Source organism: Flavonifractor sp. An9 (assembly GCF_002161245.1).
GTDB classification, from domain to species: domain Bacteria; phylum Bacillota; class Clostridia; order Oscillospirales; family Oscillospiraceae; genus Flavonifractor; species Flavonifractor avicola.
Map to the genome: position 1 here is coordinate 1 of NZ_NFHC01000007.1, position 57,671 is coordinate 57,671.

The following is a 57,671-nucleotide window of genomic DNA, read 5'->3' on the forward strand; positions in this document are numbered from 1 at the left end:
CCGTTCGACTTGCATGTGTTAAGCACGCCGCCAGCGTTCATCCTGAGCCAGGATCAAACTCTCAATAAAATGGTATCTAAAGAACCGAAGTTCTTCAAATCATCTTATCGAAGCTTAATTCATAGCTTCAAAGAAATTAATTCAAGAGCCTTCTTTCAAGCTTTGCTTGTCAGAAGGACTTCTCGTCCTTTCTGGTGCTTCGTGTTTCTTTCACGTTGTTTAATTTACAAGGTACACGCTCTTGCCAGCCACTCGGGCTGACGTGCTATTTATTTTAGCACACTCTGTTTCGCTTGTCAAGAACTTTTTCAAGTTTTTTCAGGGCTTTTTAGCCCCGAACCGCTTGTTTCGGTTCTTTTTCAAGCTCGTCCGTACCTTCCGGCGCGAACTCATTTAGTTTACCATGCACACTCGCGTTTGTCAAGCACTTTTTTCTGATCTCTTTCCGCAAGGCTGTCCAGGTTCCCCTCGGTTTCTTCCGGTTTTGGTCAGATTTTCATGCCCTCTCGCAAGGCGCTCAGATAGAATATCACTCACGGTGCCATTTGTCAACACCTTTTTTCACTTTTCTTTTGACTTTTTGCGCCGCTCCAAACACTACCTATATATAGTAGAAAATCAGAGCCTTACCCACAAGATGCCCCCCTACCCTCTCTTACGGAACAGAGAGATCACAAACAGCAGCAGCGGACCGCCCAATCCAAAGAGGATACCGCCCCACAGCACCGGCCCTTCCAGAGCCTGATCCAGGGCAAAGGCGTCAGGAAAGAGCCAGATGGCTCCTGCCGCAGCCGCCAGAATGATGGGCAGCACGGCGGTGCTTCTTTTCTGAATCGCAAACCCTTTCTGGGCCAGTTCCGAACAGGCACAGGCCAACAGGGACAGCAGGGCCAGATCCGCCAGTACCCACAGGGCAATGATGACCGACTCCATCCGCTGGAAGGTGCCTTCAAAGCCAATGCCTTTTACCATCATAAAGAATGGCGTGTCCATACGCCCGGCCAGACCGGGCCCGAAATTGCCCAGGCACACCACTTGCAGCGCAGTTAAGGTAAGACACAGGCCCACCGCCCAGCGCAGGATCTTTCTCCGGCTGCCCTCCTCTGGCACCACATGGCCCCCCAGGCATGGGGCAAAGACCACATAGCCCAGCAATCCCAGCACCGGCAGGGTGGCCCAGCCCACTGCGGGCAGATCCTCCACCCACACGGGCAGCAGATTGGCGGTATCCACCTGAAAGGCACCCAGCAGCAGGGACAGGGCCAGCCCGGCGGCCAGAGTGAGGAAAAAGACCTCCCCCGCTCGGGCCAAAGCCCGCACCGGCTTGCGGACCAGCCAGAAGGTCACCCCCAGCAGGGCCAGCAGAAAGAGCACCATAGGGGCGTTTCGGTAGCTGATGGTAAGAAAGCGCAGGGCCACCTGCCGGGCGTTGGCCGCCAGCAGATACAGGCCCCACAGAAAATAGAGCAGGCAGAACACCCGCCCCAGGGTGGGACCCAGCAGCTGTTGGGCGGTATTGGGCAGGCCGCCCCTGAACAGCCGCCACAGCAGCCAGCACAGTCCCAGCAGCACCGGCAGAGCGGCCAGGGTGGCCAGCCACCCAGCCTCCCCGGCCCGCCGGGCGGTGCTGCCGGGCAGCAGCTGAATGGCGGGGGACAGCAGGGCCGCAAAGGTCAGGGTCAGCAGCTGCCGCAGAGAAATGCGGTCGTCCGGCATGGTGTCACCTCCTACATATAATAGTGAATCGTCATTACCCGTCAGCGTGGTAACTGCGCTGGATTATCGCCTCGGCGGTGGCCTCCAGCTTCAGGTCTTTCATGGAATAGCTGCCCAGCAGCACTTCCTTGTGCCAGGGCACGGCAAAGGCGGCGGATTGGCGCAGCCCCAGATAGTCGGCATCCAGCGCCCGGGACAGCTCCAGCGCCCGGGCCATCCGCTCCGCCTCCACCTGAGCCAGTTCCGCCTCCAGGGCGTCCAGGGTGGCCTGGTCGGGCATGGCGCTCCCCTCCGCCAGATTGGCGTCCACCTTACAGTGGACCTTCAGCCCGGCCAAAGTGTCCCCCTGCCAGATGGGCCGCACCGAGGCGGCGGCTCCCACCACACGCAGGGCGGCGGCGGTGCCGTCGGGGGCCTGTACCTCCGCCACGTCGGCGTCCACCTTGCCGAAGATCAGATTGACCCCCAGGGCGGCGTCTCCCTCCGCCCAGCCCACCAGCACCCCATCCTTCAGGATGCCGTAACCGGCGGCGGTCAGCCCGCCGTCCGCCAGCACTGCCGGCAGAAAGGAGGCCCCCTGCCGGTCCAGCTCGGCCAGCACGTCCTTCACCGTCCGGGGCATGGAGTTGGCGGTGAGCCCGGCGTCGTCGGCCAGGGCCTCCAGCCGGTCGGTGGCAGAGCCGTCGGCGGCGGCAGCCTCAATGGCCTGACCCGCCGTGCCATTGCGCACCACATAGAGGGCGGTCTCCAGGCGCATCTCCACATCCCGCAGCACATAGTCCAGAGAGGGCATGACCCCCCGTTTGGCCAGCCCCTCCCCCAGCAGCAGCTGAGTGACGTGGCCGAAATAGAGGTAGGAGGACCCCTCCCCCTGGAGTTCCAGCACGGCGGCGCTGATGGTACCCGCTTCCCCGGCCACCACCTCAGTCTCCTCCTGAGAGGTGCCGCCGGAGGCGGTGATGGCCACCCCGGCATCCCCAGCCGTATCCACTCCCAGGGTGCGGATCAGCTCCATGTCCTCGATCTCCCGGGCGTATGGCAGAAAACCGGAGTACCGGCGGCAGCCGGTGAGCAGGAGCATAAGGAGCAGCACCAACAGAACCTGTTTTTTCACCGCTGTTTCCTCCTGTTCCTGGGTTTGAGGGCGGCAGGCCGGTCCTTGATCTGGGGCATGGGCCGCCGCAGCAGCACGTGCTCCCGGGGCCTGCGGCCGGTACCCACCGCAAAGGGGGTGAGATAGGGCACCCCAAAGCTCTCGATGCCCGCCAGATGGACGATGAGTACTGCCGCACCCATAACGGTGCCGAAGAGCCCCGCCGCGCTGGACAGCAGCACCAGCACAAACCGCCAGATCCGCAGGGCGCCTCCCAGCTCCTGGGAGGGCATGGTGTACCCGGCGATGCCGGCCACTGCCACCACAATAAGCACCGCCGGGGAGACGATCTTGGCCTCCACCGCCGCCGAGCCCACCACCAGACCGCCGATGATGGAAACCGTCTGACCGATGGACTGGGGCAGCCGCAGGCCCGCCTCCTGCAGGATCTCAAAGGCGATGAGCAGGACGATGACCTCAAAAGCCGAACGGAAGGGCACGTTCTGCTTGGCGGCAATGATGGACAGGGCCAGCCGGGTGGGGATCATCTCCTGATGGAAGGTGACCATGGCGATATAGAGGGCGGGCAGCAGCAGGGTGGTGAGCATACAGAAGTAGCGCAGCACCGTCAGGGCGGTGGCCAGCAGCCAGTTGGAGGACTTGTCCTGGGGGGCCTGCAAAAAGTTGCCCAGCACTGCCGGGGCCAGATAGCCCAGCGGGATGCCGTCAATGAGGATGCCCACCCTCCCCTGGGCCAGCCCGGCGCAGAACCGGTCGGACCGCTCGGTGTACTGGATGAGCGGAAAGGGGGTGTGGGCGGCGGGCACGATATACTCCTCAATGGCTCCGGTGGAAAACACCCCGTCAATGTCGATGTCCCGCAGCTGGGCGGTCACCTGCTCCACCAGATGGGGATTGGTGATCCCCTCTATATATAGGATATCCACCAGCGTGGCCGACTGGCGGCCTACGATCTGCTCCTGAATCCGCAGCTCCGGGGCCTTCAAATGGCGGCGGACAATGCTGGTGTTGGTACGCACGCTCTCCACAAAGGCGTCCTTGGACCCCTTGAGCACCGTCTCGTTGTCGGGAGCGGACACAGACCGCTTCTCCTCGGTACCCACAAAGCAGGACAGCACCGTGCTTTCCCCGGGAAACAGGAACACGCACCATCCGGCCACCAGGTCAAAGACCACCTGATCCAGCCGGTCCCGCTCCTCCACCGTCAGGTTGTACAGAGCCCCCTGGCGCATCCGCTCCATCATGGGGGTTGTTCCGGCGCACCGGGCCAGCTCCGGGTCCTGGGCCATGGGCCGCAGCAGATAGTCGCTGATGCGCTCCATCCGCACCATACCGCTGAGGTAGCACAGGGTCAAACTGTGCCTGGGGTCCTCTCCCACCCACACCGTCCGGTGGATGAAATCCACGCAGTCCCGGAAGATCTCCTCCAGCCGGGCCAGGGTGATGGCCCCCGGATAGCGGGGCTCCTGCCGGGGGTGGGGATGGGTCTGTCCGTCGGAGCGATCATGGGCCATGGCAAGTCCTCCTTTGTCTGAATGTGCGCATCAACGCTCTCTGCGTTTCCCCATTCAGAGCTCTTTTTTACAGTCCCACGGCCCTGTTTGGGTGAATTTGACGAATTGAACTTTTTTATACTGCCCTGTTTTCGCCTTGTTATACAAACTTGAAGGTAACTGTTGCAATTTTCCAAAAGAATTGATATACTTGAAAAAACTCCCCGGTTCATCTGGTAAACTAGTCACCTTCCGGTAAGTATCCCGCCGCTCCGGTGGAGCAATTCTAACAAAGAGGAGGAGCCCCTATGAAGCCCTTTACCCAAGCCGCCGACGTTCTAGACAAGGAGCTGGCGGACAAGATCGACGGCATCATCTCCGCCCACAACGGGGACGCCACCCAGCTGGTGGGTATCCTGCTGGACGTGGAGGCCGCCGTGGAGCGGCACTACATCCCTGAGTCCGCCGCCTACTATGTGGCCGAGAAGCTTGGCGTCAAGCCCACTCAGGTCTACGATGTCATCTCCTTCTACACCGCGCTCCATTCCAAGCCCCGGGCCAAGTTCACTCTGGAGGTGTGCAACTCCGCCCCCTGCCGGGTGAAGGACAGCGACACTCTGGTGGAGACCCTCAAGCGCCTGCTCAACCTGGAGGTGGGCGAGGTCACCTACGACGGCCGCTTTTCCATCGAGAAGGTCCCCTGCTTCGGGGCCTGTGACGTGTCCCCCGCCGTGCGGGTCAACGGCGTGGTGTACGGCCATCTGGACAGCGAGGAGCGTATCCTGGATATGCTCCAGCAGCTCAATTAAGGGGGTGCCGGTATGAGCAAGAAAGTCTGTTTTATCACCCGTAACTTCGGGAAGTACGATCCGGACAGCCTGAAGAGCTACGAGTCCATCGGCGGCTTCACCGCCCTGCGCAAGGCTCTGACCATGGACGGCAACGAGATCGCCGACGTGCTGGCCGCCAACGGCGTTCAGGGCCGCGGCGGCGCCGCCTACGACATGGGCAAGAAGTGGCGCCAGGCCCGTGAGGTCAAGGGCAAGCACAAGTGCGTGGTGTGCAACGCCGACGAGGGCGAGCCCGGCACCTTCAAGGACCGGGAGCTGCTGACCAACGATCCCTTCCAGCTGCTGGAGGGCATGATCATTGCCGGCTGGTCCGTGGGCGCCGACAACGGCTACATCTATATGCGTGAGGAGTATTCCCACCTGCGTCCCCGCCTGCTGTCCGCCATCGCCCAGTGCGAGGAGGCCGGCTACCTGGGCGACGATATCCTGGGCTCCGGCCTGAACTACCGCATCCACCTCTACTCCGGCGCCGGCGCCTACGTCTGCGGCGAGGGCTCCGCTCTGGCCGAGTCCGTCGAGGGCAAGGCGGGCCGTCCCCGGATGAAGCCCCCCTTCATCAAGCAGTGCGGCGTGTTCCACCTGCCCACCTGCGTCAACAACGTGGAGTCCCTCTCCCTGGTGCCCCCCCTGCTGCTGGACGACGAGGGCTACTACAAGAGCCAGGGCACCGAGGACTGCCCCGGCACCAAGATGATCTCTGTCTCCGGCAACGTGAAGAACCCCGGCGTGTTTGAGGTGCCCTTCGGCATCACCATCCGGGAGATCATCTACGACCTGGCCGGCGGTATGGAGAACCCCGAGTATCCCCTGCGCCTGGTGCAGCTGGGCGGCGCTTCCGGCCGGATCTGCGCTCCCTCCCAGCTGGACACCCCCTACACCTACAAGGGAATGCGGCAGGCCGACCTGACTGCCATCGGCTCGGGCGCCGTGCTGGTGGTGGACGAGCGCACCAGTGTCATCGGCTTCCTGCGGATGACCCAGGAGTTCTTCTCCCACGAGAGCTGCGGCCAGTGCACCCCCTGCCGGGAGGGCAACCGCCACATCGCCATGCTGCTGGATAAGGTGGCCGCCGGCGAGCACACCCAGAAGGATGTGGACACCCTGAAGAAGTTCGCCGACATCATGTCCTGCGCTTCCCTGTGCGGCCTGGGCGAGACGGCTCAATCCGCCCTGCTGTCCGCCATGAAGCGCTTCCCTGAAGTCTTTGCCGTCAAAGAGGAGGTCGCGGTCCGATGAGCAATACGGTACATCTTACCATCAACCATATGCCGCTGGAGGTGCCCGCCGGCACCCGCATCATCGAGGCGGCCAAGATGCTGAACATTGATATCCCCCATCTGTGCTACCATCCCGACCAGACCATCAAGGCCCACTGCCGGATGTGTATGGTGGAGGTCACCGGCCAGCGCAAGCTGCTGGCCGCCTGCTCCACCGTGGTGTGGGAGGGCATGGAGGTCTTTACCGACACCAAGAAGGTGTACGACGCCCAGGTGGGCGTGCTGGACCTGATTCTGGCCGACCACAAGCAGAACTGCCTGTCCTGCGCCCGCAACGGCAACTGCGAGCTGCAGAAGCTGTGCCGCCGGTTCAACCGCCTGCTGCCCGAGCTGCCCGACATCTCCTCCAACGAGCCCCTGCGCATCGACAATCCCTCCATCGTGCGGGACCCCTCCAAGTGCGTCAAGTGCGGCCGCTGCGTGAAGGTGTGCGCCGAGGTCCAGGGCTGCGCCGCCCTCACCGCCGCCAACCGCTCCGGCGACTTCAAGATCACCACCGCCTTTGACCTGCCCATGGACCAGACCGACTGCGTCCTGTGCGGCCAGTGCTCCCTGGTGTGCCCGGTGGGCGCCATCGTGGAGGTGGACAACACCAACGATGTGGTCCGCGCCATTCAGGACCCCCGCAAGCACGTTGTGGTCCAGGTGGCTCCCTCCGTCCGCGTGGGCCTGGGCGACGAGTTCGGCCTGGAGCCCGGCGCCATCGTCACCGGCAAGATGGTCACCGCCCTGAAGATGATGGGCTTTGACAAGGTGTTCGACACCAACTTCACCGCCGACCTGACCATCATGGAGGAAGGCAGCGAGCTGCTGGACCGTATCAAGAACGGCGGCAAGCTGCCCATGATCACCTCCTGCTCCCCCGGCTGGGTCACCTACATGGAGAAGCATCACCCCGAGCTGTGCGACAACCTGTCCACCGCCAAGAGCCCCCAGGGGATGTTCGGCGCCGTGGTCAAGACCTACTACGCTCAGAAGATGGGCTGGGACCCCCACGATATCGTGTCCGTGTCCGTCATGCCCTGTACCGCCAAGAAGTACGAGGCCTCCCGTCCTGAGCTGGGCCGGGACGGCTACCGGGACGTGGACTACGTCCTCACCACCCGCGAGCTGGCCAAGCTGATCCGCTACGAGGGCCTGGACCTGTCCGTGCTGCCCGAGAGCGAGTTTGACTCCCCCCTGGGCATCGGCTCCGGCGCCGGCGCCATCTTCGGCGCCACCGGCGGCGTGATGGAGGCCGCCCTGCGTACTGCGTACGAGGTGTATACCGGCCAGACCCTGCCCCGCCTGGAGTTTGAGGCGGTGCGCAACGACGTCAACGCCATCAAGGAGGCCACCATCGACCTCAACGGCACCCCGCTGAAGGTGGCCATCGCCAACGGCCTGAAGAACGCCGAGGAGATCATCCGCCGTGTGGAGAGCGGCGAGGCCGACTACATCTTCATTGAGATCATGGCCTGCCCCGGCGGCTGCATCGGCGGCGGCGGTCAGCCCATCGGCACCAACAACGCCGTCCGGGACGCCCGCATCAAGGCCCTGTACGAGATCGACCGGTCCCTGCCTCTGCGTAAGAGCCACGACAACCCGGAGATCAAGACCATCTATGAGGAGTTCTTCGGCGCGCCTCTGTCCCACCGCTCTCACGAGCTGCTCCACACCCACTATCACGCCCGTCCCAAGAAGCACGACTTCTCTCACCTGAAGTAAGCAGAAGGGTCTGCTGCAAAACCGCTGTCTTACACAAGCCTGTCATTGCGAGCCAGTGCGCACACTGGCGTGGCAATCCGTTTCCCCGGCAAAAGGGGCGGATTCCCACGAAAAACGGCCGCCCACCGGGCGGCCGTTTTTCTCGGAATGACGGGTCTTTGTACCGGCTGCGCAGTTTGCAGCAGGTCCCCATTTTGTCATCCTGAGCGTCAGGGTCGGATCTTTTCTGCCAGTTTGTCTGCCACAGGAAGATTCTTCGCCCCGCTGGGGCTCAGAATGACAGCTGTATTCTATTTTGCAGCAGGCCCTTTTTGTGCTTCACCCTGTAGGGGCGGCCTTTATGGCCGCCCGCCGTATCCCCCATCCACGCAGAAAGGCCGGCGCTGACGCGCCGGCCTTTTGTGCCGTATGTAAGGAAATTACTTGCCCTGCTGGGTCTTGCGCCACTCGTTGAGGACGGCGCAGAACACCAGGGACAGGAAGCTCTCCTCCGCCTTGGCGGAGCGGGAGGTCAGAGCGATGGGCACCTTGGCGCCCACCACGGCGCCGCAGGTGGTGGCGTGGGCGTGGATGAGCCAGCTCTTCACCAGGATGTTGCCGGCGATCAGGTCCTGAGCGATGATGCCGTCGAAGCCGCCGCCGGACCAGGGGCACTCGTAGTTCTTCAGCCGGCAGGCCTCCTTGGAGATGATGAGGTCGTAGGAGATGGGGCCCCACAGCTCGCAGTCGGCGAAGGGGTGCTGCTTCTGCTCGCTCACCAGGCGCTGGGCCTCGATGGTGTCGGGCATATGGAAGTTGACGTTCTCCACCAGGGCCATCAGAGCCAGCTTGGGATTCTCATAGCCGAAAGCCTTCAGGGCGTCGGCGGTATTCTTGATGATGGCCTTCTTCTGGGTGGGGTTGGGGCTGACGATGATGGTCATGTCGGACAGAGCCAGCAGCTTGGGATACTCGGGGATGGAGGCCAGAGACACATGGCTCATGAGGCGCTCGGTCCGCAGGCCGTTCTTCTTGTCCAGCACGGGCATCAGGAAGTCGCGGGTGGGCATATTGCCACGCATGAGGATGTCGCCCTCGCCGCAGTGGATCACGTCGATGGCGGCCTGGGTCACGTTGTGGCCGGGAGCGGTGTCCACCATGGTGTAGGGCTCCTTGTCCAGGCCCAGCTTCTCCAGCTGCACCATGGTACGGGCCCGGTCGCCCACCAGCACAGGCTGCACAAAGCCCTCCTTCTGAGCCTGGAACAGGCCGCGGAGCATATTCTCGCCGTCAGAACCGGCCAGGACCACGCGCAGAGGAGCATTCAGCTTGGGAACACGGCTGATGATATTGTCAAAATTCTTCAATTCCATGGGATGATCCCTCACCTTTCCATTGATGCCGCGCAGCGGCGGTTGCTCTTTTATTATACCGGATAGTTTCGGAGAATACAAGGTATTTCCATAGGAATCGGAACAATATTTCCCCTTATAGCGGGGCAATCCCCCTTCTTTCTCCTGCGTTTTCGTGCCGCGCACAAAAAGACCGCCGCGGGGAGATATCCCGCGGCGGTCCGGATAGTATTGCTTCTTACTTTGCCACGTTCTCGCAGAAGCGCATGAGGATGGTGGCAACCTCAGCGCGGGTGGCGGTGCCGGTGGGATCCAGCTTGCCGCCGTCCTTGCCGGTGATGAGCTGGGCGCCAACCGCCCAGGTCATGCCGTCGGCCGCCCAGGTGGACACGGTGCTGCCGTCGGCGAAGGCAGTCAGGTCGCCCTTGGCGGACACGTCGTACTCCTTGTACCCGGCATAGCGGTACAGGATGGTGGCCAGCTGCTCACGGGTCACGGTGTCATCGGGGGCAAACACGGTGTCGCTGTAGCCCTTGACGATGCCCTCGGCAGCCGCCCAGCGGACCGCCTCGGTGTACCACACGCCGCTCTCCACATCGCTGAAGTTCATGGCGTAGTTGACCACAGGGCTGCCCGCCTGACGCCACAGGATGGTGACGATCATGGCCCGGTTGGTGGTCATGAGGGGGGCGAAGGTGGTGGAGGAAGTGCCGTCCATCAGCTTGTTGTCGTAGACATACTTCACCGCGTCATAGAACCAGTCGTCGGCCTTCACGTCGGTGAAGGGCAGGCCGGTATCCACAGGGGTGTCGTCCTTGGTGAAAGAGGCTTCCACGGTGACAGCGGAAGCGGGCATGGTGAAGGTATACTTGCCGTCGCCCTTGTCGGTGAGCTTGAGCTCATTGCCGTTCTTGTCGGTGACGGTGATGGTATCCAGCTTGTAGCCCTCGTCAGCCTTCACGGTCAGGGTAATGGTCAGACCCTTGTTGGCACGGGTCCGGCTGGCGGTAACGGTGCCGTTGTCTGCCTTGCTCACGGTGATGGCGTAGGAGGTACCGGAAGAAATCACGCTCCACTGGGCAGTGAGGGTCTCCGTCTTGCTGACGGCGTAGGGGCTCTCCACCTTGTTGCCGTCGGCGTCATACCAACCCAGGAACACATAGCCGTCCCGGCTGGGCGTGGGCAGGGGAACCTTGGTGTTCTCCTCCACCGTATACACAGAATCCGCGGTGGCGTTGTCGTTGTACTTCAAGGTCAGGGTGTGCGTGGTGGTGGTCGCCTTCAGATCGGTGATGCTGTCGCCCTGCTGGGCAGCCTCCAGGGCAGCTTCCATGGTGGTGTAGTAGCTGTGGGTGTCACCGCTCTGCACCTTGGCGGCGGCTCTATCTGTGTCGTCAATAAATTTGTCCACGCTGGCGCCAAAGGAGCCACCGTTGATGGTAATATTCGGCTTAAGGCTTTCCACGACCTGCTGCAACTCATCATCAGAGTTGGTCTGCTTCCCAATTATCAGATCTCCGGTGATGGTACCGCCGTTGACGGTCAGAACACTCTGATTCCCCTCATATGCATCCTGACCCCACAGGCCAAGTTCCACATTACCTTCAACAATTGCACCCTCATTTACAGTCACGCGGGCGCCATCCTCATAACTTGCCGCCCAGCAGACATCCATGGCGATATCATCATCTGTACGGGGGATAATCGTTGTCCCGGTGTTCAGGTTGATTTCACCGTTGTTGTTGGACAGGGTGTAGTTGAGGCCGGTATAATCCGTCATGCCGGTGCCGTCCAGCGTGACATTTTCCAGGGTGAGGTTGGAATAGTTCTGGATCAGGATCTTGACTTGCTGTCCCTCCTCAGGATCCGCGGCAATGGTCCCGTTCTTAAAGGTAATGTTGTTATTTTTGATTAGCTGGAACCCGTTGGTCTCAGTACCGGCAGAACCTACGCCGCTGGTGATTGTATAGGTATGTCCGCCCAGGTCAAAAGTAAGATTTCTCTTCACGGTGCCATTCACGACTACGCCAGCGCCGGCAGTATCTTTCAGCAGAGTAATCGTCGTATTCTCAGTCGTGGTCACCGCGTCAACGGCATCCTGGAGAGTATTATAGCCTGTGGTGCCGATGCGGGCGACATAGTCATCGTTGATGGTTCCACCCTCTTCAGCAACAACATCGCCACCGTTCACAGTACCGAGCTGCTTAAAGGTCGCGCCGGTATCCACAGTCAACTTGGACGCAGCATCCATGTCGATAGTACCCACATTGGTAAGCGTATTGTTCTCCGCCACCGTTGCGGTCACACCGCTGAGTTTCAGCGCACTTCCCTCAGGCACGGAGAAAGTGTTCAATGTTACAGACGGGGTACCACTACTAGTGTACACCGGAGAAAAGTCACTGATCGCTGCGGAAATCGGAGTTCCCGCCTTCTGGATGGTCAGGTTTTCGTAGGTGGTAGCATAGGTGGCATTGCTGGAACTCCCGGTGCGGACGACCAGGGGAGTAATCTGCGCAGCAGTTACGTTGGTAGCTTCGTCGATGTTCCAAACCGAGGAACCTGTAACACCACTGCCGTCCGGCGTACCAGAGTCAGTGCTAAAGCAGCCGTTGGCCGCGCCGAAATTCAGCTTTCCGGTAATATCGCAGTCATTCAGATCCACATTGGCCGTGCCCACAAAGCCACGGTTTGTGGCGGAGAAATCCTCGATGGTGCAGCCGGTGGCCACGATGGAGGAGTTCTCCACTTCGCCGTTGATGCCGCCAAGGTAGAGGTTGCTCAGCTCACAATTATTCAGCGTCACGCTGCTGGAACACACCTTGGTGCTGCCGCTGCCGCCGCCGCCGAGCAGGTAGAACTTGCTGTCTTCGGCTTTAATGACGACCTTATTTGCCACAGCTTCGGTACCCATAGTGCCGTCCGCAATATTGCGTGTCCCTTCATATCCGTTTCCCCAGGATCCGCCGTTGACATAGAGCATGTTACTGGGATCAGAGAGGTCAACACCGTCAAACTCCATGGTTATGGTGTCGTTTACGCAGGTATTGCGGGCACCCGCTCCGTGAAGAAGATCCTTCACAACGGCGTCGCCGGAAAGGGAAATGTTCACATCTCCCGTCACAACGGAGCAGTAATCTGTCGTAGAGCCCTCTTCTCCGTAGTTGCCGCCGAACAGTCTCCAGATCGTGCCGCCGGTCATGGTGATGCTGGTGCTTTCCACCGACACCGCCTCCGTCCGGCCATCGGCGCCGCCAAAAACATTGACATATTTAGCCGCGTCAACACCTATGTATTTGGTCGTGCCGTTGTCATCCCAACTGATGTAGGCGCTTTCGCCCGTGGCGGTGAAATCATTGAATGTCGCCGCCGTTCCATTCTCCGGCGCCGCGGCCGTGATAGTGATGGGCGTACCATTGGCAAAGAAGTATGTGCCGCTGGCTGTGGGGGCCCCATCCGCAGGCTTAGGCTCCGCCGCCAGCGCCGTTACCGGCAGCAGCGACAGCATCATGGCCAGCGCCATCGCAATGGATAGCATCTTTCTTTTCATTTGTCTCACGCTCCTTATTTCTATTCTACCAACATCAAGCCATTTTTCTTTGGCCTGACCGCATCTAGTTTAGCGTATCTCTTTGTCAAAATCAAGTGCTACCCGGTAAATGTATCCATTTCGTAAGAATTCTCCTTACATCTCATCCTATATCATACATTTTTCAACAAAAAACGGGCCAGCCGCCAATTTCTTGCAGCTGGCCCGTCCGGTCAAATCCCTTTATTTTGAGGAATGTCAGGCAGGGAGTCAAAGCCCTTTTGCAGATCCTCGTCGGTGGGAATATAGTCGGTCATCTTGCCGGTGAGGTAGTTCTCATAAGCAGTCATATCAAAGTAGCCGGTGCCCGTGAGGCCGAAGAGGATGGTCTTGGCCTCGCCGCTCTCCTTACACTTGAGGGCCTCGTCGATGGCTCCCTTGATGGCGTGGGCCGACTCGGGGGCGGGCAGGATGGTCTCCTGCTTGGCAAAGAGCACCGCCGCCTCAAAGACCTTGGTCTGCTCGTAGGCCACCGCCTCCATATATCCGTCGTGGTACAGCTTGGACAGGACGGGGCTCATGCCGTGGTAGCGCAGGCCTCCTGCGTGGTTGGCGGAGGGGATGAAGCCGCAGCCCAGGGTGTACATCCGGGCCAGGGGGGTCACCTTACCGGTGTCGCAGAAGTCATAGGCGTACTTGCCCCGGGTGAGGGAGGGACAGGAGGCGGGCTCCACCGCCACAATGCGGGGGTTCTTCACGCCCTTCAGCTTGTCGGCCATAAAAGGGGCGATGAGTCCCCCCAGGTTGGAGCCGCCGCCGGCGCAGCCCACCACCACGTCGGGGTACTCCCCCAGCTGCTCCATGGCGATCTTGGACTCCAGGCCGATGATGGACTGGTGGAGGAGCACCTGGTTGAGCACGCTGCCCAGCACATAGCGCTTCTTGCCATTGCTGTTGAGGGCGGCCTCCACCGCCTCGGAGATGGCGCAGCCCAGGCTGCCGGTGGTGCCCGGATTTTCCGCCAGGATCTTGCGGCCCACCTCGGTGAGGTTGGAGGGAGACGGGGTGACGTCGGCGTCAAACACCCCCATCACCGCCTTGCGGAAAGGCTTTTGCTCGTAGGAGCACTTCACCATAAATACGTCGCAGGTCAGCCCGAAGTAGGAACAGGCCTCGCTGAGGGCGGTGCCCCACTGACCGGCTCCCGTCTCGGTGGTGACGCCGGTGAGGCCCTGCTGCTTGGCGTAGTAGGCCTGGGCCACGGCGGAGTTGAGCTTGTGGGAGCCGGAGGTGTTGTTGCCCTCAAACTTATAATAGATTTTAGCCGGGGTGCCCAGGGCCTTCTCCAGGTTGTAGGCCCGGATCAGAGGAGATGGCCGGTACATCTTGTAGACCTCCTGGATCTCCTCCGGGATGTCGATAAACTCGGTGGTGCCGTCCAGCTCCTGCTTGGCAAGCTCGGTGCAGAAGATGGGGGCCAGATCGTCCACCCCCAGGGGCTGGAGGGTGGCGGGGTGAAGCATGGGGTCGGGCTGCTCCGCCATGGCGGAGCGCAGGTTGAACCAACGCTGAGGCATCTGGTCTTCGGTGAGGTACAGGCGGTGAGGGATCTTGGTCATGTTCATGCACTCCTTCAAGTTTGGTTTTGCGGGAGAGGGCATGAATTTTTTCTGCAAGGCAGGCATGAAAAAACGCCCTCGTCCCAAAGATTCTCTGGGACAAAGGCGTGATAAAAACCTCTGCGGTGCCACCCGGATTGACGCATTCAAACAATGCGCCCGCTCACTTTCGCGTGCCTGCCAGCACACGCTCCCCTGATAACGGGTGGAGTCCCCGTCGCGCTACTCGGTTTCCCTTTCGCAAAGCCCTCAAAAGTCCATTCACCCGGACGCCGCCTGCCGCGATCCCACCACCCGCGACTCTCTGTGAGGCCTTGATACCGGACTACTCCTCTTTCTCATCGGTTTGACGATTTAGTTTGGCATAGTATACCGCCCCGTTTTCTCTTTGTCAAGGGGTAATTTTGATTTTTTTGCGCTACCGGCCCGCCGCCGCCTTGGCGGCACTCACCCGCTTGCCCGGCTTATGGCTGCGGCGGAAGGCCTTGGCCGCCTCGCACACCACCACCGGCGTTACCGCCAAACCGGCCACCACCCCCCAGGCCCGGGGGGACAGGGACACGGTAGAGAATACCGTTTGCAGCGGGGGCACCAGCAGCACCGCCAGCTGCATGGCAAGGCCGATCAAAAAGGCTTTGTTCATAGCCGGGTTGGAGGTCACCCCCAGCCGAAGGAGGGACGCCTCCTCGCTGCGCACGTCAAAGGCGTGGAAGAGCTGACACAGGGTCAGGGTAGCGAAGGCCATGGTGTTGCCCGCCGCCAGGGAGCAGCCCGGCAGCACCCAGGCCCCCAGCACATAGGCCGCCAGGGTGAGGACCCCCACCATTACCCCCTGCCAGGCCAGCCGGAAGGCAAAGCCGTGGGCAAAGAGGGACTCCCCCACCTGCCGGGGCGGCCGGTCCATCACCCCCGGCTCCACCGGCTCCACCCCCAGGGCCAGGGCGGGCAGAGAGTCGGTGACCAGATTGAGCCACAGCAGCTGGACCGGGGCCAGGGGCATCTCCGGGAACCGGAACAGGGTGGCCAGAGCAATGGTCAGAATCTCCCCGATGTTGCAGGAGAGCAGATAGTGGATGGCTTTCTTGATGTTGGCGTAGATCCCTCTTCCCTCCTCCACCGCCGAGACGATGGTAGCGAAGTTGTCGTCGGTGAGGATCATGTCCGCCGCGCCGCGGGCCACGTCGGTACCCCCCTTGCCCATGGCGCAGCCGATGTCGGCGGCCTTGAGGGCAGGGGCGTCGTTGGTGCCGTCCCCCGTCATGGCCACCACCTTCCCCCTGGCCTGCCAGGCCTGGACGATACGCAGCTTGTGCTCCGGCGACACCCGGGCATACACGGCAAATTTGTCCACTTCCTCCTCCAGAGCGGGCTGGGGCAGAAAGTCCAGGTCCTCCCCGGTGAGAGCACGGTCCCCCTCCCGGCAGATGCCCAGCTCTTTGGCCACCGCCACGGCGGTGAGTTTGTGGTCGCCGGTAATCATCACCGGCCGCACCCCCGCCTTGTAGCACTGGTCCACCGCCCGGCGGACCTCCGGCCGGGGCGGGTCCATCATGCCCAGCAGTCCCACAAAGGTGAGGCCCTGCTCCAGGCTGTCGCTGTCCAGACTGCGGGGCTGTACCTCCACATCCTTGTAGGCCACCCCCAGCACCCGCAGCGCCTTGCCCGCCATGGCCTCATTCCGGGCGATGATCCGCCGCAGGGCGCTCTCAGCCAACCGGCACCGGCGGGCCAGCACGTCGGGGGCGCCCTTTACCATCACCCGGTATCCACCGCCCGGCCTACTATGTACGGTCGTCATAAGTTTTCGTTCCGAATCAAAGGGAATTTCCCCTTTTCTGGGCCATTCCTCCCCCAATTTATTCTTATCCAGTCCGGCCCGTGCTGCCGCCTCCACCAGGGCGGCCTCGGTGGGATCGCCGGTGCATACCGGGTTTTTCCCCTTCCAGCTCAGCTCGGCGTCGCCGCACAGGGCCCCGATGGTAAGGGCCAGATCCCGTTCCCCCTGGGCGGGGGTCCAGATATCCACTACCGTCATCTTATTCTGGGTCAGGGTTCCTGTTTTGTCCGAGCAGATCACCCCGGCACACCCCAAAGTTTCCACCGCCGGCAGCTTTTTGACGATGGCCCGCCGCTTGGCCATGCGGCTTACCCCCAGGGCCAGCACAATGGAAATGATGGCGGGCAGGCCCTCGGGGATGGCGGCCACCGCCAGAGATACGGCAGTCAGGAACATTTCCAGCAGATTCCGCCCCTGGAGCAGCCCCACCCCAAACATCACCGCGCACACGCACAGGCACAGGAAGGACAGGGTCTTGGAAATCTCCCCCATTTTCTTCTGTAAAGGTGTTTCGCTTTCCCCCTTATCCATCAAGAGACCGGCAATACGACCCACCTCGGTGTCCATTCCGGTGGCGGCCACCAGGCAGGTGGCCCGACCCCGGGTGACCACCGTGGCGGAGAGGAGCATATTGCGCCGCTCTGCCAAAGGGGTGTCGGAGGGGAGGGGTCCCAGGGCCCCCTTATTCACCGGGGCGGACTCGCCGGTCATGGCGGATTCGTCGGCCTGGAGGCCGGCGGCCTCCAGAATGCGGCAGTCGGCGGGCACCAGATCCCCCGCCTCCAGGCGGATCACGTCGCCGGGCACCAGCCTGTCCGCCTCCACCCGGGTCAGCACCCCGTCCCGCAGGGCGTGGGCCGCCGGGGCGGACATCTGGCTCAATGCCTCCAGAGCCTTGCGGGCGCTGTCCTCCTGGGACAGGGAGATAATGGCGTTCACCGCCACGATGCCCAGAATGATGGCGGCGTCCAGCCAGTCCTCTCCCCCGCTGGCCCACAGGGACAGGGCCGCTGCCGCCAGCAGCACCAAAATCATGGGGTCCTTCAGCTGGCCCAGCAGCCGGACCAGGAAGGACTTGTCCTTTTTGTGGGCCAGTTTGTTGGGCCCGTGAGCCACCAGCCGCCGGGCGGCCTCCGCCCCGGTCAGTCCGCCCTGATTGCTTCTCAATTCCTCCAGCGCCTGCTTGGCGCTGTACGCATACCACTGTGTCATGGTGACCGCTCCTCGCCTGTTTGTTTTCCAGCTTTTGGATACATTATAGCAGGCCCGTCCCCCGGAATTGGGGGAAACCTGGCGGGGCGGACACGCAAAAAGCGGCCCCCGCGTGATGCGGGGGCCGCTGGAGACTGTCGAAAAAGTGGCACACCACTTTTTCGAGGGGGGTGCAGTCTGCCGCGCGCAGGGCCTGTCCGCTGGAGGCGGACAGGCCCCACACTTGCAGCCTGAGAAGTGTTTTCATCCACGCACAGGTCGCGGCTGAAAACGGATTTGACTTTATTCGCGCCTGCGGGCGCGAACTCTGCGAGGCTTTTTTCGCAAACGGAAGCGGCCCCCGCGTGATGCGGGGGCCGCTGGATTCATTGTGCGATCTCCCAATAGGCAAACTGGAAGAACAGATTCTGCTGGGTGGGCGTCATATTGGAGACGGCGTTCCACTGGGAGAGCACGGACCAGTTTTTGAAGCAGATCACCGCGAAGGGTGGCTCCTCCGCCAGCCGGGCGTAGAGCTGACGGGCGCTCAGGTCCCGACTCTGGCCGTTGGTGGCCCGATAGGTCTGGAGCTGCTGGGCGGCCTGAGTGTCGCTGTAACCTCCGTAGTTGAGGGAGCCTCCGGCGGTGATGAGGGCGGTGAGATCAAAGTCGGCGGTAAGCCGCACCTCCCCCAGGTAGAGGTCAAAGTTGCCGCTCTGAAGGGCGGAGACATAGGCGTCCCAGTCCAGCTTGGTGAGGGTGGCCCGGATGCCCAGATCGTTGAGGCCGTTGACCAGATGCTGAGCTGCCGCCACCCGGTCCTGATTTTCGGCGGACACTACCAGCTCCAGGCTGAGGGTCTGCCGCCCGTTGACCCAGCCGCTGTCGGTGGCGGTCCAGCCCGCGGCGGTCAGAGCCTCGGCCACCGCCTGGGAGGAGTAACTGAGGGCGGAGGCCTGATCCTCATGGTAGAGGGCGCTGCCGGGGTGGACCGGCAGGGCGGCAGGCTGGGCGTGGCGGGAGAAGATGGCGGTGGATACCGACTCCCGGTCAAAGGCCCGCAGCAAGGCCTTCCGCACCCCGGCGTCGGCGCAGGGGCCGCTGACGGTGTTAAAGCCCACATACACCATGGTGGAGGTGGGATAATCCAGGGTATCAAAGGAGCCGGAGAAGCCCAGGGCATTGGTGGCGGTCAGGTCGGTGGACACCAGGGAGATCTCCTTGGTGTCGAAGGCGTGGATCAAATCGTCGGCCTCCTGAATGGCCTGGAGGGGAATGGTGTCCACCGGCAGCTTCTCCCCCTGCCACCAGCTTCCGTTGGCGGTGAGGGACAGGTCGTTGCCGCTGCCGGTGAGCACATAGGGCCCGGTGCCCAGCGGGGTGCCGCCGGTCTCCTTGACGATGGGGATGTCCAGCAGGGCTGGCAGGGACCCGTTGGCCCGGGTCAGGGTCATGGTCACCGTTCCCTCTCCCGCCGTGATGGCGCCAATGTCGGTAAACCTGGCGGAGTAAAGGGCGCTGGTGCGGGCGGTCTCCAGAGAGGAAACCACCTCCGCCGAGGTGAGGGGGCTGCCGTCGGAAAAGGTGACGCCGGAGCGCAGGGTGAAGGTCCAGGTCAGCCCATCCTCCGAGGCGGTATAACCGGAACACAGCACCTGACTGACCTCAAACTGCTGATCCAGGGCAAACAGGCCCTCATACATCAGCCCACCCAGAGACAGATTGGTGCGGTTGCCGCCGGTAATGGGATGGAATCCGGCCTGAGGGTAGCAGGCCAGGGTAAATTCCGCCGTCTCAGAGGTTGGGGCGGCGGAGACGGTGGGTTCCGGCGTGGGGGTAACCTCCGGCTCCAGCCCGCCAGTACAGCCCGCCAGGACCAGGCAGAGGGCGGCCCCCAAAGCCGCCAGCCGCAGTGGTATTCGTTTGTTCAAGGGCAGCCCCTCCTTGTCTGTTTGCGGTATAAAAAAATGTCTTTCCGGGAATTCACTTCCCGGAAAGACACCCCGACCCGCGCCACGAGCGCGAAACCGGGGGTATCGAGCCAAGTCGTCGGCGTTTCGCCGGCACGCAGGCTCGTATCTAGGGGGTATTGGATACCCCCTAGATGATTGCGATCATTGCAGCCTGGCTGCCCCGTTCGCCCTTGGTAACCCGGTGAGACCAGTATTTCTCCGGCAGGCAGGCGGTACAGTCGCCGGACACGGCGATGTGCTCGGGGTCCAGACCGGCGTTCTCCAGCCGCTTGGCGTTGAGAGCCTTCAGGTCCACATGGAACTTGCCGGTGGGCAGCACCTGGATGCAGTGGAGGGCGGAGGCCCCCATGGCCTCGGTCATAGCGTTGGGCACGTCCTCGTGGGTCTCAAAGCAGCACTTGGAGATGCCGGGGCCGATGGCGGCCAGAATGTCCAGCCGGTCGCAGCCGTAGCAATCCACCATCCGCTCCACCGCCTTGGCGGCGATGCCCAGAGCGGTGCCCCGCCAACCGGCGTGGACCGCCCCCACCACCCGGCGCACCGGGTCGTAGAGCAGAATGGGCAGGCAGTCGGCGGTAAAGACGGTGAGCACCACGCCGGGGATGTCGGTGACCAGGCCGTCGGCCTGCCAGGGCTCCGGCTCATCCAGGGCAATGCCCAGGTCGGCGGTGGTGACGGAGCGCACCGTGTCCCCGTGGACCTGGCTGGCGCACACCACACCCTTCACATCGGCGCCGATGGCGGCGCAGAAGCGGCGGTAATTCTCCGCCACTTTGGCCGGATCGTCCCCCCGGTTCATGCTCAGGTTGAGGGAGTCGTAGATCCCCTGGGACACCCCGCCCAGCCGGGTCGAAAAGCCGTGGACCACCCCGCCGGCGGCCTCAAAGCCCTCGGAGGCCAGGTACACCAGGCCGTTTTTGTTGTGTTCGATGATATTCATGGGGCCCTCCATGCGGAAATCGAAATCCGTTTTTCCGGAAATTTATTTTTCGGAAAAACACCACGACCCGCGCCGCGGGGCGCGAAACCGGGGGTATCAAAACCGTTGTGCCGCAACGCGGCGCGGCGGTTTTGTATCTAGGGGGTCGGAGGCGCCGGGGGCGCCTCCGATGGAAGTCCAGCGCAGCCACACTTCACTTTTGGGATACCCCCTGGACGGTCCTCAGTCCTCTTCGTGCATCCCGCAGCACTTCTTGTACTTCTTGCCGCTGCCACAGGGGCAGGGATCGTTGCGGCCGGGCTTCTTGCCCTTCTTGACGGGCTGCTTCTTTACGGTGCCGTCGGCGCCGGCGCTCTCGCCGGTGACCTTGGCCACCCGCTCGCGCTTGACGGTGGAGCCCACCTGCACCCGGGCCAGGAAGATCCGGCGGAGGGTCTCCTCCTGGATGGCGGCGATCATGCGCTCGAACATCTCGTAGCCTTCCCGCTTGTACTCCACCACGGGGTCGTTCTGGCCGTAAGCCCGCAGGCCGATGCCCTGACGCAGCTCCTGCATGGCGTCGATGTTGTCCATCCAGTACTCGTCCACCACCCGGAGCATCATCACCCGCTCCAGCTCACGCATGAGGGGCTCGCCCAGCTCGGCTTCCTTCTTGCTGTAGACCTGGGTGGCCTTGTCCAGCAGCAGCTCCTCCAGCTGGGAGGCGGTGTATTTCTCCAGTTCGGCGTCATCGAACTTGAACTCGTCGGGATTCAGGAACATCCCTCTAAACTGGGCGCACACCTCCCGCCAGTTCTCGGCGTCCATGTGCTTGAGCTCGCCCATGTGGGCCGCCACCTCGTTGGAGATGACGGTGGACAGCATGGTCTGAACGGCCTCCTTCAGGTTCTCTCCGTCCAGCACCTTCCGGCGCTGCTCGTAGATGACCTTACGCTGGGTGTTCATCACGTCGTCGTACTCCAGCACCGTCTTACGGGTCTGGAAATTCCGGGACTCCACCTGCTTCTGGGCGTTCTCAATGACGTTGGACAGCATCTTGGAGTCCAGGGGGGTGTCCTCGTCCACACCCAGCCGGTCCATCATGCCCATGACCCGCTCGGAGCCGAACAGACGCATGATGTCGTCCTGGAGGGAGAGGAAGAACCGGCTCTCGCCGGGGTCGCCCTGACGGCCGGCACGGCCCCGCAGCTGGTTGTCAATGCGGCGGGACTCGTGGCGCTCGGTGCCCAGAATGAAGAGGCCGCCGGCGGCACGGACCTTCTCGGCCTCCTCCTTGATCTCGTCCTTGTACTTGGCCTCCGCCTCGGTGAACATCCGGCGGGCCTCCAGGATCTCCTGGTTGTCGGTGTCGGCAAAGCCGGTGGACTCGGCGATGAGCTCGTCGGACAGTCCCGCCTTCCGCAGTTCGGCCTTGGCCAGGAACTCGGCGTTGCCGCCCAGCAGAATATCGGTACCACGGCCGGCCATGTTGGTGGCCACGGTGACCGCCCCCAGCTTACCGGCCTGGGCCACGATCTCAGCTTCCTTCTCGTGGAACTTGGCGTTCAGCACGTTGTGCTTGATGCCCTTACGCCTGAGCATCTCGGAGATCTGCTCGGACTTCTCGATGGAGATGGTACCCACCAGCACAGGCTGGCCCTTGGCGTGGCACTCCTCGATCTGCTTGATGATGGCCCGGTATTTGCCGGCCTCGGTCTTGTACACCACGTCGGGGTTGTCGATGCGGGCCAGGGGCTTGTTGGTGGGGATCTCCACAATGTCCAGGGAGTAGATGGTGCCGAACTCCTCCTCCTCGGTCATGGCGGTACCGGTCATACCAGACAGCTTGTGATACAGGCGGAAGTAGTTCTGGAAGGTGATGGTGGCCAGGGTCTTGGACTCCCGGGCCACGGTGACCCCCTCCTTGGCCTCGATGGCCTGGTGGAGACCCTCGTTGTAGCGGCGGCCGTACATGAGGCGGCCGGTGAACTCATCCACGATGATGACCTCGCCGTCCTTCACCACGTAGTCGATATCCCGCTTCATCAGGCCCCGGGCCTTAATGGCCTGGTTGATGTGGTGGGAAAGGGTGGTGTTCTCCGGGTCGGCCAGGTTCTCGATCTGGAACTGCTGCTCGGCCTTGGCAATGCCGCGGGCGGTGAGGGTAACGGTGCGGGCCTTCTCATCCACGATGTAGTCGGCGTCCACATCGGGGTCCTCTTCCTCCTTGGTGTCCACCTTGGCCACCCGCTGGCCCTTCAGGCGGGCCACGAAGGCGTCCACAATGGTGTACAGCTGGGTGGACTTGTCACCCTGGCCGGAAATGATGAGGGGGGTACGGGCCTCGTCGATGAGGATGGAGTCCACCTCGTCCACGATGGCAAAGGCGTGGCCCCGCTGCACCATCTCGGTGGCGTAGATGCACATATTGTCCCGCAGGTAGTCGAAGCCGAACTCGTTGTTGGTGCCGTAGGTGATGTCGGCGGCGTAGGAGGCCTTGCGGTCCTTGGGCTGGATGTCGTGGATCACCAGACCCACGGTGAGGCCCATGAAGCGGTAGACCTTGCCCATCCACTCAGAGTCACGCTTGGCCAGGTAGTCGTTGACGGTGACGATGTGGACACCCTCGCCGGCCAGGGCGTTGAGGTAGGCGGGCAGGGTGGCCACCAGGGTCTTGCCTTCGCCGGTCTTCATCTCGGCGATACGGCCCTGATGGAGGATGATGCCGCCGATGAGCTGCACCCAGTAGGGCTTCATACCCAGCACACGCCAGGCCGCCTCCCGGCAGGCGGCAAAGGCCTCGGGCAGGATATCGTCCAGGGTCTCGCCATTGGCCAGACGCTCTTTAAATTCAGGAGTCTTGGCCTTGAGCTGCTCATCGGTGAGCTTGGAGTACTCCTCGTCCAGGGCCTCGATCTTGTCCACGATGGGTTTGATGGCCTTGAGCTCCTTGGCGGAGCTGGTGCCGAACAGCTTTTTCAACAGTCCCATGTGATTGTTTCACCTTTCTGATCTTCCACAGCGCAAAACGCGGCTGTTGACATTGATTCAGTTTCCTAGTATAGCATAACCCCTGAAAAGAAAAAAGAGTAAATTGTGAACAAATTGCATGATCTACCCTTTTCTGTTCCAGATCGCGGATCTTATTCTCTTTATGCAAAAAGTGTGCAATTCCGCACACCTGCCGGTGGAGAAACTATGATACACTCTTTCCAAGTCCCCGACCGGGTAGTATAATGGATGACAGTTACCTTTTTGTAAATTGTTTCTATCCCATAAAGAAAGGAGGGGCGCTGTGAAAACCACGGATGAACTGCGCAATGCCATCCGCTCGTCCTCGGATCCCGCCATGCTGGCGGGGGGCGCTTTTACGCCGCCGGACTTCACTTTTTATCTGTGCAACCTGCTGGAGCGGCGGGGCTGGCTGGTGAAGGACGCCATCCGGGCCTGCTATCTGGAGCGGTCCTACGGCTACCAGCTCTTTAACGGCACCCGTCCTCCCACCCGCACCTTTTTGCTGCGGCTGGCTCTGGCCCTGGACCTGGGGGAGGAGGAGACCCAGAAGCTGCTCACCCGCTGCGGCAGGGCCTCCCTCTATCCCCGCAGCCGGTTTGACGCGGCGGTGCTCTACGGCCTGACCCACCACCTGACCCTGGAGGAGACCGACGAGCTGCTCCTCTCTCTGGGGGAAGGGGGGCTTCTGTGAGCCGCACCGAGGAATTCCGCAATCATTACCGGCAGGTGGTGGACAGTCTGGCCCTGCCTGACCGCATCGCCCTGGTGTACCGGCCGGAGGCCTGTCTGGCGGAGCGGGAAAGCCGCAGCGTGTGGCTCCTCCTCCGCCGGTGCGACGAGGCTCCCTATGTGCTCAAGATTGCCCGGGAGGGGGGCGAGGACCTGGAGGAGGAGTTCCGGCTGCTCACCCAGCTCTACCCCGCTCTGGCGGGCCGTGTGCCTTTGGCCGCCGACTGCTTCCGGCAGGAAGAGACCGTCTATCTGGTCCGCAGCTACCTGCCCGGGCAGTCTCTGACCCGTTATCTGGACCGCACCGGCCCCTGTGACGAGGCAAGCTGCCGTCAGATGGGACTGAAGCTTCTGTCCCTGCTGGACCAGCTCCACCGGATGGACCCGCCCATCATCCACCGGGACATCAAACCGGACAACATCATCATAGGACCCGACGGAGATGTGGGGCTCATTGACTTCGGCATCGCCCGACAGTACAAGCCTCACCGGGACAGCGACACCCGCATTATGGGCAGCTCGGTCACCGCCGCCCCCGAGCAATACGGCTTTGCCCAGACCGACGAGCGCACCGACCTGTACGCCCTGGGTGCCACCCTGATCTGGACCCTCACCGGCTCCTATGACCGGGACAGCCTGGAGGCGGCTCCGGTATCCCGGCAGCTGAAGGGGGTCCTGCGCAAATGCACTGCCTTCAGTCCCGAAGACCGCTACCCCACCGCCGCAGCACTGAAGGACGGGCTGGGCGGCAAGGCCCGCGGGAGGCAGCGCAAACTCTTAGCGGCGGTCTGTGCCCTGGCCCTGTGTCTGGGGGCCGCCGGAGCTGTGGCTCTTCCCCAAATGCAGGGGTCCCAGCCGGTGGAATTTTCCTCCTACTGCCTGGAGCTGGCGGTGCGGGAGGAGCTGGACCGGCCTCTGGGAGAGATCACCTACAGCGATCTGGAGCAGGTGGAGCGGCTGGCACTGCTGGGTAATGAGGTGCTGGAGGACCCCTCGTCCTACTCCTATTATATGAATGATATGACCGGCGACACCTCCTACGGCGATGTGTCCGACGGAGACTGGTCGGTGCTGGGCACGCTGCCCCTGCTGGAGGAGCTCTCCCTGTGGGCGCCGCCGGAGGAGGCGGTGGCCGCCCTGGTGGAGCGGGACCAGCTGCCCATTCTCAACGTGGGCCTGCTGCCCTGTGAGGACCTGTCCATTCTGGCGGGCTGCCCGGTGGTGGACCTGCGTCTCCACGCCGGACAGAACTCCCTGGAAGGCGCGGGGGACCTGCCCCGGCTGCGCAATCTGGGGCTGTTTGCTTCCAACGTCACCGATCTCTCCCCCCTGGCAGAAGCGGACCTGCTGGAGACCTTCTGCTTCAACGGCCCCGCCCTCCCCGACTTTTCCCCCCTGTCCGCCCTGCCCCGGCTCAATACGGTGCTGGTGCCCCAGTCCATGACGGCGGCGGCGGAAGCGGCCTGCCCCGGCCGGGTCAGCCTGCTGGGTTAACCCCAGTACCGGTTCCAACGCAAGTGTGCATGGGTGCACACCACTTTCTTACAGTACTGTGGTATGCTGGTTTCAGCTTGCAAAACCCGCAGTTCACGAAAGGAAGTGTCTCTATGAAGAAAAAGACCCGCGTGGCCGCCCTAGCTCTGACCCTGGTGCTGGGCACCGGCACCGCCGCCCTGGCCGCCGGTAATCTGGTCAACATCGCCGTCAACCCCGGCATGAAGCTGTCCATCAACGGCGAGGCCTTTGTGCCCACCGACGTCAACGGCAAGGAAGTGGATGTATTTGCCTACAACGGCACCACCTATGTGCCCATCCGGGCCATCAGTGAGGCCTTTGGCAAGGCCGTCAGCTATGACGCCTCCACCCAAACCGCTGTTATTGAGTCGGTGCTGCCCCCCTATGATCCCGACGCGGTGGACTATGTGCTCAGCGTAGCCCCCGAGACCTATACCGACGAAAACGGCAACCAGCAGACCTGGTACAACGGCGTGGGCTATGAGTTCCGCTGGTGGCTGCCCGAGGAGCAGCAGAACAGCTTCACCGTCAAGCAGGTCTCCGGCCAGCTGCCCGACGGCATCACCCTGGTGGGCGACCACCTGGAGGGCCAGTGCAAGGCCGCCGGTGAGACCGACGTGACCTTCACCGTCACTCCCAAGAAGGGCGACCCCATCACCCGCACCCTCCGTTTCCAGTTCCTGGATCCCGGTGAATTTGCGGCGGCCCCCATCATCCTGTGGGGCGCCGTAGGCGACAAGGTGGAATGGGCCGGCATCAACACCTTCTATGACGGCATCTTCTACACCGCTGACGATCTCACCGCCGCCAACACCAAGGTGGACCTGGCCGGGCTGGGTTCCTCCCCCATCGGTACCCAGGCTGGTCTGGACGCTCTGGCGGAGTACGGCCTGTCTCTGACCTATGACGAGCAGACCATGGAGGACGGCTACCGCCGGGCCGACAACATGATCGAGGGCACCTTCACCAAGGCTACCGACGGCTGGGTGAAGATCTCCATCCCGGTCTATGCCTCTGTGGGCACCCACAAGGATGACCTCCCGCTGGATCAAAACTTCTGGCTCTACAACGATGAAAACGGCGATCCCAAGCTGGTCTACGGCAATGTGGACGTCTACCTCAATATTATCGACTTCTGATCCACGATTCCCATCTTTCTTTCCCTATACAGAAGGGGCCCGGCGCTATGCGCCGGGCCCCTTCTGTCTGTTTTATGGTTGGTCTGCCGGGCTTTGCGCCCCGGTCTTGCCGTAGTCCTCCATCACCTTCCGGCCCCACTTCAGGGGGTCCTCCCCCTTCTTGAGCCGCAGGGCCAGGTAGGGCTTCTCTCCGGCGGAGAAGAGCAGCCGTCCCTTGTAGTGCTCCATGGCGCACAGGGCGCTCACCCGCTGGAGGTCAAAGCCGTCCAGGTAGAATTGCAGGCCGCCCCCCTGCTGGCGGATCTGCACCACCCCGTTCTCGGCGGCGGCCGCCCGCAGCAGGGCCACCGAGATCAGGTTGTTTACCGTCCTCGGCGGGTCGCCGTAGCGGTCGATGAGCTCGTCGGTGACGTCGTCGGCGTCGGCCTCGGTGCGGATGGCGGCGATCCGCCGGTACAGGTCCATCCGCTCCTCCGGGGAGGGGACGTACCGGTCGGGGATGGAGGCCGCCACACTGAGGTCGGCGGCGCACTCGGTGCGCTTGGGGATGGGCTCGCCCCGCTCCTCCAGCACTGCCTCCTCCAGCAGCCGCAGGTACATATCATAGCCCACGCTGAGCATGAAGCCGGACTGCTCGGGGCCCAGGATGTTGCCCGCGCCCCGGATCTCCAGGTCACGCATGGCGATCTTGAAGCCGGAGCCGAACTCGGCAAACTCCCGGATGGCGCCCAGCCGCTTGGAGGCCACCTCGGTGAGCACCTTCCCCTGCCGGTAGGTCAGGTAGGCAAAGGCCCGGCGGGTGGACCGGCCCACACGGCCTCTGATCTGGTGGAGCTGGGCCAGACCCATCTTGTCCGCGTCCTCAATGATGAGGGTGTTGGCGTTGGCGATGTCGATGCCGGTCTCGATGATGGTGGTACACACCAGCACATCCACCTCGCCCTCGCTCATGCGGGTCATGACCTCGTTCAATTCTTCCTGGCTCATTTTGCCGTGGGCCACCGCCACCTCCACGTCCTCCCCCAGCATCTCCTTGATGCGGGCGGCGGTGCGGGTGATGGTGTCCACCCGGTTGTGGAGGTAGTACACCTGGCCGCCGCGCTCCAGCTCCCGGCGGGCGGCGTCCATCAGCACACCCCAGTCGTGCTCCAGCACATAGGTCTGCACCGGCTGGCGGTCCATGGGGGGCTCCTCCAGGGTGGACATATCCCGGATGCCGGAGAGGGCCATATTCAACGTGCGGGGAATGGGGGTAGCCGACAGGGTAAGCACGTCTACCTGCTTGGACAGCTCCTTGAGCCGCTCCTTGTGCTGGACGCCGAAGCGCTGCTCCTCGTCGATGACCAGCAGCCCCAGGTCCTTGAAGGTCACATCCTTCTGGAACAGCCGGTGGGTGCCGATCAAGAGGTCGATCTGCCCCGCCGACAGCCGCCTTAAGGTCTCCTTCATCTGGGCGGCGGTACGGAACCGGCTCACCACGTCGATCTCCACCGGGTACTTGGCAAAGCGCTGCCTGGCCGACAGGTAGTGCTGCCGGGCCAGCACGGTGGTGGGCACCAGAATGGCGGCCTGCTTGCCGTCCAGTACGCACTTCATAATGGCCCGGAAGGCCACCTCGGTCTTGCCGTAGCCCACGTCGCCGCACAGCAGCCGGTCCATGGGCCGGGCGGTCTCCATGTCCCGCTTGATCTCAGCGATGCACCGCAGCTGATCGTCGGTCTCGGCGTACTCGAACTGCTCCTCAAATTCGTGCATCCACTCGGAGTCGGGGGAGAAGGCGAAGCCGGGCTGCCGCTGCCGCTGGGCGTAGAGCTGGATCAAGCCCTTGGCCAGGTCCTTCACCGCCTTCTTGGCCTTGGACTTGGCCCGCTCCCAGTCGCCGCCCCCCAGCCTGGACAGCTTGCGCTTCTCGTTGGCGTCCTCGCCGCCGCCGATATACTTGCTCACCAGGTCCAGCTGGGTGGCGGGGACATACAGGATATCGGTGCCGGCATAGGCGATCTTTACATAGTCCTTCTCAATGCCGTCCACCACTTTCTTGGTCATCTCCACAAACCGGCCCACGCCGTGGTGCTCGTGGACCACCAGGTCCCCGGGGGACAGGTCAGCATAGGATTTCAGCTTCTGCCGGTTGGTGGCGGGCTTGCTCCGGCGGCGCTTGCCCAGGGCGGACTGGCCCTCGGTGAGCACCGCCAGCCGTCCCACCGGGTACTCCATACCGGCGGTGACGCCCCCCACGGCAATGACCGCCTTGCCGTAGCCGGGCAGGTCGTGGAGCTCGAAGTCCACGGCGGTGGTCATTTTCTGCTCCCGCAGCAGGGCCTGGAGGTTGAGGGCCCGCTGCTGGCTGCTCACCAGCACCACGGTGCGGAAGCCTTCGGAGACGTAATGGGCCAGGTCGGAGACGGCGGTCTCCAGACTGGCGCCGTAGGAGGGCAGCTGCTTGGCCAGCAGGTTGAGCACCGTCCGGGGCCGCCGGGGATAGGTAGAGGCGGCGAAGGCGTCCAGGTAGCACACCGGCCACTCCTCCAACACCTGCCACAGCTCTTCGGGGGTACGGGCGAAGTCGGCCAGATCCCCCGCCAGCTCGCCCCGCTCCATCAGGGACTTGGCGTCCTCCCCCAGCTGCCACAGGTAGTTCTTCCCCCGCTCGGCCACCCGGCCGCTCTCGCTGAAAATCACCACCGCGTCCTCCGGCAGGTAGTCGGCCGCCGTGGCCATCTGGGGGTAGATGAGGCTTACATACCGGTCCATGGCCGGGAAGGAGGTACCGGCGTCCAGCCGCTCCCTGTCCTCCTCCAGGGTCTGGACCAGCTTTTCCGCCCCCTTGCGCTTGCGGGTACGGGCAATCAGCTTGTCCAGGCCCTCCAGCAGCCCCGCCCAGCCGCCGGGAGTAAACTGGGGCAGCACCTCGGCGGCAGGCAAAATCTCCGCCTCGCTGATGTTCTGAATGCGCCGCTGGGTGTCCGGGTCGAAGAAGCCCATGGCGTCCACTTCGTCCCCGAAGAACTCCACACGCACCGGCTTCTGATGGGCGGGAGAGAAGAAGTCCAGAATGCCCCCTCGCAGGGCGAACTGGCCCACGCCCTCCACCTGCTGGCACCGGGCGTACCCGGCGGCGGTGAGGGTTTCGGTAAGCTCGTTCAGGTCATGGGCCTCCCCCATCCGCACCACCTGGGCGGCCTGGGTGAGCAGGGTCTTGGGGATGGTGCGCTGGAGGAGGGACTCCACCGTACACACCAGCAGGGGGCACTCCCCCGCCGCCAGCGCCCGCAGGACGGACAGCCGCCGGTGCTCATACTGCCGGGATACCACCGCCGCGTTGTGGAAGGTGAACTCCCGGGCGGACAGGGTGGCCACCTTCTCCCCGGAGAGGGCGGCCAGGTCCTTCTCCATCCGCTGGGCCTCCCCCTCGTCGGCGCACACCACCACCACCGGCCGCTCCAGCTCCTGGTGGAGCCCGGCGGCAAAGTGGGCCCGGTGGACCGCCGACAGGCCGGAAAAGGCCACCGGGCAGGCCCCGTTGTCAATGGCCGCCGTCAGGGCACAATATTCCGGGATATCCTTCAGCGCGGACAGCAGTTGTTTCATGGTACACCTCGAAGATATAGAAAAATTTGGAAGTCATAAGCGCACCTTACCCCGGTGCAGGGGTCCGTCTCAGGGGGCCTCCCCCTCCGCCTGCCGGCAGAGGGCCAGAATGCCCTCCACCGTGCGGAAGGCATCCCTGGGCACCCGGGTGGGCTGGATCTGGATACCCAGATCCTCCAGCCCCTCCAGCAGGTCGATCATGGCCAGGGAGTCCAGGATGCCCTCCTCCAGCAGATCGGCTCCGGGGCGGAGGGCGTCCTGAGTGCCGCAGACCTGCACCAGCAGATCCCGGATCACATCGTCACCTATCATCATAGCATCTCCTCCAGCCGTTTCCGGTCGCATTTTCCGTTGGGGGTCAGGGGCAGCCGGTCCAGCACCCGCCACTGGCCGGGGATCTGGTAGGGGGGCAGCAAATCCGCCAGGGCCTGAGCCAGCTTCTCCGGCTCCAGCCCGGTCCCCTCCACAAAGGCGGTCAGGCCCTTCACCTGCCCCGCCCCGTCCCGCCGGGGGATCACTGCCGCCCGCTCTACCTGGGGCAGGGCCTCCAGCGCCCCCTCGATGCGGGTAGGCTCCAGCCGGTACCCCTTGTACTTCAGCTGCAAATCCCGCCGCCCCGCCCAGTAGAGCAGTCCGTTTTCCACATAACCCAGGTCCCCTGTGGAATACTTCCCCCCAAACCGTGGGGAAACACTGGCTCCGGCCAGGACGATCTCCCCGTTTTCCAAAAAGATATCCACAGCCCCCGCCCCAACTGTGCCGATGGGCAGGGGTCCGGCACACATCTCCCGGGAAATGGGGACGGCGCACACGGCGCAGGTGGCCTCGGTGGGGCCGTAGGCGTTAAGGAGGGCCACCCCGGGAAAGCGGTCCAGCAGCCGCCGGGCGGCGGCGGGGGGCAGTACCTCTCCACAGGAGAAGACCGTCCGCAGACGGGGCAGCCGGTCGGGGCCAAAGGAGGGTTCCGTCAGGCAGAGGCGCAAAAAGGAGGGGGTGGCCACCAGCAGAGACAGGTCGCTTTTCTCCAACCGGCGGAACAGGGCGGCAAAGTCCTCCTTTTCCGCTCCCGTGAGGGCTACGTGGGTGCCGCCCCCCAGCAGGGACAGGTAGAGGTCGGCCACCGACAGGTCGAAGGACCAGGCGGCCTGCCCCACCGCCGTCCCACCCAGGACGGGAGCGATCTCCGGCAGGGCGGAAGCCCACCGGAGGAAGTGTTCCAGGTTACCCAGGCTCACCTCCACCAGCTTGGGCTTTCCGGTGCTGCCCGAGGTAAAGATCTCATAGGCGATGCGGTGGGAGTCGTCGGGGAGCGGGCAGGACAGGCCGGAGGAAAAGCCCTCCTCCGCCGTCCGCCGGTCCAGCAGAGCCGCCCCCGCCTGCTCCAGCAGTTCCCGCTGTCCCGCCGGGGGCAGCAAAGGGTCCAGGGGCAGGTAGGGCCGCCCCGCCAGCAGGCAGGCCACAAAGGCCACCGGCACCCAAACCTCACCCGGGTCCCCCACAAGGGCCACCGGGCCGGTCCCCTGCTCCCGCAGTTTGGCCGCCAGCCCCTGGGCCATGGGCCACAGTTCTCCCCAGCGGACCATTTCTTCCCCTGCCATCAGGGCAGGCCGGTCCCCCAGGGCGGCGCTGTGGGCCTCGATTCGTTCCAGCAGCATAGCGGGCTCCTTTCAGCGCTGTAACATCTGATCCGCCGGAATGAGGGCGGGATCAAAGAGCACCTTGGAGTGGTTGTCCATCAGCAGCTCCCGGCCCGCTTCCTCGCCGGTGGTCCGGTCATAGGTAATGCGGTAGACCTGGCTCACCCGGTAGTATGCCTCGCCCTCCCGGACATAACCGCTCCCCTCCTCCCGCAGCCGGTAGCGCAGGGGGAAGGGGGCCGTCCCCCGCAGCTCGCCGCACAGGTCGTCCTCCTCCAGCCACACCCGCAGCTGGACGGGCTGTTCCGTGTCGTTGCGGAAGCGGTAATCCACATGGGGGTAAAAGATGGAGGTGCCGGTGCCGAAGGGCACCCGGCGGCGGTCGTCGGGAAAGAGGGCGTCCGAGTGGTGGTGCAGCTCGGTGACGGTCAGGGGGCTGTGGAGCACCAGGTAGTGGATCAGGTTGGCCAGCTGGCACAGCCCGCCTCCCACCGACCGGCCCAGGGTGCCGCTGGCGATGGTGAGTCCGTCCTGGTAACCCTTCCGGGCGGAAGGCTTGCCCACCAGGCGCCAGAAGGAGAAGCTCTCCCCCGGCGCCACCACCACCCCGTCGATGCAGGGGGCGGCCAGGGCCAGATTGGTCCGCTTGCTGCGCTGCAGGTCCATATCCACCCCGGTCAGACGCCGGAGCACCGGGGAGCGGTGCCCCTTGAGGAGCACGGGCAGCTCCTCTTCACACCGCCAGGTGGACCAATGTACCCCACCCCGCCGGTCAGCCAGGGCCTTGCGCGCCCCCTCTTTCCACAGGGAAATCCGATAGCACACCGGACCACACTGACAAAACAGCCTGCGTCTCGCCATGGAGACCACCTCCCAAATCCGGCGCGCCCCCTGCGAAAAAGGAGCGGGCGCGCCCGCTCCTTCTATCCTAGCATCCCCGTCGGGAATTGCAAGTTACGATTTGGCAACAGCCTGTCAGCCGTTGAACTTGTTCATGGCCTTGTCGGGCCCTTCCGCGATGAGGCACTCCACCGCCTTGCCCGCCTTCTCGATGGCGGCGGTGATGGTCTTCAGGTCCTCCCCCACGAATTTGGAGAGCACCCAGTCTGCCATATCGTAATCGGGATGGGGCTTCTCTCCCACGCCCACCTTCACCCGGGGGAACTGGTCGGTGCCCAGGTGCTGGATGATGTTTTTGAGGCCGTTGTGGCCCCCGGCGGACCCCCCCTTGCGGATGCGCAGCTTACCCACGGGCAGGGACACATCGTCGGAGATGACCAGCACATGGTCGGCGGGGATCTTGTAGAACCGGGCGGCCTCCCCCACCGCCTCGCCGGACAGGTTCATATAGGTCACCGGCTTCATGAGCAGCACCTTGGCGCCCCCCAGCTCCACCGTGTTGGTGAGGGCGCGGTACTTCAGCTTCTGCACCGGCACCCGCTGCTCCTCGGCGATGTGGTCGATGGTGAGAAAGCCCACGTTGTGCCGGGTGTTCTCGTACTTGTCCCCGGGATTGCCCAGGCCCACCACCAGCCACTCCACGCCGGAGGATCGATTTTTGTTGAAAAACATAATGGCTCCTTAAACAGGCAAAGGCGGGGGCAAGCCCCCGCCCTACCTGATGGTATGGTCAGATTTCGTCCGGAGCAGGACATGAGCCTGCGCAGGACACCTATACTCGTGGCCGCGGCGGCCACGACCACCCGCGCTGTGCGCGGGTGAGGGGGGTATCGAAACCATTGTGCCGCATGGCGGCGCGGTGGTTTCGTATCTAGGGGGGACAACGTCCCCCCTGGACGGTCATTACACGAACAGCTTGGACACGGAGACCTCTTCGTAGATGCGCTCGATGGCCTCGGCAAACATATGGGCCACGGAGAGGTACTTGATCTTGTCACAGGTGACGCCCTGCTTGGGGGGGACGGTGTCCAGGAAGTAGAGCTCCTTGATGACGCTCTTCTCGATGCGCTCCACGGCGGGGCCGGAGAGCACGCCGTGGCTGGCGCAGGCGATGACGTCCACCGCGCCGCCCAGCTCCACCAGAGCCTGGGCCGCGCCGCACAGGGAGCCGGCGGTGTCCACCATGTCGTCAAAGAGGAGGACCTTCTTGCCCCGCACGTCGCCGATGATGTTCATGACCTCGGAGGAGTTGGCCTTCTGGCGGCGCTTGTCCACGATGGCCAGACCCATGCCCAGCTTCTGGGCGAAGGCCCGGGCCCGGGCCACGGAGCCCACGTCGGGAGAGACCACGATCATCTCATCCTCCTTGCCGGCAAAGCGGTCGTGGAGGTAGTTAGTGAAGATGGGGTTGCCCAGCAGGTTGTCCACGGGGATGTCGAAGAAGCCCTGGATCTGGTTGGCGTGCAGGTCCATGGTGAGCACCCGGTCGGCGCCGGCCCGGGTGATCAGGTTGGCCACCAGCTTGGCGGAGATGGGATCGCGGGGCTTGGTCTTGCGGTCCTGGCGGGCGTAGCCGAAGTAGGGGATCACGGCGGTGATCCGACCGGCGGAGGCCCGCTTCAGGGCATCGATCATAATGAGCAGTTCCATCAGGTTGTCATTGACCGGGTGGCTGGTGGACTGGACCACGAACACGTCGGAGCCGCGGACGGTCTCATAGATGGAGACGTAGTTCTCGCCGTCGGAGAAGGCTCCTACCTCGGCGTTGCCCAGCTCCATGCCCATCTCCTTGCAGATGGCCTCGGCCAGGGGGCGGTTGGAAGTGCCGGAAAAGATCTTGATGTCCTTACCGTGTGCGATCATTGTGTAAACATCCTCTCACAAAATTAGTGTTCTCTGTCTTTCGTGCAGATCGAACTTATTTTATATTTTCTGTCCCATCAGCGGGACGGGTTCACTTTTTACGGGTCTGGCGGGCGGCCCACTGCTTCTTCACCGTCTGGCGGGGCCGGGCGATGGCCAGGGAGTCGTCGGGCACGTCGTCGGTAATGGTGGAGCCGGCGGCGGTGTAGGCGCCGTCCCCCACCCGGACGGGAGCCACCAGATTGGTATTGCAGCCGATGAAGGCGTCGTCCCCGATGGCGGTGCGGTACTTGCCCACCCCGTCATAGTTGACGGTGACGGTACCGCAGCCCAGGTCCACCCGGCAGCCCACGTCGGCATCTCCCACATAGGTCAGGTGGGAGATCTTGGTATCCTCTCCCACAGAGGCATTCTTCAGCGTCACAAAGTCGCCCACCTTCACGTTGGCCCCCACATGGCAGTTGGGGCGGATGTAGGCGAAGGGTCCGATGCTGGCCCCGGCGTCCACGGTGCTCTCGTTGAGCTGGGAGGCATTGACCACCACATGGTCGGCCAGGGCGCAGTCCCGGATCATGGTGTTGGGGCCCAGCTCACAGCCGGTTCCGATCACCGTGTCCCCCCGCAGGATGGTGCCAGGCAGGATCACCGTGCCCTTGCCAACCCGGACCCGGGGTCCGGCATAACAGGTATTGGGGTCCATCATGCGCACGCCGCTTTCCAGCAGGCGGTAGGCGCCGTAGTTGCGGGCGGTGAGCTCGGCCTCCACCCGGCCCTCGGGGCTGCTCTTGATGAGGGCGGCGCTCTGATACCAGATGCTCCGGCCCCCCAGCTTGTCGGCGTTTTCCTTCAGGGCCTCGTCCAGGCCGCTGCCGTCGGCCAGAGCCTGGGCCAACAGGGCCGCGTCAATGCGGCACACGCCGGTATCTTTATTATCCAGAGGACCGGTGCTGCTGTCATCCACCAGCTGCCGGGCGCTCTGCCAGGAGAGAAGCACCGGCCGGGTCAGGATGAGCACCTTTCCCTCCAGCTTGCCCAGGAAGGCCATCAGCTGGTCCAGGGCGTCCTCGGTGCCGCCGGTAACGAATTCCGTTCCCACCGGGAAGCAGCCCTCGGCCTTTTCCCGGTCGTCACTGTGGCACACCACAAAAAACTGTTGCACGCCGGCGCTCTCCAGCGCCTCCGCCAGCCACAGGGCCGCCGGATCAAAGAGCAGGTCCTCCAGCATGGGGCACACGCCGGTCCCCTCCCGGGGCAGGAACACTACCGCTCCAGTCGCGCTCATACCTGAGATCACCTCAAAAAACAATGGATTTGCCTGTCCGCCCGGCGGGCACGCTGCCGCAGGGCGTATTCTAAGGTCATTATAACAAAGTGGGCGAAAAAATGCACCGGGATTTTGAAAAAAACCCGTCTTTTTTTCCAACTTGGGCCCCTTGCACAAGGAAAGGGCGGTCTTTACCGTTTCTTTACCGCGTTTCCACCGAAGGCAGGCCGGGGCAGACAGGCCGTCCGGTACAGGGCGGTCCGCCGCCAGATGCCCAGCACCTCCGCCGTGGCGCACAGCTTGTCGGCCACACACACCGCCGCCGCCGTCCGGCTGCGGGGGGCGCTGCGGGCCATGGGCCACATATGGGCCAGGATGCCGTTCTCCTCCTCCCGGCTCAGTTCCCCGCACAGGGCCCGGGCATTTCGCTCCGCCGCCAGGGGGTGGGCAAAGCACTGTTTATAGGAGGGCAGGCTCTTGGGATCGTAGAGATACAGATCGTGGAGCAGCCCCGCCCGGGCCGCCGCCCGTCCGTCCCGCCCCCACCGCCGGGCCAGGCGAAAGGCCACATAGGACACAAACAGGCTGTGCTCAAAGCAGGACACCCCCGGATGGTGCCGGATCTCCTTCATGGCCTGCACCGGCTGGGACACCAGCAGCTCCCCCACGCAGTCCAGATAGGCCGCCCAGTGTTCTTCCCGCACGATACCACGCCTCCTTCTCCGCTCTTGTTCTTCCTTATTATATCCCCCTGCAACCCGGCCCGCAACCCTATCCTGCCCCTGCGCTTCTGGTACAAACTGGATACTCTTTGACACACCCCGCTTCCACACTTTCCACAGTTGATTTTTACTAATGTCGGATGTATAATGAAACGAAGGGTTTATTAGGGGAGAAATCGAAATCATCTGGAGGTCATTCACAATGAAAGAAGTCTACGTAGTCAATTGCTGCCGTACCGCTGTCGGCTCCTTCGGGGGCAGCCTGAAGGACACCCCCGCCACCGATCTGGGCGCTGTGGTGGTCAAGGAGGCCCTGAACCGCTCCGGCCTGAAGCCCGAGCAGGTGGATGAGCTGATGTTCGGCTGCATCCTCACCGCCGCCCAGGGCCAGAACCCCGCCCGTCAGGTGGGCGTGAAGGCCGGTCTGCCCTACTCCGTGCCCGCTTACACCGTGGGTATGGTGTGCGGCTCCGGTATGAAGTCCGTCATTGAGGGCGCCCGCGCCATCCTGTCCGGCGATGCCGACGTCATCGTGGCCGGCGGCACTGAGAATATGTCCGCTGCTCCCTACGCTCTGCCTGCTGAGCGCTGGGGCGCCCGCATGGGCGACAAGAAGGTCGTGGACACCATGATCAAGGACGGCCTGTGGGACGCTTACAACAACTATCACATGGGCACCACCGCTGAGAACATCGCCGACGTGTGGGGCATCACCCGCGAGGAGATGGACGCCTTTGCCGTGTCCTCCCAGAACAAGACCGAGGCCGCCCAGGCTGCCGGCAAGTTTGTGGACGAGATCGTGCCCGTCATGGTGAAGAAGAAGAAGGAAATGGTGGAGTTCAAGGTGGACGAGTTCCCCAAGGCCGGCGTGACCATGGAGTCCGTCTCCAAGCTGCGCGGCGCTTTCCCCGCCGGTCCCGAGGGCGTGGAGGACGAGATCGTTCACACCTTTGAGGTCACCCAGGTCCACGAGGCTGACGCCAAGAAGCACGTCCAGCGCGTCACCGCTGCCAACGCCTCCGGCATCAACGACGGCGCTGCCGCCATCGTGCTGGCCTCCGGTGAGGCTGTTGAGAAGTACGGCCTGAAGCCCATGGCCAAGCTGGTCTCCTGGGGCCAGGGCGGCGTGGATCCCAAGATCATGGGCGTAGGCCCTGTGCCCGCCTCCCGTCAGGCTATGGCCAAGGCCGGCCTGAAGATCGACGACATCGACCTGGTGGAGGCCAACGAGGCCTTTGCCGCTCAGTCCATCGCCGTGGCCCGTGAGCTGGGCTTCGACATGAGCAAGGTCAACGTCAACGGCGGCGCTATCTCCATCGGTCACCCCGTTGGTGCTTCCGGCGCCCGTATCATTGTCACCCTGCTCCACGAGATGCAGAAGCGGCCCGAGGCCAAGAAGGGCCTGGCCACCCTGTGCATCGGCGGCGGCATGGGCGTCGCCACCATCTTCGAGAAGTGCTGATCCATTCCTGCCGGAGCAGGTCTCTCTGCTCCGGCAGGTCCCTATTTTACATTTAGGAGGGTAACGAACGTGCACAATAAGGTAATTTCCGTTGAGGAAGCCGTGAACATGATCCCCGACGGCGCCACTATTATGTTCGGCGGTTTCCTGGGCTGCGGCAGCGCCCACAAGGTTATTGAGGCTCTGGCCAAGAAGGGCACCAAGGACCTGACCATCATCGGCAACGACTGCGGTATGGCTACCGGCCCCCACGGCGAGGAGTTCTACGGCATGGCCAAGCTGGTCCACAACCATCAGGTCAAGCGCGTCATCGCCACTCACGTGGGCATGACCCCCGACGTGGGCACCCAGGGCATGGTGGAAAAGACCCTGCAGGTGGACCTGGTTCCCCAGGGCTCCCTGGCTGAGATGATCCGCGCCGGCGGCGCCGGTCTGGGCGGCGTGCTCACCCCCACCGGCGTGGGCACCATCGTGGAGGATTCCCCCCTGTGCCTGGGCAAGCAGACCATCAACGGCAAGGAGTATCTGCTGATGCAGCCTGTCCGCGCTGACTTTGCCATCATCAACGGCCACACCATTGATAAGTTCGGCAACATCTGGTACAAGGGCACCACCCGTAACTTCAACATCGTCATGGCCACCGCCGCAGACGTGGTCATTGCTGAGGCCGACCACCTGGTAGAGGTCGGCGACATTGAGCCCGAGAACGTGGTCACCTCCGGCGCCTTTGTCAATTACATTGTGGATGGAGGGAATGCGTAATGGAAAAGTCTGAGATCAAGGGCTTTATCGCCAAGCGCGTGGCCAAGGAGCTGAAGGACGGCGACGTGGTCAACCTGGGTATCGGCCTGCCCACTATGGTTCCCGCCTACCTGCCCGAGGGGGTCCACGTGATCCTCCAGTCTGAGAACGGTATCATCGGCACCGGCCCCAAGCCCACCCCCGAGGAGGCCGACCCCCGCTATAAGACCGATGCCGGCGGATCTCCCGCCCAGGCCGACGTCTTTGGCTGCTACATCGACTCCGCCACTTCCTTCGGCTTCATCCGCGGCGGCCACGTCAACGCCACCATCCTGGGCGGCCTGGAGGTCGACGAGGAGGGCTCCCTGTCCAACTGGATCATCCCCGGCAAGAAGATGCCCGGCATGGGCGGCGCCATGGATCTGCTGGTGGGCGCCAAGGAAGTCATCGTGGCTATGGAGCACACCGCCAAGGGCAATCCCAAGATCCTGAAGAAGTGCACCCTGCCCTACACCGCCGTGCACTGCGTCACCAAGATCATCACCGAGATGTGCGTCCTCAACGTGACCGACAAGGGTCTGGAGATGGTGGAGATCAACCCCGAGTTCACCGTGGAGCAGGTTCAGGCCGCCACTCAGGCTACCCTGATCATCTCCCCCGACCTCAAGCCCATGTGCTGACCGGCTTTTGCCGCTATCAAACGTCCCGCGGAAAACCGCGGGACGTTTTTTTATGCTCTGCCCGTCGCCCCCGCCGAAAACCGGAAGAAAAACGTCACACTTTTTTAAGGAATTCCCCCCTCTCACCCGTGTATACTAACTGTACTAAGATGTGTCATACACTTCTGGAAAGGAGATGCCAGGATGATCCAGCTGAATTACCGGGACGCCCGGCCCATCTATGAACAGGTAAAGGATGGACTGCGGCACCTGGTTGTGACGGGGGCCCTCCAGGCCGGGGACAAACTTCCCTCGGTGCGGGCACTGGCCACGTCGCTGGCCATCAACCCCAACACCATCCAGCGGGCCTATGAGTCCCTGGAGCGGGAGGGCTATCTGTACACCGTGGCGGGCAAGGGTTCCTTTGCCGCCCCCCAGGCGGACGTAAACGCCGACCGTCGGGAGCGGCTGCTGAAGGACTTTGATTCCTCCGCCGCAGAGCTGCTGTTTTTGGGTATGACGGCGGGGGAACTGGCCCGCCGTTTGGACGAGGCCGCCGCCCGCCAGGCGGCCAGAGAGGAGAGGAAACCATGATCGAAGCCAAGAATGTGGTCAAGACCTTCGACGGCTTTAAGGCCCTGGACGGTCTGACCATGACGGTGCCCCAGGGCTCCATCTACGGTCTGGTGGGCCCCAACGGCGCGGGCAAGTCCACCCTGCTGCGCCACGTCACCGGGGTGTACCGGCAGGACTCCGGCTCGGTGCTGCTGGACGGCAACCCCATCTACGAAAACCCCGCCGCCAAGGCCCGCATCGCCGACATTCCCGACGAGCTGTACTACTTTCTGTCCGCCTCCACCCGGGACATGATGCGCTTTTACAAGGGCTTTTATCCCCGGTTTGACACGGCCCGGTACCAGGCCCTGAAGGATGTGTTCACCAACGTGGACGAAAACCAGCCCATCCGCCGCCTGTCCAAGGGAATGCAGAAGCAGAGCGCCTTCTGGCTGGCTCTGTGCTGCCGGCCGGAGGTGCTGGTGCTGGACGAACCGGTAGACGGCCTGGACCCGGTGATGCGCCGCCAGGTGTGGTCCCTGCTGATGGGGGACGTGGCGGAGCACGGCACCACCGTGCTGGTGTCCTCCCACAACCTGCGGGAGCTGGAGGATGTGTGCGACCATGTGGGCATCCTCTCCCACGGCAAGGTACTCATTGAGCGCTCCCTGTCCGATCTGCAGGAGAACGTGGTGAAAATGCAGATCGTGTTCCAGGAGCGGGAGATGCCCCAGCTGCCGGAGGACCTGGAGGTGCTCCATGTGTCCCAGGTGGGCCGCATCCATACCCTCATCATCCGGGGCAATGCCACCGACGTCACCAACCGGCTGGCGGTGTACGCCCCCATTCTGATGGAGGCGCTGCCCCTCACCCTGGAGGAAATCTTTATTTATGAGTTGGGAGGTGAGGACTATGGGGTCCGGGACATCGTACTTTAATATGACCCTCTTCCGCAAAAATCTGGCCCGGTTCTGGCCCATCTGGGGGCTGTACGCCCTGATTTGGGTGGTACTGCTGCCGGCGGGGGTACTGCTGCGCCGGGACGTGTGGGACAAGGGGAACGCCTGGGAATTCCCCCTGGTCCTGCTGGACGGCAGCCGGAACATGGCCCTGGTGCTGGCCTTCCTCTTCGGCATCCTGTGCGCCATGGCGGTGTTCTCCTACCTCTATTCCGCCCGCTCGGTGGGGATGCTCCACGCTCTGCCCATGCGGCGGGAGGGCCTGTTCCTCACCAACTACCTGTCCGGCCTGGCCTTTCTGTGGGTGCCCAACTTCGCTGTCTTTCTGCTGGCCCTGGCGGCGGAGGCCCTCAACGGCACGGTGGTGTTCAGCTCCCTGTTCACCTGGCTGGTGGTCACCTGCCTTTTGTGCCTGTTCTTCTACTCCTTCGCCGTGTTCTGCGCCATGTTTACCGGCCACATTCTGGCCCTGCCCGCCTTCTACCTGATCCTCAACTTCCTGGCCTCAGTCATTACCTATCTGTTGGAGAGCATTGCCCGGGAATTTCTCTTCGGGTTCAACGGCGCCGTGTGGGCCGAGAAATGGGCCATGTGGTTCACCCCCTCCCTCAAGCTGCTCCGTTCCACCGGCCTGGACTACACGGGCAGCACCCCCCGCTACTTCGGCCTGGGCCTGGTGACTCTTTACGCCCTCATCGGCCTGGTACTGGCGGGGATCGCCCTGGCGGTCTACCATCGCCGGCAGCTGGAGCGGGCGGGGGATGTGATTACCGTGGGCTGGGTGCGCCCGGTATTCCGCTATGGCATGGCCCTGTGCTGGGCCATCGCTCTGGGCGCCTTCTTCTACTCCATCTTCTACACCCTGCTGCCCCGGGGGGCCTGGACTCTGCTGGGCTGGATGCTGCTGTGGGGGGCCGCGGGCTGCTTTATCGCGGAGATGCTGCTGAAAAAGCGGTTCTGGGTGTTCAAAACCAGCTGGAAGGGCTGCGTGATCTTTCTGGTGTGTCTGGTGGCCGCCATGGCCACTCTGGAGCTGGACCTGCTGGGCTTTGAGCGCCGGGTGCCCGACGCCGCTCAGGTCAAGACGGTGGAGATCAGGGGCATCAGCAGCGCCCCCTATGACAGCGCCGACTACCTGAACTTTTCCACCTCCGATCCCCAGACCATTGAGGAGATCACCAGCCTCCACTCCTCCATCACCGACCGCAAGGATGAACTGGAGGCGGTGCAGGCCAGCGGAATCAGCACCGAGTCCTGGATCAGCCAGTCCAACGGCCTGGACCTGCAGGTGGAGACCAGCACCTCCGTCCGTCTGTGCTATGAGCTGACCGACGGCACTGTGCTGGAGCGGAGGTATGATCTGCCCATCCGGCAGGAGGATCTGGAGGACGCCTCCTCCCCCGCCGCCCGGCTGGACCGGCTCATCAACCAGCCCCAGGTGGCCAGTGAGATCTATTTTGGCTCCATTGGGGAGACCGCCCGGCTGGTGGACGCCGCCCTGGTGAACCTGTATAATCCGGAGGACGACAGCTACGGCTTTGAGTACCTGCCCTCCGAACTGCTGGAACCCCTTTTGGAGGCCATCCAGGCCGACATGGCCGAGGGCAATCTGGGGCGCCGCTACCTGCTGGAGGACCAGGAGCGGATGGACAACTGCTGCTACGCCGACCTGGAGCTGACCTTCCGGCTGGACCAGACCGGCGTCTCCGGCGGCACCGCCCCCGCCGCCACGGCCTCCACCTACACCGTCACCATCACCCTGCAAAAGAGCGCCGTCCACACCATGGAGGTACTCAAGGATTACTCCTATGCCTTCCTCTCCCAGGCGGAGATGGACCAGCTTAACCGCAACTGAACCTTTCCCTTTTGGGGCGCGCCGTCCACAGCGACGGCGCGCCCCTTTGTTGTCTCTCCACAAATCCGACGGTCTTTTTCCCAGCGCTGTGGGATACTTTTCCTTGATTTCTCAGCGTCATGTGCTATCATGTTGGTAAGTATCTCGGTAAGGAGGCTTGTGTATGATCGACCTGACCGTCCATCGCCAGGGCCTGGAGCATAACATCCGTATTGCCCGGGAAAACGGCGTGGTGATTCCTACGTTTGAAAATATGATCCATCCGGAGACGGTACCTCAGCCTATCCGGGACCGGCTGACCCATGTGGGCCTGTGGGATGTGGACCCAGCCAACCTGTTCCGCATCACCTGGAAGAACGAGCCGGTGCCCACCGGCGGTCTGTACCGCTCCGCCCCCAACTACATCGAGCTGCCCCCCGCCCTCACCGGCGTGCCCGCCCGCATCCTGTGCCTGCCGGGCAAGTGGTTCCCCACCGGCTGCCACAAGGTGGGCGCCTCCTTCGGCTGTCTGGCTCCCCGGCTGGTCACCGGCCAGTTTGACGCCTCCTCCCAGAAGGCGGTGTGGCCCTCCACCGGCAACTACTGCCGGGGCGGTGCCTTCAACTCCAAGCTGCTGGGGGTCCACGGGGTGGCCATTCTCCCCGCCGGCATGAGCCAGGAGCGGTTTGACTGGCTGGCCTCCATCGACGCCGACGTCATCAAGACCCCCGGCTGCGAGTCCAACGTGAAGGAGATCTTCGACAAGACCAACGAGCTCAGCCGGGACCCCTCCTGCATGATCTTCAACCAGTTTGCCGAGATGGGCAACCATCTGTGGCACTACAAGGTCACCGGCGCGGCGGTGGCCGAGGCCTTTGAGGACGCCAAGCGCCCCGGCGACCGGCTGGCGGGCGCCTGCTTCACCTCCGGTTCTGCGGGCACCATCGGCTGCGGCGACTACCTGAAAGAGGTCTACCCCGCCATGAAGCTGGCGGTGGGCGAGGCCGTCCAGTGCCCCACCATTCTGAACAACGGCTTCGGCGATCACCGGGTGGAGGGCATCGGCGACAAGCACGTGCCCTGGATCCACGACGTGAAGAACACCGACATGGTGGTGGATGTGGACGACAACGACGCCATGGCTCTGCTGCGGCTGTTCAACGAGCCGGCGGGCAAGGCCCAGCTCATGGACGCCGGGGTGGACCCCCAGCTGGTGGAGCAGCTGTCCCTCATGGGCATCTCGGGCATTGCCAACGTGCTGTGCTGCATCAAGCTGGCCAAGTACTACGAGCTCACCGGGCACGACGTGGTATGCACCGTCCTCACCGACTCGGCGGATATGTACCGCTCCCGTCTGGCGGAGCTGACCCAGCAGCTGGGCGAGTACGACGCCAAAGCCGCCGCCTATGACTTTGCCCTCCACCTGATGGGTCTGAAAACCGACTGCATGGCGGAGCTGGGCTACTACGACCGCAAGCGGGTCCACAACCTGAAGTATTACACCTGGGTGGAGCAGCAGGGCAAGACCACCGACGAACTGGACGCCCTGTGGTACGGCACCGAGTGGGCCGACGTCCACAGCCAGGCCGACGCCCTGGATGAGCTGATCCGGGCCTTCAATGAGGAGACCGGGGTGCTGAAGGGCCTGTAAAAGGAGGTTCCTCCATGAAATACGTTCTGGGCGCCAAGTGCGTCAAATGCGGCAGGGAATATGCCGCCGTCCCCGACCTCACCACCTGCTCCTGCGGGGGCATTCTGGATATCCAGTACGACTACGCCGCCCTCCGCCGGGATGTTTCCCGGGAAAAGCTGGCCCAAAACCCCGACCGCTCCATGTGGCGGTACCGGCCTCTGCTGCCCATGGAGGAGGATTCCGCTCCCCCGCCTCTGCGGGTGGGCTGGTCCCCCCTCTATGAGGCGGACCGTCTGGGAATGGAGCTGGGGCTGAAAAAGCTGTACATCAAGGACGACGGCCAGAACCCCACTTCCTCCCTGAAGGACCGGGCCTCCGCTCTGGCGGTGGTCAAAGCCAAAGAAGCCGGGGCGGACACCATTGCCTGCTCCTCCACCGGCAACGCCGCCTCCTCCCTGGCGGGCAATGCCGCGGCGGCGGGACTGCATACCTACATCTTCGTGCCCAGCCGGGCCCCCAAGGGCAAGGTGGCCCAGCTGCGGGTCTTCGGCTCCACCGTCATCAGCGTGGACGGCTCCTATGAGGACACCTTCGAGCTGTCCAAGGCCGCCATCGACAAGTGGGGCTGGTACAACCGCAACGCCGCCATCAACCCCTACCTGTCCGAGGGCAAAAAAACCGTGACGCTGGAGATCATGGAACAGCTGAACTGGCAGGTGCCCGACTACATCGCCCTCTCCGTGGGGGACGGCTGTACCATCGCCGGGGCCTGGAAGGGCCTTGTGGACCTCTACGAGGTGGGCCTCATCGACAAGCTGCCCAGGCTCATCGCCGTCCAGGCCGAGGGCTGCTGCCCCCTGAACCGGGCCATCCAGACCGGACAGCCCTGGTCCCCCATGGAGGAAAACACCCTGGCCGACTCCATCGCCGTTGGGGTGCCCCGCAACCCGGACAAGGCTCTGAACGCCATCCGGGCCTCCCACGGTGTGGCCGTCAATGTGTCCGATGAGGAGATTCTCGCCGCCATGCGCCTGCTGGGCCGCACCCAGGGGGTATTTGGAGAGCCCGCCGGGGTCACCGGCACCGCCGGGGTAAAGAAGGCTCTGGAGCTGGGCCTCATCTCTCCCGGCAGTACCGTGGTGAGTATTGTCACCGGCAACGGTCTGAAAGACGTGCAAAACGGCATCAAAGCCGCCGGGGAGCCCCTGCTGGTATCCCCGAATATGGACGCGCTGCTCTCCGCCTTTGACCGGGCGGGCATCCGTCCCTGAAACCAACCAAAGAAAGGAAATCTATCACCATGAATGAACGCGCCGCCAAAATGGGGGTCTGGGCCCACTTTATCCTGACCCTGGCCAGCTTTATCCTCTCCCTCTATCTTCTGCTGTTCTGGCGCCATGACGGCACCCTCACCTTCGTGCTCATCGCCGTGTGGCTGGGCTATCTGGCCTACACCCTGTTCCGGGGCATGGCCGACCTGCTGGGCCCCCAGCGCCGTATGGCCAACTTTACCCGAATGCTGGACCGCTGGCAGGACGCCTTCGGCAAACGCTCCAGCGCCCTGGCCCTGCTCACCTTTATGACCCTCATCGTGGGCGCGGTGAAGATCATTGTCCCCATCCTCATCATGCAGCTGTAAAAGGAGGTCTGTTTCATGTCTATCCTCATCCAAAACGGCACCCTGATCTGCCCGGAAGGTCCGGTGCAGGCCGGCTTGCGGGTGGATGGAGGCAAGATCGTTGAGATCGGCCCCTCTCTCCCGGTGGGAGACAGCCAGGTCATCGACGCCTCCGGTAAGCTGGTATTTCCCGGCTTCATCGACACCCACACCCACTTTGAGATGAACAAGGGCACCATCCGGGAGACCGCCGACAACTGGGAGAGCGGCACCCGGGCCGCTCTGGCCGGCGGCACCACCTGCGTGCTGGACTTTGCCGAGCCGGAGCGGGGGGCCTCCCTTCAGTCCGCCCTGGACGAGTGGCACGCCCGGGCCGGCGGCCACGCCAGCTGCCACTACGGCTTCCACATGACCATCAAGGACTGGGATCCCCGTATCATCGCTGAGATCCCCCAGATGACCGCCCAGGGCGTCACCTCCTACAAGGTGTACCTGGCCTATGCCAACATCCGCATTTCCGACGGCGTGGCCTATGAGGTCATCAAGGCCGTGGGCAGGGAGGGCGGCGTGGTAGGCTGCCACTGCGAGAACGGCGACCTCATCGACCGGGCCATCGCCGAGCTGAAGGCCGCCGGCAAGCTCTCCCCCGCCAGCCATCCCCTGTCCCACACCGCTGTCATGGAGGCGGAGGCGGTGGACCGCTGGCTGGCTCTGGCCGAGCAGGCAGGCTACCCCGTCAATGTGGTCCACCTGTCCACCCAGCGGGGCCTGGAGGCCGCCCGTGCCGCCCGGAAGCGGGGCCAGAAGGTCTATCTGGAGTCCTGCCCCCAGTACTTCACCCTCACCGAGGACAAGTACCACCTGCCCGGCTTCGAGAGCGCCAAGTATGTGTGCGCTCCCCCCGCCCGGCCCCAGTCCGACGTGGACGCCCTGTGGGAGGCCCTGGAGAACGGGGAAATCGACACCATCGGCACCGACCACTGCTCCTTCAACTTCAACCCCACCAAGATGCTGGGCATGGACGACTTCTCCGCCATCCCCGGCGGCATTCCCGGCACCGAGCACCGCCCCCCCATTATGTACACCCTCGGCGTGAAAACCGGCCGCATCACCTCCCATCAGATGATGCTGGCCCTGGCCCAGCACCCCGCCCAGCTCTTCGGTATGTTCCCCCAGAAAGGCGCTCTGGCGGTGGGCAGCGACGCCGATATCGTAATCTTTGATCCCAATTATACCTGGCGTATTACCGCCGAGGCCCAGTACCAGCGGGTGGACTACACCCCCTACGAGGGCATGGAGATGGCGGGCCGAACCGACACCGTGCTGCTGGACGGCCAGGTGGCGGTACAGGACGGCAAGGTGGTCCAGGAGGGTCTGGGTCACTATGTGTCCCGCGGTCCCTCCCAGTTCTGGCGATGAAACGAGTAGGCGCCGTGCTGCTGGCCTCCGGTCTGGGCCGGCGGTTCGGCTCCAATAAGCTGTTGAGGTTGGTAGAGGGCGTGCCCCTCTACCGCCGCGCCATGACCACCCTGGCAGGGGCGGGCCTGGACCGGCTGGCGGTGTGCTCCCCCTACCAGGAGGTGCTGGAGGCCGGGGAGGAGCTGGGCTTTCTCCCCCTGTACAACCCCAATGGTGCAGAAGGGATCTCCGCCTCCATCCGCCTGGGGGTCTCCCGGATGGGGGACATGGATGGGGTGCTCTTCTCGGTGTGCGACCAGCCTTTTCTGACCACAAAAAGTATTATTCGATTGAAAGATACCTTCGAGGAATCAAAAGACGCCATCTGTGCCCTGTCCTGGGGTGGAAAACGGGGCAACCCCGTCCTCTTCCCCGCCGATCTGCTGGGGGAGCTGGCCGCCCTCACCGGGGACACCGGCGGCGGCGCGGTGGTGAAGCGCCACCCGGACCGGCTGGTGCTGGTGGAGGCTTTTTCCCCAAAGGAGCTGTCCGATGTGGATAAACCGGAGGATCTGAAGCGATAAAAACAGGGGCGGACCGCTTGGGGTCCGCCCCTGTTTTTGTATCTTTTTCCAAAACTAGTTTGCCTTTAAGCTTTATTTCAGGTTGCCACCATTCTCCTCCTATGTTATAATCTAGATTACGAAATAAATGCACTCCATTTGTTTCGACCCGCCGCATCGCGGCTGAAAAAGAAAGGAAGAATGTTATGAAGAAGCGCGCATTGACTCTGCTCCTGGCTCTGGCCATGATCGTCAGCCTGGCTGCCTGTGGCGGCGGCGGCAGCGGTGCTGCCGGCTCCTATAAGATGACCAAGATGAACGCCGCCGGCGTTGAGATGAACATCGACGACCTGGCTGCTCTGGCCGGCGTGGATATGACCGTTACCCTGGAGCTGAAGGCCGACGGCAACTTCACCCTGGACATGAGCGCTCTGGGCACCGGCAGCGTCTCCGGCACCTGGACCTCCAGTGGCAGCACCGTCACCCTCACCTCCGACGGCGAGGACGTGAATGCCACTATCAGCGGCAAGACCCTGGTGATGGAGCAGGACGGCCAGTCCCTTACCTTCGAGAAGCAGTAAGTCTTGTCTCTTACTTATTGAAAACGCCTGTAAACCGGACTGCCCCATCTGAGGCAGTCCGGTTTTTCTTCCAGTCTCTGACCTTGCGCCCTTTCGACCCTTCGTGCTATAATGGGTCCCTATTAAGAAAACACCGTCCCCCCTGCCATACCAGCGAGAAAGGAAGGACCTCATGAAGCTGATCCGAACCCGACTCCTTTTGCCCCTGTTGGCAGCGCTGTTTCTGACCGTGGGGCTGACTGCCTGCGGCAGCTCCTCCCAGCCCGCTCCCACCGACACCAGTGCCGACGTGGTGGGCATTTACCGCCTGCAGCACATCTCCGCCGCCGGGCTGGATCTGGACGCCGATGCGCTGAGCGAAACCATGGGCACCCAGATCTCTATCCAGCTGGAGGTGAAGGCCGACGGCACCTTTGTTATGGACTCCGCCATGCCGGAGCTGAACCGGCAGGAGACCATCTCGGGCACCTGGAGCCAGAAGGACGGCGCCATTACCTTTGCCACCGACAGCGAGGAACTGCCCGTCACCTTTTCCGACGGGGTCCTGACCCTGGAGCAGAACGACCAGAGTCTGGTTTTTGAGAAGACCTGAACCTGTGCCGCGGCAGACGGAACCCCCGTCTGCCGCGGTTTTTTGTAAAAACGGCAGAGGCCGGACGCCCGCTCCTGGCGCCCGGCCCCTGCCGAAGGAAAGAGGATACAATGAAATGAAAAGAAACTGTCTCTTGCAAGGATTATGATACCGGAGAGATGTTAACGAAAAAATCCCCAGGTGTTACAATTCCGTTAAATCTGCCATCCATTCTGTAAAGATCCTGTGAAGAAAAGCGAAACGGGCAGCGTTGCGCTCGCTGCCCATTTCTTATGATTGGAGGATAGAATGAAAAGAAGCTTTGTCTCTTGCAAGTGATATCCTAACAGTGGGTTGTTAAAAAAAGTAGCTCTGTTTGTTACAATTTGATTAAATGTACAAAAAAGCCGTCTTCTTTACCTCAAATTCTGGAAAAAGCTCTGGAGCAGTGCGGTACATTCCGCCTCCATCAGGCCGCCGTAGATGCGGGGATGGTGGTTGAACCGCTCCTCAAACAGATTGAGCACCGACCCGCAGCACCCGGCCTTGTCGTCCTTGGCCCCGTAGTACAGGGCGGGGATGCGGGCGTTGACGATGGCCCCGGCGCACATGGGACAGGGCTCCAGGGTGACGTACAGGGTGCAGCCCGTCAGCCGCCAGCCCCCCAGGGTGCGGCAGGCCTGATGGATGGCCTCGATCTCGGCGTGGCCCAGCGCGGTGCGGGCGGTCTCCCGCCGGTTGCGGCCCTCCCCCACCACCACGCCGTCCTTCACGATGACGCAGCCTACCGGCACCTCGCCCTCCTCCATGGCCTGACGGCCCAGCTCCAGGGCGCGGGCCATGTAATCCCGATGCTCCATCCGCTCTCCTCCTTCTCTCACACGGCTTTTGTGGTCATGTGTCCTTATATTTGTTATAGCATAATTTCAAAGGCTATGCTATACTATTTGAAGGAAACCTAACTTTTTTGCAGGTGATTATTTTGGTCGAAATTTTCCTCATCGCCGTCAGTCTGGCCCTGGACGCCTTTGCCGTTTCGGTGTCCAGCGGCATCTCCATTCCCGGCTTCGGCGGCCGGCAGGCTGTGAAAATGGGGGTCTGGTTCGGCGGCTTCCAGTTTGCCATGCCGCTGATCGGCTGGCTGCTGGGCACCAGCGTCAGTCAGTACATCGAGGCGGTGGACCACTGGGTGGCCTTCGCCCTGCTGGCTATCATCGGCGGCCGGATGGTATGGGGCGCCCTGCGCCACGGCGCCGGCGAGGAGGAGGAAGCCCCCTCCGACCTGTCCGCCCGGCGGCTGTGCCTGCTGGCCATCGCCACCAGCATCGACGCTCTGGCCGTGGGCGTGTCCATGGCCTTTATGAATGTGCCGGTGCTCCTCTCCGCTGTGGTCATCGGCGTGGTGGCCTTTGTGCTGTCTGTGGTGGGCGGTCTGGCGGGCCGTAGGCTGGGGGCTCTGTTCCAGCGGCGGGCTGAACTGGTGGGCGGTCTGGTACTGGTGGGCATCGGCATTAAAATTCTGGTGGAGCATACGATGGGAGGCTGAACCGTGGGCATTTGGGAACGTCTGGACCTGGACCCGGCGGTCCACCGCATGGTGGCCCTGGTGGGGGGCGGCGGCAAGTCGTCCACCATGTACGCCATGGCCAAACAGGCGGCGGACAGCGGGCGGAAGGCGGTGGTTACCACCACCACCCACATCCTTCCCCATCCCGGCCTGCCTCTGGCGGGGGATCTGGCCCAGCTGGCCGCCCTGCTGAAGAAGCACCGGGTGGTCACCCTGGGGGCCTACGACAGCCGGGGCAAACTCACCGGGGCGGCAGATCCCGCCGCCTGTCTGGAGCTGGCCGACGTGGTACTCATTGAGGCCGACGGGGCCAAGCTGCGGCCTCTCAAGGCTCCGGCGGACCATGAGCCGGTGATCCCTCCCTCCTGCCACGCCGTTATCGCGTCGGCAGGCCTGGACAGCCTGGGCAAACCTGTGGAGGTGATCTGCCACCGGCCGGAGCGGGTATGCGCCCTGCTGGGGGTGGAGCCCGACCACAAAATCACCCCCGCCGACGTGGCGGCCATTTTGTCCAGCCCTCTGGGCGGACGAAAAGACGTGGGACAAGCCATGGCCTTCCGCTGTCTGCTGAACAAGGCGGACGACGATCAGCGGTGGACCTGGGGCACGGAAATTCAGGGGCTGTTGGCCCAGCAAGGCATCCACAGCCCCATTACTTACTACAAAGAAGAGGAGCGGGGCGGATCATGCTTATTCTAGTGAAAGGCGCAGGAGATCTGGCCACCGGCACGGCGGTGCGGCTGTACCGGGCGGGCTTTCAGGTGGTCATGACGGACATTGCCCAGCCCACGGCGGTGCGGCGAACCGTGGCCTTCTCCCAGTGTATCTACGACGGTCAAACCACCGTGGAGGGAATTACCGCCCGGAAGGCGGAAAACCGGGACCAGGTCAGGGACATTCTGGCCGCCGGGGAGATCCCGGTGCTGGTGGACCCCCAGGCCGCCATCCTGGCCCAGCTGCCCTTTATGGTAGTGGTGGACGCCATTCTGGCCAAAAAGAATTTGGGCACCACCATCAGCGACGCCCCCATCGTGCTGGCCCTGGGCCCAGGCTTCACCGCCGGCACCGACTGCCACGGCGTCATTGAGACCAAGCGGGGCCACGATCTGGGCCGACTCATCCTGGAGGGGTCCGCCATCCCCAACACCGGCGTGCCCGGCGACGTGGGAGGCTACACCAAGGAGCGCATTATCCGCTCTCCCGCCGACGGGCCCTTTGAGCCGGTGGCTCAGATCGGCCAGCAGGTCAATCTGGGGGACGTGGTGGCAAAAGTCAACGGCATCCCCGTCACCGCCCAGCTCACCGGCATCGTCCGGGGGATGCTCCCCGCCGGTATCCCGGTGACCGCCGGGATGAAGTCCGGTGACATCGATCCCCGGTGCGAGGTGCGCCACTGCTTCACCGTGTCGGACAAGGCCCGGGCCATCGGCGGCGGCGTGCTGGAGGGTATTTTGTACTTTGGAAGGAGATTGCGCCTGTGGAACGACTGATTCTGTGCGGCGGCGGCCACGTCTCCCTGGAGCTGGCCTATGTGGCCGCCCGGCTGGAGTTTGAGGTGGTCGTCATTGACGACCGGCCGGAGTTTGCCAACGCCGGCCGCTTCCCCATGGCCCATCAGGTGCTGTGTATGCCCTTTGACCAGGCCCTCAACCAGCTGGGCAGCCGGGACAGCGACTATTTCGCCATTCTTACCCGGGGCCACGCCTTTGACAAGGACTGCCTGGCACAGGTGCTGCGGGGGCAGTACGCCTATGTAGGCATGATCGGCAGCCGCACCAAGGTGGCCGCCGTGTACAAGGCTCTCCGGGAGGAGGGCTTTTCCCAGGAAATACTGGACGGGGTATACTCCCCCATCGGCCTGTCCATCGGGGGCCAGACCCCGGCGGAGATCGCCGTGGCCATTGCCGCCCAGCTGATCCAGGTCCGCGCCCAGCGGGGCCCCGGCGCTGTCAAGCCGCCGGAGGAGTCCGGGGTGCTGTGCACCATCATCGAGAAGCACGGCTCCGCCCCCCGGGGTGTGGGCACCTGGATGCTGGTGCACCCCGACGGCAGCTGCGCCGGTACCATCGGCGGCGGCGCCGTGGAGTATGAGGCCAAAAACCACGCCCTGGCGCTGTGGCAGTCCGGCGGACAGGAGGAGGTCGTAGAGTACGACCTGTCCCACGCCGCCGCCGAGCTGGGCATGGTGTGCGGCGGCCGGGTGAAGGTCCGCTTTACGCCGAAAAAAATCTGACCGTACAGAAGCCGCCGGTGACCCGGCCGGAGAGCGCCGGACCAATCCTTCGGCGGCTCGGCAGCCTCCCTGTGGCTCATCACCCTGCTCACTGCCGGTCCGATGGGGGTGAGCGGTAGCAAGAGCGGCCCCGCTGCGCTGTGCAGCGGGGCCGCTCTTTGATTTTGTTACCGCTCCTCCCGGAAATAGGGCAAACCGAGGGAGTTTGGCGGCTGCTTGACCCCCACGGGACCTGTCCCGCGGGGACCCTCCCGATTTCTATTTGCGGCCGGGGAAAATGAATTCCCCCGGCCCGCGCGCCAAGGCGCGTCCCGCCTGCGGCGGGTCCCAAGACAAGCAGCTTTTACACTGGCAATCAATCCGGCTTACCGCTCCTCCCGGAAGTAAGGCAAACCGAGGGAGTTCGGGGGCTGCTTGTCTTTGCTGTTGCGCAGGGAGGTAAAGATCAGCACGATGACGGTGACCACATAGGGCAGGATCTTGTACAGCTCGTCGGGGATAAAGCCCAGGTGGAGCCGCTGGTACAGGATCATCAGCGCGCCGAACAGGATGGAGCCCCAGATGGCGTTGAGGGGCCGCCACAGGCAGAAGATGACCAGGGCAACCGCCAGCCAGCCCTCGCCGGACAGGGCCTCGTGGTTCCACACGCAGCTGGCGATGGTCATGATGTACACCATGCCGCCGATGGCCGAGATACCGCCGCCGATGACGGTGGCCAGGTACTTGTACCGGGTGACGTTGACGCCGGCGGCGTCGGCGGTGGCGGGGGACTCGCCCACCGCCCGCAGGGACAGGCCCGCCCGGCTCTTATTGAGGAACAGGTGCATCCCCACCGTCAGCACGATGCCCAGGTAGAGGAAGATGCTGTGACCGAAGAGCAGGGGTCCCACCACCGGCAGCTCCTGCAGGGCCGCCGGGAAGGGGGAATTGAGGAAAACCGCCTTCAGGTCGTTGCTCACCGCCACATAGCCGCCGGAGGTCACCCGCATATACTCGCCGATGAACTGGCCCGCGCCGGTGCCGAAGATGGCCAGGGCCAGACCGGTGACGTTCTGGTTGGCCCGGAGGGTGATGGTGAGGAAAGAGTAGATCAGGGCCCCGATGGCGCCCCCCAGGAAGGCGAAGAACAGGGCCAGGATGACGGCCAGCACGCCGCTGGTGCCGCCGGCCCCCTCGAAGTAGAAGGCAGCGCCCAGGCCCATGGCCCCGCCCATAAACATCATGCCCTCCACGCCCAGGTTCAGGTTGCCCGCCTTTTCCGACAGGATCTCACCCAGGGTGCCGTAGAGCAGGGGCACGCCGTTGAGAACGGCGGCCATGATCAGGAGCAGGACCGCGTTGCTGTTGATATCCATTACTTGGCCACCTCCTTATGGCTGCCCCGGAAGATGAGGCGGTAGTTGATGAAGAACTCACAGCCCAGCATACAGAACAGGAAGATGCCGGTGATGATGTCCGAGATGGAGGCGGGCACGGAGAGCTGGGTCTGGAGAGTGTCGGCGCCCTTGTCCAGCACCGCCAGCAGCACCGAGATGCCCACCATGGCGAAGGGATTGAGCTGGGCCAGCCAGGCCACGGTGATGGCGGTAAAGCCCACACCGGCGGCCACGCCGGAGTACAGGGTGTTGTCGGCGCCGGAGCAGACGATGAAGCCCACCAGGCCGGCGATGGCGCCGGAGAGGAACATGGTGCGCATGATGATCTTGCCCACGTTCATACCGGCGTACCGGGCGGTGTTCTCGCTCTCGCCGATGACGGCGATCTCATAGCCCTGCTTGGTGTACTTCATGTAGAAGAACATGGCCACCGTCAGGACCAGGACGATGATCCAGCCGCAGTGGACCCCCAGCACCTTGGGCAGCACGGCGGCAGAGTCAAACTGGGGAATGATCTGGGAGCCGGGACGGCCCTCCCAGGGGCCGCCCTGGAGCCATTTCACCACGCCGATCATGATATAGTTCATCATCAGGGTGAACAGGGTCTCGTTGGTGCCCCACTTGGCCTTGAAGAAGGCGGGAACCAGGGCCCACAGGCCGCCGCAGATGGCGCCGGCCACGGCCATGACCACCAGCAGGGCGGGACCGGGCAGCTTATCCGCCCAGAACAGGGCGAAGTAGGAGGCGCCCACGGCGCCGGCGGTGATCTGGCCCTCGGCGCCGATGTTCCAGAAGCGCATCTTGAAGCAGGGGGCGATGGCCAGCGCGGTGCCCAGCAGGGGCACGGCGATCTTCACGGTCTGCCGAATGGCGGTGGGCTTGCCCAGGGAGCCGCCCACCATGGTGCCGAAGGCTCCGAAGGGGTTGTGGCCCATGAGCAGGAAGATAAGGGCGCTGATAAGGATGGCCACCAGGAAGGAGGCCCCGCGGATGGCCCACACCTGTCCCCTGGGCATTGAGTCCCGCTTGGCCAGGCGGATCAGGGGTGTATTGGATTCATGCACGGTCCTCTCCCTCCTTTCCGCCGCCCACATGGGTCATGAGCAGGCCCACCTGCTCCTTGGTGGCGGTGGGTCCGTCCACAATGCCGGACACCTGGCCGCCGCACAGCACCAGAATCCGGTCGCACAGCTCCAGCAGCACATCCAGGTCCTCACCCACCAGCAGCACCGCCACTTCCTTCATCTTCTGCTCGTTGAGCAGCCGGTAAATGGTGTAGGAAGAGTTGATGTCCAGGCCCCGGACGGGGTAGGCGGTCATGAGCACGGTGGGGGTGGAGGCGATCTCACGGCCCACCAGCACCTTCTGCACGTTGCCGCCGGACAGACGGCGCACCGGGGCAGCCACTCCGGGGGTGACGATCTCCAGCTCGTCAATGAGCTTTTCAGCCAGAGCCTTGGGGGTCTTCCGGTCCACCAGGGGGCCAGGGGTGTCCTTGTAGGTCTTGAGCATCATGTTGTCCACCATGCCCATGCCGCCCACCAGGCCCATGCCCAGCCGGTCCTCGGGCACGAAGGCCAGGGAGACGCCCACCTTGCGGATCTGGCCGGGGGTCTTGCCCACCAGCTCCTCCCCCGCCTTGTCCACCGGCACATGGCGGCCGGCGATGTCGCTTTCAGGGTGGGGCGGATAGTAGAAGATGTGGCCGGAGTCCGCCTTTTGCAGGCCGGCAATGGCCTCCAGCAGTTCCTTCTGGCCGGAACCGGCGATACCGGCGATGCCCAGGATCTCGCCGCCGAAAGCCTGGAAGGAGATGTCCTTCAGCACCGGCAGGCCCTCGCCGCTCAGGCAGTTGAGGCCCTTCACCTCCAGCCGCAGGTCCTTGTACTTGGCCTGGGGCCGGTCGATGTTCAGGGTGACGGCGTGGCCCACCATCATCTCGGTGAGCTTCTGGGGGTTGGTGCCGCAGGTGTTGACGGTGCCGATGTACTTGCCCTTGCGGAGGACCGCCACCTTGTCGGACAGGGCCATCACCTCGTGGAGCTTGTGGGTGATGATGACGATGGCTTTGCCGTCGGCCTTCATGGCCCGGAGGATGTTGAAGAGCCGCTCGGTCTCCTGGGGGGTGAGGACGGCGGTAGGCTCGTCCAGGATGAGGATCTCGGCCCCCCGGTAGAGCACCTTGACGATCTCCACCGTCTGCTTCTCCGACACCGACATATCGTATACCTTCTTGTTGGGGTCGATGCCGAAGCCGTACTTGTCGCTGATGGCCTGGACCTGGGCGGCCACCGCCTTGCGGTCGTGCTCCTTCCTCTTCAGGCCCAGGGCGATGTTCTCGGCGGCGGTAAACACCTCCACCAGCTTGTAGTGCTGGTGGATCATGCCGATGCCGTGGGCAAAGGCGTCCTTGGGAGAGCGGATGGTCACCGGCTTGCCGTCGGCCAGAATCTCTCCCTCATCGGGGAGGTAGATGCCGGAGAGCATATTCATCAGCGTGGTCTTGCCGCTGCCGTTCTCTCCCAGCAGGGAGAGGATCTCCCCCCGGTTGATGGCCAGGTCAATGCCATCGTTGGCCACCACCTTGCCGAAGCGTTTGGTGATGTGTTTCAATTCGATTGCATGGACAGTTTCCAAGGCTGTCATCCTTCCTGTGATGAGACGTGGGTGGGTGCTTTACGGGATTTCCCGGGAAAGGACAGAAAAGAGGGCTGCGTGTGCAGCCCTCTTTTGGGTTAAGGTCATCAATAGGCGGAGTTGAGCCACTCGATGCCGTCGATCTGCACGGTGAAGTAAGGCGCAGACTGGAAGTAGGACTCATGGAAAGCGCCGTCAAACACGGCCTCCTGGTCATCGGCCACAAAGTCGCCGTCGGTATCCAGGGCCATACAGGTGGTGAGGGGCTGGCCCTCTACGGCGAAGGTGGAGGTGTCGAACACCTGCAGCTCGCCGGAACGGATCTGCTCCTCCACCTCGGCCAGCTTCTCAGCGG

General features: G+C 63.3%; 46 protein-coding genes and 1 rRNA gene (1 of these 47 running past the window's edge). 23 read left to right on the forward strand and 24 right to left on the reverse strand.

Translation table 11 applies throughout. The annotated features are described in order from the left end of the window. The 4 genes from B5G40_RS06380 to B5G40_RS06395 form a co-directional block, all read right to left on the reverse strand. Positions 1-69 (reverse strand): 16S ribosomal RNA (locus B5G40_RS06380); the annotation flags it as partial. 576 nt (positions 70-645) lie between these two features. Then, the gene (locus tag B5G40_RS06385; protein ID WP_087399099.1) at positions 646-1,716 is read right to left on the reverse strand and encodes a GerAB/ArcD/ProY family transporter; all 1,071 of its coding nucleotides are present in this window, start codon (positions 1,714-1,716) and stop codon (positions 646-648) included. A 34-nt stretch (positions 1,717-1,750) separates the two neighbouring features. Beyond that, positions 1,751-2,830: a Ger(x)C family spore germination C-terminal domain-containing protein gene (locus tag B5G40_RS06390; protein WP_087399100.1), complete on the reverse strand. Its 1,080-nt coding sequence runs from the start codon at positions 2,828-2,830 to the stop codon at positions 1,751-1,753. Next, positions 2,827-4,344, reverse strand: a complete 1,518-nt coding sequence (locus tag B5G40_RS06395; protein WP_087391375.1) for a spore germination protein — start codon at positions 4,342-4,344, stop codon at positions 2,827-2,829. Before B5G40_RS06395 ends, B5G40_RS06390 begins: the two co-directional genes overlap by 4 nt. Before the next feature lie 287 nt (positions 4,345-4,631). On the opposite strand from B5G40_RS06395, the gene B5G40_RS06400 reads away from it, so the two are divergent. From B5G40_RS06400 to B5G40_RS06410, 3 genes are read left to right on the forward strand one after another with little or no spacing between them, the layout of a single operon-like run. Further along, a complete protein-coding gene (locus B5G40_RS06400; RefSeq protein WP_087187335.1) occupies positions 4,632-5,132 on the forward strand; it encodes a complex I 24 kDa subunit family protein in 501 nt (166 codons plus the stop codon). Positions 5,133-5,144: 12 nt separating this feature from the next. Next, positions 5,145-6,410: a complex I 51 kDa subunit family protein gene (locus B5G40_RS06405; protein ID WP_087399101.1), complete on the forward strand. Its 1,266-nt coding sequence runs from the start codon at positions 5,145-5,147 to the stop codon at positions 6,408-6,410. Further along, on the forward strand, positions 6,407-8,158 hold the full coding sequence (locus tag B5G40_RS06410) for an NADH-dependent [FeFe] hydrogenase, group A6 (RefSeq protein WP_087399102.1): 1,752 nt from the start codon (positions 6,407-6,409) through the stop codon (positions 8,156-8,158). The genes B5G40_RS06405 and B5G40_RS06410 overlap by 4 nt, the downstream gene beginning before the upstream one ends. A 419-nt stretch (positions 8,159-8,577) precedes the next feature. On the opposite strand, the gene B5G40_RS06415 is transcribed toward B5G40_RS06410, so the two are convergent. The 7 genes from B5G40_RS06415 to secA all read right to left on the reverse strand — a co-directional run bounded on the left by B5G40_RS06415 (position 8,578) and on the right by secA (position 23,545). Next, complete coding sequence (locus B5G40_RS06415) at positions 8,578-9,510, reverse strand: phosphate acyltransferase (RefSeq protein WP_087399103.1); 933 nt, start codon at positions 9,508-9,510, stop codon at positions 8,578-8,580. Positions 9,511-9,727: 217 nt separating this feature from the next. Next, positions 9,728-13,036: an S-layer homology domain-containing protein gene (locus B5G40_RS06420; protein ID WP_087399104.1), complete on the reverse strand. Its 3,309-nt coding sequence runs from the start codon at positions 13,034-13,036 to the stop codon at positions 9,728-9,730. 212 nt (positions 13,037-13,248) lie between these two features. Next, a complete protein-coding gene (locus B5G40_RS06425) occupies positions 13,249-14,634 on the reverse strand; it encodes a TrpB-like pyridoxal phosphate-dependent enzyme (protein ID WP_087399105.1) in 1,386 nt (461 codons plus the stop codon). 418 nt (positions 14,635-15,052) lie between these two features. After that, on the reverse strand, positions 15,053-17,683 hold the full coding sequence (locus tag B5G40_RS06430) for a cation-translocating P-type ATPase (protein WP_087399106.1): 2,631 nt from the start codon (positions 17,681-17,683) through the stop codon (positions 15,053-15,055). Positions 17,684-18,048: 365 nt separating this feature from the next. Beyond that, positions 18,049-19,593: an ABC transporter substrate-binding protein gene (locus B5G40_RS06435; protein ID WP_242959300.1), complete on the reverse strand. Its 1,545-nt coding sequence runs from the start codon at positions 19,591-19,593 to the stop codon at positions 18,049-18,051. A gap of 169 nt (positions 19,594-19,762) precedes the next feature. Then, a complete protein-coding gene (gene pgeF / locus B5G40_RS06440; protein ID WP_087399107.1) occupies positions 19,763-20,575 on the reverse strand; it encodes a peptidoglycan editing factor PgeF in 813 nt (270 codons plus the stop codon). A gap of 222 nt (positions 20,576-20,797) precedes the next feature. After that, positions 20,798-23,545: a preprotein translocase subunit SecA gene (secA, locus tag B5G40_RS06445; protein ID WP_087399108.1), complete on the reverse strand. Its 2,748-nt coding sequence runs from the start codon at positions 23,543-23,545 to the stop codon at positions 20,798-20,800. A 304-nt stretch (positions 23,546-23,849) separates the two neighbouring features. Between secA and B5G40_RS06450 the strand changes: the two genes are divergently transcribed. The 3 genes from B5G40_RS06450 to B5G40_RS06460 all read left to right on the forward strand — a co-directional run bounded on the left by B5G40_RS06450 (position 23,850) and on the right by B5G40_RS06460 (position 26,952). Then, positions 23,850-24,260: a hypothetical protein gene (locus tag B5G40_RS06450; RefSeq protein WP_087391154.1), complete on the forward strand. Its 411-nt coding sequence runs from the start codon at positions 23,850-23,852 to the stop codon at positions 24,258-24,260. Next, the gene (locus tag B5G40_RS06455) at positions 24,257-25,792 is read left to right on the forward strand and encodes a serine/threonine protein kinase (RefSeq protein ID WP_087399109.1); all 1,536 of its coding nucleotides are present in this window, start codon (positions 24,257-24,259) and stop codon (positions 25,790-25,792) included. The genes B5G40_RS06450 and B5G40_RS06455 overlap by 4 nt, the downstream gene beginning before the upstream one ends. 113 nt (positions 25,793-25,905) lie before the next feature. Further along, complete coding sequence (locus tag B5G40_RS06460) at positions 25,906-26,952, forward strand: stalk domain-containing protein (RefSeq protein ID WP_087399110.1); 1,047 nt, start codon at positions 25,906-25,908, stop codon at positions 26,950-26,952. Positions 26,953-27,024: 72 nt separating this feature from the next. On the opposite strand, the gene mfd is transcribed toward B5G40_RS06460, so the two are convergent. The 8 genes from mfd to B5G40_RS06500 form a co-directional block, all read right to left on the reverse strand. After that, entirely contained in the window at positions 27,025-30,543 is a 3,519-nt protein-coding gene (gene mfd, locus B5G40_RS06465; RefSeq protein WP_087399111.1) for a transcription-repair coupling factor, read from the reverse strand. A 69-nt stretch (positions 30,544-30,612) separates the two neighbouring features. Then, positions 30,613-30,858 carry a phosphopantetheine-binding protein gene (locus tag B5G40_RS06470; protein ID WP_242959302.1) on the reverse strand — a complete coding sequence of 82 codons (246 nt, stop codon included), beginning with the start codon at positions 30,856-30,858 and terminating at the stop codon, positions 30,613-30,615. Continuing rightward, the gene (locus B5G40_RS06475; RefSeq protein ID WP_087399113.1) at positions 30,855-32,198 is read right to left on the reverse strand and encodes an AMP-binding protein; all 1,344 of its coding nucleotides are present in this window, start codon (positions 32,196-32,198) and stop codon (positions 30,855-30,857) included. The genes B5G40_RS06470 and B5G40_RS06475 overlap by 4 nt, the downstream gene beginning before the upstream one ends. 12 nt (positions 32,199-32,210) lie before the next feature. Beyond that, a complete protein-coding gene (locus B5G40_RS06480) occupies positions 32,211-33,041 on the reverse strand; it encodes a VanW family protein (protein ID WP_087399114.1) in 831 nt (276 codons plus the stop codon). Positions 33,042-33,155: 114 nt separating this feature from the next. Further along, the gene (gene pth / locus B5G40_RS06485; protein ID WP_087399115.1) at positions 33,156-33,752 is read right to left on the reverse strand and encodes an aminoacyl-tRNA hydrolase; all 597 of its coding nucleotides are present in this window, start codon (positions 33,750-33,752) and stop codon (positions 33,156-33,158) included. 231 nt (positions 33,753-33,983) lie between these two features. Beyond that, on the reverse strand, positions 33,984-34,943 hold the full coding sequence (locus B5G40_RS06490; RefSeq protein WP_087267501.1) for a ribose-phosphate pyrophosphokinase: 960 nt from the start codon (positions 34,941-34,943) through the stop codon (positions 33,984-33,986). A gap of 91 nt (positions 34,944-35,034) precedes the next feature. Further along, positions 35,035-36,225 (reverse strand): DapH/DapD/GlmU-related protein, encoded by a 1,191-nt coding sequence (locus B5G40_RS06495; RefSeq protein ID WP_087399116.1) that lies wholly within the window; start codon positions 36,223-36,225, stop codon positions 35,035-35,037. Positions 36,226-36,398: 173 nt separating this feature from the next. Continuing rightward, a complete protein-coding gene (locus B5G40_RS06500; RefSeq protein ID WP_242959304.1) occupies positions 36,399-36,911 on the reverse strand; it encodes an HD domain-containing protein in 513 nt (170 codons plus the stop codon). Between the two features lie 220 nt (positions 36,912-37,131). On the opposite strand from B5G40_RS06500, the gene B5G40_RS06505 reads away from it, so the two are divergent. The 13 genes from B5G40_RS06505 (at position 37,132) to B5G40_RS06565 (ending at position 49,524) form a co-directional block, all read left to right on the forward strand. Next, positions 37,132-38,391 carry an acetyl-CoA C-acetyltransferase gene (locus tag B5G40_RS06505; RefSeq protein ID WP_087399117.1) on the forward strand — a complete coding sequence of 420 codons (1,260 nt, stop codon included), beginning with the start codon at positions 37,132-37,134 and terminating at the stop codon, positions 38,389-38,391. A 69-nt stretch (positions 38,392-38,460) separates the two neighbouring features. Then, entirely contained in the window at positions 38,461-39,153 is a 693-nt protein-coding gene (locus tag B5G40_RS06510) for a CoA transferase subunit A (protein WP_087326355.1), read from the forward strand. Beyond that, a complete protein-coding gene (locus B5G40_RS06515) occupies positions 39,153-39,812 on the forward strand; it encodes a 3-oxoacid CoA-transferase subunit B (protein WP_087326358.1) in 660 nt (219 codons plus the stop codon). The genes B5G40_RS06510 and B5G40_RS06515 overlap by 1 nt, the downstream gene beginning before the upstream one ends. A 183-nt stretch (positions 39,813-39,995) precedes the next feature. Beyond that, positions 39,996-40,385 carry a GntR family transcriptional regulator gene (locus tag B5G40_RS06520; protein ID WP_087267516.1) on the forward strand — a complete coding sequence of 130 codons (390 nt, stop codon included), beginning with the start codon at positions 39,996-39,998 and terminating at the stop codon, positions 40,383-40,385. Further along, positions 40,382-41,284 carry an ABC transporter ATP-binding protein gene (locus B5G40_RS06525; RefSeq protein WP_087187309.1) on the forward strand — a complete coding sequence of 301 codons (903 nt, stop codon included), beginning with the start codon at positions 40,382-40,384 and terminating at the stop codon, positions 41,282-41,284. Before B5G40_RS06520 ends, B5G40_RS06525 begins: the two co-directional genes overlap by 4 nt. Before the next feature lies 1 nt (position 41,285). Then, on the forward strand, positions 41,286-43,160 hold the full coding sequence (locus tag B5G40_RS06530) for a hypothetical protein (protein WP_087326361.1): 1,875 nt from the start codon (positions 41,286-41,288) through the stop codon (positions 43,158-43,160). Positions 43,161-43,323: 163 nt separating this feature from the next. Then, positions 43,324-44,790: a pyridoxal-phosphate dependent enzyme gene (locus B5G40_RS06535; RefSeq protein WP_087326362.1), complete on the forward strand. Its 1,467-nt coding sequence runs from the start codon at positions 43,324-43,326 to the stop codon at positions 44,788-44,790. 14 nt (positions 44,791-44,804) lie between these two features. Continuing rightward, complete coding sequence (locus tag B5G40_RS06540) at positions 44,805-46,043, forward strand: threonine synthase (RefSeq protein ID WP_087399118.1); 1,239 nt, start codon at positions 44,805-44,807, stop codon at positions 46,041-46,043. 29 nt (positions 46,044-46,072) lie between these two features. Continuing rightward, positions 46,073-46,411, forward strand: a complete 339-nt coding sequence (locus B5G40_RS06545) for a hypothetical protein (protein WP_087399119.1) — start codon at positions 46,073-46,075, stop codon at positions 46,409-46,411. Positions 46,412-46,426: 15 nt separating this feature from the next. After that, positions 46,427-47,809, forward strand: a complete 1,383-nt coding sequence (hydA, locus tag B5G40_RS06550; RefSeq protein WP_087399120.1) for a dihydropyrimidinase — start codon at positions 46,427-46,429, stop codon at positions 47,807-47,809. Next, entirely contained in the window at positions 47,806-48,372 is a 567-nt protein-coding gene (locus tag B5G40_RS06555) for a nucleotidyltransferase family protein (protein ID WP_242959306.1), read from the forward strand. Before hydA ends, B5G40_RS06555 begins: the two co-directional genes overlap by 4 nt. A 185-nt stretch (positions 48,373-48,557) precedes the next feature. Then, positions 48,558-48,932 carry a lipocalin family protein gene (locus tag B5G40_RS06560; protein ID WP_087187303.1) on the forward strand — a complete coding sequence of 125 codons (375 nt, stop codon included), beginning with the start codon at positions 48,558-48,560 and terminating at the stop codon, positions 48,930-48,932. Positions 48,933-49,104: 172 nt separating this feature from the next. Beyond that, positions 49,105-49,524, forward strand: coding sequence for a hypothetical protein (locus tag B5G40_RS06565; RefSeq protein WP_087267532.1), 420 nt, complete (start codon positions 49,105-49,107; stop codon positions 49,522-49,524). Positions 49,525-49,919: 395 nt separating this feature from the next. Here the strand turns inward: B5G40_RS06565 and B5G40_RS06570 are convergent, their stop codons facing one another. Continuing rightward, entirely contained in the window at positions 49,920-50,363 is a 444-nt protein-coding gene (locus B5G40_RS06570; RefSeq protein WP_087267535.1) for a nucleoside deaminase, read from the reverse strand. Between the two features lie 113 nt (positions 50,364-50,476). Between B5G40_RS06570 and B5G40_RS06575 the strand changes: the two genes are divergently transcribed. Genes B5G40_RS06575 through B5G40_RS06590 form a run of 4 tightly spaced genes read left to right on the forward strand, consistent with a single transcriptional unit; the run spans position 50,477 to position 53,303 of the window. Next, the gene (locus B5G40_RS06575; protein WP_206407219.1) at positions 50,477-51,049 is read left to right on the forward strand and encodes a manganese efflux pump MntP; all 573 of its coding nucleotides are present in this window, start codon (positions 50,477-50,479) and stop codon (positions 51,047-51,049) included. A 3-nt stretch (positions 51,050-51,052) separates the two neighbouring features. Then, complete coding sequence (yqeC, locus tag B5G40_RS06580; protein ID WP_087399121.1) at positions 51,053-51,769, forward strand: selenium cofactor biosynthesis protein YqeC; 717 nt, start codon at positions 51,053-51,055, stop codon at positions 51,767-51,769. Further along, a complete protein-coding gene (gene yqeB, locus B5G40_RS06585; protein ID WP_087399122.1) occupies positions 51,757-52,560 on the forward strand; it encodes a selenium-dependent molybdenum cofactor biosynthesis protein YqeB in 804 nt (267 codons plus the stop codon). The genes yqeC and yqeB overlap by 13 nt, the downstream gene beginning before the upstream one ends. After that, positions 52,548-53,303, forward strand: a complete 756-nt coding sequence (locus B5G40_RS06590) for an XdhC family protein (RefSeq protein WP_087399123.1) — start codon at positions 52,548-52,550, stop codon at positions 53,301-53,303. The genes yqeB and B5G40_RS06590 overlap by 13 nt, the downstream gene beginning before the upstream one ends. A gap of 365 nt (positions 53,304-53,668) precedes the next feature. Here the strand turns inward: B5G40_RS06590 and B5G40_RS06595 are convergent, their stop codons facing one another. From B5G40_RS06595 to B5G40_RS06610, 4 genes are all read right to left on the reverse strand, one after another. Next, positions 53,669-54,658 (reverse strand): ABC transporter permease, encoded by a 990-nt coding sequence (locus tag B5G40_RS06595; RefSeq protein ID WP_087326395.1) that lies wholly within the window; start codon positions 54,656-54,658, stop codon positions 53,669-53,671. Then, the gene (locus tag B5G40_RS06600) at positions 54,658-55,743 is read right to left on the reverse strand and encodes an ABC transporter permease (RefSeq protein WP_087399124.1); all 1,086 of its coding nucleotides are present in this window, start codon (positions 55,741-55,743) and stop codon (positions 54,658-54,660) included. Before B5G40_RS06600 ends, B5G40_RS06595 begins: the two co-directional genes overlap by 1 nt. Next, positions 55,736-57,316, reverse strand: coding sequence for an ABC transporter ATP-binding protein (locus B5G40_RS06605; RefSeq protein WP_087399125.1), 1,581 nt, complete (start codon positions 57,314-57,316; stop codon positions 55,736-55,738). The genes B5G40_RS06600 and B5G40_RS06605 overlap by 8 nt, the downstream gene beginning before the upstream one ends. A gap of 107 nt (positions 57,317-57,423) precedes the next feature. Then, positions 57,424-57,671 carry the final stretch of a BMP family ABC transporter substrate-binding protein gene (locus tag B5G40_RS06610; RefSeq protein ID WP_087399126.1) on the reverse strand. The gene runs 1,021 nt beyond the window's last position, so 248 of the gene's 1,269 nt are visible here — the last part of the coding sequence; its start codon lies beyond the right edge, outside the window — the gene reads right to left on this strand; it ends in the stop codon at positions 57,424-57,426.

What these genes read in the sequence shown, in the direction of transcription:
- B5G40_RS06385 (WP_087399099.1), bottom strand. Translation starts at nt 1,716, where the DNA reads ATGCCGGACGACCGCATTTCTCTGCGGCAGCTGCTGACCCTGACCTTT.
- B5G40_RS06395 (WP_087391375.1), bottom strand. Translation starts at nt 4,344, where the DNA reads ATGGCCCATGATCGCTCCGACGGACAGACCCATCCCCACCCCCGGCAG.
- B5G40_RS06400 (WP_087187335.1), top strand. Translation starts at nt 4,632, where the DNA reads ATGAAGCCCTTTACCCAAGCCGCCGACGTTCTAGACAAGGAGCTGGCG.
- B5G40_RS06405 (WP_087399101.1), top strand. Translation starts at nt 5,145, where the DNA reads ATGAGCAAGAAAGTCTGTTTTATCACCCGTAACTTCGGGAAGTACGAT.
- B5G40_RS06410 (WP_087399102.1), top strand. Translation starts at nt 6,407, where the DNA reads ATGAGCAATACGGTACATCTTACCATCAACCATATGCCGCTGGAGGTG.
- B5G40_RS06415 (WP_087399103.1), bottom strand. Translation starts at nt 9,510, where the DNA reads ATGGAATTGAAGAATTTTGACAATATCATCAGCCGTGTTCCCAAGCTG.
- B5G40_RS06420 (WP_087399104.1), bottom strand. Translation starts at nt 13,036, where the DNA reads ATGAAAAGAAAGATGCTATCCATTGCGATGGCGCTGGCCATGATGCTG.
- B5G40_RS06425 (WP_087399105.1), bottom strand. Translation starts at nt 14,634, where the DNA reads ATGACCAAGATCCCTCACCGCCTGTACCTCACCGAAGACCAGATGCCT.
- B5G40_RS06430 (WP_087399106.1), bottom strand. Translation starts at nt 17,683, where the DNA reads ATGACACAGTGGTATGCGTACAGCGCCAAGCAGGCGCTGGAGGAATTG.
- pgeF (WP_087399107.1), bottom strand. Translation starts at nt 20,575, where the DNA reads ATGAATATCATCGAACACAACAAAAACGGCCTGGTGTACCTGGCCTCC.
- secA (WP_087399108.1), bottom strand. Translation starts at nt 23,545, where the DNA reads ATGGGACTGTTGAAAAAGCTGTTCGGCACCAGCTCCGCCAAGGAGCTC.
- B5G40_RS06460 (WP_087399110.1), top strand. Translation starts at nt 25,906, where the DNA reads ATGAAGAAAAAGACCCGCGTGGCCGCCCTAGCTCTGACCCTGGTGCTG.
- mfd (WP_087399111.1), bottom strand. Translation starts at nt 30,543, where the DNA reads ATGAAACAACTGCTGTCCGCGCTGAAGGATATCCCGGAATATTGTGCC.
- B5G40_RS06470 (WP_242959302.1), bottom strand. Translation starts at nt 30,858, where the DNA reads ATGATGATAGGTGACGATGTGATCCGGGATCTGCTGGTGCAGGTCTGC.
- B5G40_RS06475 (WP_087399113.1), bottom strand. Translation starts at nt 32,198, where the DNA reads ATGCTGCTGGAACGAATCGAGGCCCACAGCGCCGCCCTGGGGGACCGG.
- B5G40_RS06480 (WP_087399114.1), bottom strand. Translation starts at nt 33,041, where the DNA reads ATGGCGAGACGCAGGCTGTTTTGTCAGTGTGGTCCGGTGTGCTATCGG.
- pth (WP_087399115.1), bottom strand. Translation starts at nt 33,752, where the DNA reads ATGTTTTTCAACAAAAATCGATCCTCCGGCGTGGAGTGGCTGGTGGTG.
- B5G40_RS06490 (WP_087267501.1), bottom strand. Translation starts at nt 34,943, where the DNA reads ATGATCGCACACGGTAAGGACATCAAGATCTTTTCCGGCACTTCCAAC.
- B5G40_RS06495 (WP_087399116.1), bottom strand. Translation starts at nt 36,225, where the DNA reads ATGAGCGCGACTGGAGCGGTAGTGTTCCTGCCCCGGGAGGGGACCGGC.
- B5G40_RS06505 (WP_087399117.1), top strand. Translation starts at nt 37,132, where the DNA reads ATGAAAGAAGTCTACGTAGTCAATTGCTGCCGTACCGCTGTCGGCTCC.
- B5G40_RS06515 (WP_087326358.1), top strand. Translation starts at nt 39,153, where the DNA reads ATGGAAAAGTCTGAGATCAAGGGCTTTATCGCCAAGCGCGTGGCCAAG.
- B5G40_RS06520 (WP_087267516.1), top strand. Translation starts at nt 39,996, where the DNA reads ATGATCCAGCTGAATTACCGGGACGCCCGGCCCATCTATGAACAGGTA.
- B5G40_RS06525 (WP_087187309.1), top strand. Translation starts at nt 40,382, where the DNA reads ATGATCGAAGCCAAGAATGTGGTCAAGACCTTCGACGGCTTTAAGGCC.
- B5G40_RS06530 (WP_087326361.1), top strand. Translation starts at nt 41,286, where the DNA reads ATGACCCTCTTCCGCAAAAATCTGGCCCGGTTCTGGCCCATCTGGGGG.
- B5G40_RS06535 (WP_087326362.1), top strand. Translation starts at nt 43,324, where the DNA reads ATGATCGACCTGACCGTCCATCGCCAGGGCCTGGAGCATAACATCCGT.
- B5G40_RS06540 (WP_087399118.1), top strand. Translation starts at nt 44,805, where the DNA reads ATGAAATACGTTCTGGGCGCCAAGTGCGTCAAATGCGGCAGGGAATAT.
- B5G40_RS06545 (WP_087399119.1), top strand. Translation starts at nt 46,073, where the DNA reads ATGAATGAACGCGCCGCCAAAATGGGGGTCTGGGCCCACTTTATCCTG.
- hydA (WP_087399120.1), top strand. Translation starts at nt 46,427, where the DNA reads ATGTCTATCCTCATCCAAAACGGCACCCTGATCTGCCCGGAAGGTCCG.
- B5G40_RS06555 (WP_242959306.1), top strand. Translation starts at nt 47,806, where the DNA reads ATGAAACGAGTAGGCGCCGTGCTGCTGGCCTCCGGTCTGGGCCGGCGG.
- B5G40_RS06560 (WP_087187303.1), top strand. Translation starts at nt 48,558, where the DNA reads ATGAAGAAGCGCGCATTGACTCTGCTCCTGGCTCTGGCCATGATCGTC.
- B5G40_RS06565 (WP_087267532.1), top strand. Translation starts at nt 49,105, where the DNA reads ATGAAGCTGATCCGAACCCGACTCCTTTTGCCCCTGTTGGCAGCGCTG.
- B5G40_RS06570 (WP_087267535.1), bottom strand. Translation starts at nt 50,363, where the DNA reads ATGGAGCATCGGGATTACATGGCCCGCGCCCTGGAGCTGGGCCGTCAG.
- yqeB (WP_087399122.1), top strand. Translation starts at nt 51,757, where the DNA reads ATGCTTATTCTAGTGAAAGGCGCAGGAGATCTGGCCACCGGCACGGCG.
- B5G40_RS06595 (WP_087326395.1), bottom strand. Translation starts at nt 54,658, where the DNA reads ATGGATATCAACAGCAACGCGGTCCTGCTCCTGATCATGGCCGCCGTT.